Annotated in this window: 49 protein-coding genes (1 of these 49 running past the window's edge); 22 read left to right on the forward strand and 27 right to left on the reverse strand. The window is 69.8% G+C overall.

Annotation, left to right across the window (positions count from 1 at the left end; all coding sequences use genetic code 11):
* Positions 1-162: 162 nt before the first annotated feature.
* Positions 163-429 carry a winged helix-turn-helix domain-containing protein gene (locus AB0F17_RS35560; RefSeq protein ID WP_358031850.1) on the reverse strand — a complete coding sequence of 89 codons (267 nt, stop codon included), beginning with the start codon at positions 427-429 and terminating at the stop codon, positions 163-165.
* A 172-nt stretch (positions 430-601) separates the two neighbouring features.
* Here AB0F17_RS35560 and AB0F17_RS35565 point away from each other — a divergent pair, with 172 nt between their 5' ends.
* Entirely contained in the window at positions 602-742 is a 141-nt protein-coding gene (locus tag AB0F17_RS35565) for a hypothetical protein (RefSeq protein WP_358031852.1), read from the forward strand.
* Between the two features lie 280 nt (positions 743-1,022).
* Here the strand turns inward: AB0F17_RS35565 and AB0F17_RS35570 are convergent, their stop codons facing one another.
* On the reverse strand, positions 1,023-1,427 hold the full coding sequence (locus AB0F17_RS35570; protein ID WP_358031854.1) for a type II toxin-antitoxin system VapC family toxin: 405 nt from the start codon (positions 1,425-1,427) through the stop codon (positions 1,023-1,025).
* A 9-nt stretch (positions 1,428-1,436) separates the two neighbouring features.
* Positions 1,437-1,634, reverse strand: a complete 198-nt coding sequence (locus AB0F17_RS35575; protein WP_358031856.1) for a hypothetical protein — start codon at positions 1,632-1,634, stop codon at positions 1,437-1,439.
* A gap of 733 nt (positions 1,635-2,367) precedes the next feature.
* On the opposite strand from AB0F17_RS35575, the gene AB0F17_RS35580 reads away from it, so the two are divergent.
* Positions 2,368-3,717, forward strand: coding sequence for a glycoside hydrolase (locus AB0F17_RS35580; protein WP_358031858.1), 1,350 nt, complete (start codon positions 2,368-2,370; stop codon positions 3,715-3,717).
* A gap of 323 nt (positions 3,718-4,040) precedes the next feature.
* On the opposite strand, the gene AB0F17_RS35585 is transcribed toward AB0F17_RS35580, so the two are convergent.
* Positions 4,041-4,814 (reverse strand): enoyl-CoA hydratase-related protein, encoded by a 774-nt coding sequence (locus AB0F17_RS35585; protein ID WP_358031860.1) that lies wholly within the window; start codon positions 4,812-4,814, stop codon positions 4,041-4,043.
* 2 nt (positions 4,815-4,816) lie between these two features.
* On the reverse strand, positions 4,817-5,671 hold the full coding sequence (locus AB0F17_RS35590; RefSeq protein ID WP_358031862.1) for an NAD(P)-dependent oxidoreductase: 855 nt from the start codon (positions 5,669-5,671) through the stop codon (positions 4,817-4,819).
* 111 nt (positions 5,672-5,782) lie between these two features.
* Here AB0F17_RS35590 and AB0F17_RS35595 point away from each other — a divergent pair, with 111 nt between their 5' ends.
* The gene (locus AB0F17_RS35595) at positions 5,783-7,711 is read left to right on the forward strand and encodes an N-acetylmuramoyl-L-alanine amidase (RefSeq protein ID WP_358031864.1); all 1,929 of its coding nucleotides are present in this window, start codon (positions 5,783-5,785) and stop codon (positions 7,709-7,711) included.
* Here the strand turns inward: AB0F17_RS35595 and AB0F17_RS35600 are convergent.
* Both AB0F17_RS35600 and glgP read right to left on the reverse strand, forming a co-directional pair.
* Complete coding sequence (locus AB0F17_RS35600; RefSeq protein WP_358031866.1) at positions 7,674-8,573, reverse strand: MurR/RpiR family transcriptional regulator; 900 nt, start codon at positions 8,571-8,573, stop codon at positions 7,674-7,676. The two genes, AB0F17_RS35595 and AB0F17_RS35600, sit on opposite strands and share 38 nt — an antisense overlap.
* An 88-nt stretch (positions 8,574-8,661) precedes the next feature.
* Complete coding sequence (glgP, locus tag AB0F17_RS35605) at positions 8,662-11,244, reverse strand: alpha-glucan family phosphorylase (protein WP_358031868.1); 2,583 nt, start codon at positions 11,242-11,244, stop codon at positions 8,662-8,664.
* Between the two features lie 238 nt (positions 11,245-11,482).
* Between glgP and AB0F17_RS35610 the strand changes: the two genes are divergently transcribed.
* The 3 genes from AB0F17_RS35610 to AB0F17_RS35620 all read left to right on the forward strand — a co-directional run bounded on the left by AB0F17_RS35610 (position 11,483) and on the right by AB0F17_RS35620 (position 16,665).
* Positions 11,483-13,528, forward strand: a complete 2,046-nt coding sequence (locus tag AB0F17_RS35610) for an alpha-1,4-glucan--maltose-1-phosphate maltosyltransferase (protein WP_358031870.1) — start codon at positions 11,483-11,485, stop codon at positions 13,526-13,528.
* Positions 13,529-13,596: 68 nt separating this feature from the next.
* Positions 13,597-15,297: a maltose alpha-D-glucosyltransferase gene (treS, locus tag AB0F17_RS35615; RefSeq protein WP_358031872.1), complete on the forward strand. Its 1,701-nt coding sequence runs from the start codon at positions 13,597-13,599 to the stop codon at positions 15,295-15,297.
* Between the two features lie 3 nt (positions 15,298-15,300).
* A complete protein-coding gene (locus AB0F17_RS35620) occupies positions 15,301-16,665 on the forward strand; it encodes an aminoglycoside phosphotransferase (protein ID WP_358031874.1) in 1,365 nt (454 codons plus the stop codon).
* Here AB0F17_RS35620 and AB0F17_RS35625 read toward each other — a convergent pair.
* On the reverse strand, positions 16,662-17,501 hold the full coding sequence (locus AB0F17_RS35625; RefSeq protein ID WP_358031876.1) for an NAD(P)-binding domain-containing protein: 840 nt from the start codon (positions 17,499-17,501) through the stop codon (positions 16,662-16,664). The two genes, AB0F17_RS35620 and AB0F17_RS35625, sit on opposite strands and share 4 nt — an antisense overlap.
* Positions 17,502-17,583: 82 nt before the next feature.
* Here AB0F17_RS35625 and AB0F17_RS35630 point away from each other — a divergent pair, with 82 nt between their 5' ends.
* The 5 genes from AB0F17_RS35630 to sppA all read left to right on the forward strand — a co-directional run bounded on the left by AB0F17_RS35630 (position 17,584) and on the right by sppA (position 28,630).
* On the forward strand, positions 17,584-20,964 hold the full coding sequence (locus AB0F17_RS35630; protein ID WP_358031878.1) for a BTAD domain-containing putative transcriptional regulator: 3,381 nt from the start codon (positions 17,584-17,586) through the stop codon (positions 20,962-20,964).
* Between the two features lie 297 nt (positions 20,965-21,261).
* Positions 21,262-23,421, forward strand: coding sequence for a 1,4-alpha-glucan branching protein GlgB (gene glgB / locus AB0F17_RS35635; protein WP_358032308.1), 2,160 nt, complete (start codon positions 21,262-21,264; stop codon positions 23,419-23,421).
* 65 nt (positions 23,422-23,486) lie between these two features.
* Complete coding sequence (locus tag AB0F17_RS35640) at positions 23,487-25,355, forward strand: S8 family serine peptidase (protein WP_358031879.1); 1,869 nt, start codon at positions 23,487-23,489, stop codon at positions 25,353-25,355.
* A 109-nt stretch (positions 25,356-25,464) separates the two neighbouring features.
* Positions 25,465-26,841, forward strand: a complete 1,377-nt coding sequence (locus tag AB0F17_RS35645; RefSeq protein WP_358031880.1) for a S8 family serine peptidase — start codon at positions 25,465-25,467, stop codon at positions 26,839-26,841.
* A gap of 91 nt (positions 26,842-26,932) precedes the next feature.
* Entirely contained in the window at positions 26,933-28,630 is a 1,698-nt protein-coding gene (gene sppA, locus AB0F17_RS35650) for a signal peptide peptidase SppA (RefSeq protein WP_358031882.1), read from the forward strand.
* Positions 28,631-28,649: 19 nt separating this feature from the next.
* On the opposite strand, the gene AB0F17_RS35655 is transcribed toward sppA, so the two are convergent.
* The 5 genes from AB0F17_RS35655 to AB0F17_RS35675 are packed head-to-tail and all read right to left on the reverse strand — an operon-like array spanning position 28,650 to position 32,526.
* Positions 28,650-29,132, reverse strand: a complete 483-nt coding sequence (locus AB0F17_RS35655; RefSeq protein WP_358031884.1) for a flavin reductase family protein — start codon at positions 29,130-29,132, stop codon at positions 28,650-28,652.
* A 40-nt stretch (positions 29,133-29,172) separates the two neighbouring features.
* The gene (locus tag AB0F17_RS35660; RefSeq protein WP_358031886.1) at positions 29,173-30,096 is read right to left on the reverse strand and encodes an ABC transporter substrate-binding protein; all 924 of its coding nucleotides are present in this window, start codon (positions 30,094-30,096) and stop codon (positions 29,173-29,175) included.
* A gap of 36 nt (positions 30,097-30,132) precedes the next feature.
* On the reverse strand, positions 30,133-30,804 hold the full coding sequence (locus tag AB0F17_RS35665) for an ABC transporter permease subunit (protein ID WP_358031887.1): 672 nt from the start codon (positions 30,802-30,804) through the stop codon (positions 30,133-30,135).
* Complete coding sequence (locus AB0F17_RS35670) at positions 30,801-31,475, reverse strand: ABC transporter permease (protein ID WP_358031888.1); 675 nt, start codon at positions 31,473-31,475, stop codon at positions 30,801-30,803. The genes AB0F17_RS35665 and AB0F17_RS35670 overlap by 4 nt, the downstream gene beginning before the upstream one ends.
* Positions 31,468-32,526, reverse strand: coding sequence for an ATP-binding cassette domain-containing protein (locus AB0F17_RS35675; protein ID WP_358031890.1), 1,059 nt, complete (start codon positions 32,524-32,526; stop codon positions 31,468-31,470). Before AB0F17_RS35675 ends, AB0F17_RS35670 begins: the two co-directional genes overlap by 8 nt.
* A gap of 267 nt (positions 32,527-32,793) precedes the next feature.
* Between AB0F17_RS35675 and AB0F17_RS35680 the strand changes: the two genes are divergently transcribed.
* On the forward strand, positions 32,794-34,299 hold the full coding sequence (locus AB0F17_RS35680) for a hypothetical protein (protein WP_358031891.1): 1,506 nt from the start codon (positions 32,794-32,796) through the stop codon (positions 34,297-34,299).
* A gap of 16 nt (positions 34,300-34,315) precedes the next feature.
* Here AB0F17_RS35680 and AB0F17_RS35685 read toward each other — a convergent pair whose 3' ends face one another.
* The 6 genes from AB0F17_RS35685 to AB0F17_RS35710 form a co-directional block, all read right to left on the reverse strand.
* Positions 34,316-35,482, reverse strand: a complete 1,167-nt coding sequence (locus AB0F17_RS35685; RefSeq protein WP_358031893.1) for a lipid-transfer protein — start codon at positions 35,480-35,482, stop codon at positions 34,316-34,318.
* Between the two features lie 67 nt (positions 35,483-35,549).
* Entirely contained in the window at positions 35,550-35,963 is a 414-nt protein-coding gene (locus tag AB0F17_RS35690; protein ID WP_219533735.1) for a MaoC family dehydratase, read from the reverse strand.
* A complete protein-coding gene (locus tag AB0F17_RS35695; RefSeq protein ID WP_358031895.1) occupies positions 35,963-36,988 on the reverse strand; it encodes a bifunctional MaoC family dehydratase N-terminal/OB-fold nucleic acid binding domain-containing protein in 1,026 nt (341 codons plus the stop codon). Before AB0F17_RS35695 ends, AB0F17_RS35690 begins: the two co-directional genes overlap by 1 nt.
* The gene (locus AB0F17_RS35700; RefSeq protein ID WP_358031896.1) at positions 36,985-38,139 is read right to left on the reverse strand and encodes an acyl-CoA dehydrogenase family protein; all 1,155 of its coding nucleotides are present in this window, start codon (positions 38,137-38,139) and stop codon (positions 36,985-36,987) included. Before AB0F17_RS35700 ends, AB0F17_RS35695 begins: the two co-directional genes overlap by 4 nt.
* Complete coding sequence (locus AB0F17_RS35705; RefSeq protein ID WP_358031897.1) at positions 38,139-39,182, reverse strand: acyl-CoA dehydrogenase family protein; 1,044 nt, start codon at positions 39,180-39,182, stop codon at positions 38,139-38,141. The genes AB0F17_RS35700 and AB0F17_RS35705 overlap by 1 nt, the downstream gene beginning before the upstream one ends.
* Complete coding sequence (locus AB0F17_RS35710; RefSeq protein WP_358031898.1) at positions 39,182-40,801, reverse strand: AMP-binding protein; 1,620 nt, start codon at positions 40,799-40,801, stop codon at positions 39,182-39,184. Before AB0F17_RS35710 ends, AB0F17_RS35705 begins: the two co-directional genes overlap by 1 nt.
* 242 nt (positions 40,802-41,043) lie before the next feature.
* Here AB0F17_RS35710 and AB0F17_RS35715 point away from each other — a divergent pair, with 242 nt between their 5' ends.
* Positions 41,044-41,646, forward strand: a complete 603-nt coding sequence (locus tag AB0F17_RS35715) for a TetR family transcriptional regulator (RefSeq protein ID WP_358032310.1) — start codon at positions 41,044-41,046, stop codon at positions 41,644-41,646.
* Positions 41,647-41,680: 34 nt separating this feature from the next.
* Here the strand turns inward: AB0F17_RS35715 and AB0F17_RS35720 are convergent, their stop codons facing one another.
* Positions 41,681-42,643 carry a helix-turn-helix domain-containing protein gene (locus AB0F17_RS35720; protein ID WP_358031900.1) on the reverse strand — a complete coding sequence of 321 codons (963 nt, stop codon included), beginning with the start codon at positions 42,641-42,643 and terminating at the stop codon, positions 41,681-41,683.
* 78 nt (positions 42,644-42,721) lie between these two features.
* On the opposite strand from AB0F17_RS35720, the gene AB0F17_RS35725 reads away from it, so the two are divergent.
* The 6 genes from AB0F17_RS35725 to AB0F17_RS35750 all read left to right on the forward strand — a co-directional run bounded on the left by AB0F17_RS35725 (position 42,722) and on the right by AB0F17_RS35750 (position 48,639).
* Positions 42,722-43,660 (forward strand): NADP-dependent oxidoreductase, encoded by a 939-nt coding sequence (locus tag AB0F17_RS35725; protein WP_358032312.1) that lies wholly within the window; start codon positions 42,722-42,724, stop codon positions 43,658-43,660.
* 48 nt (positions 43,661-43,708) lie between these two features.
* Positions 43,709-44,701, forward strand: coding sequence for a sigma-70 family RNA polymerase sigma factor (locus AB0F17_RS35730; protein ID WP_358031902.1), 993 nt, complete (start codon positions 43,709-43,711; stop codon positions 44,699-44,701).
* A 43-nt stretch (positions 44,702-44,744) separates the two neighbouring features.
* Positions 44,745-45,863 (forward strand): steroid 3-ketoacyl-CoA thiolase, encoded by a 1,119-nt coding sequence (locus AB0F17_RS35735; protein WP_358031903.1) that lies wholly within the window; start codon positions 44,745-44,747, stop codon positions 45,861-45,863.
* 87 nt (positions 45,864-45,950) lie between these two features.
* Positions 45,951-46,976, forward strand: a complete 1,026-nt coding sequence (locus tag AB0F17_RS35740; RefSeq protein ID WP_358031905.1) for an MBL fold metallo-hydrolase — start codon at positions 45,951-45,953, stop codon at positions 46,974-46,976.
* Between the two features lie 25 nt (positions 46,977-47,001).
* Complete coding sequence (locus tag AB0F17_RS35745) at positions 47,002-47,676, forward strand: FadR/GntR family transcriptional regulator (protein ID WP_358031907.1); 675 nt, start codon at positions 47,002-47,004, stop codon at positions 47,674-47,676.
* 15 nt (positions 47,677-47,691) lie between these two features.
* Entirely contained in the window at positions 47,692-48,639 is a 948-nt protein-coding gene (locus AB0F17_RS35750) for a DNA polymerase ligase N-terminal domain-containing protein (RefSeq protein WP_358031908.1), read from the forward strand.
* Between the two features lie 75 nt (positions 48,640-48,714).
* Here the strand turns inward: AB0F17_RS35750 and AB0F17_RS35755 are convergent, their stop codons facing one another.
* Together AB0F17_RS35755 and AB0F17_RS35760 are read right to left on the reverse strand one after the other, a co-directional pair.
* Positions 48,715-49,890, reverse strand: coding sequence for a C45 family peptidase (locus tag AB0F17_RS35755; protein ID WP_358031909.1), 1,176 nt, complete (start codon positions 49,888-49,890; stop codon positions 48,715-48,717).
* A gap of 243 nt (positions 49,891-50,133) precedes the next feature.
* Entirely contained in the window at positions 50,134-51,228 is a 1,095-nt protein-coding gene (locus AB0F17_RS35760) for an aldo/keto reductase (RefSeq protein WP_358031910.1), read from the reverse strand.
* Between the two features lie 156 nt (positions 51,229-51,384).
* Here AB0F17_RS35760 and AB0F17_RS35765 point away from each other — a divergent pair, with 156 nt between their 5' ends.
* Positions 51,385-52,098 (forward strand): TetR/AcrR family transcriptional regulator, encoded by a 714-nt coding sequence (locus AB0F17_RS35765; RefSeq protein WP_358031911.1) that lies wholly within the window; start codon positions 51,385-51,387, stop codon positions 52,096-52,098.
* Here the strand turns inward: AB0F17_RS35765 and AB0F17_RS35770 are convergent, their stop codons facing one another.
* Positions 52,099-52,467: a hypothetical protein gene (locus tag AB0F17_RS35770; protein ID WP_358031912.1), complete on the reverse strand. Its 369-nt coding sequence runs from the start codon at positions 52,465-52,467 to the stop codon at positions 52,099-52,101.
* Positions 52,468-52,701: 234 nt separating this feature from the next.
* Here AB0F17_RS35770 and AB0F17_RS35775 point away from each other — a divergent pair, with 234 nt between their 5' ends.
* Together AB0F17_RS35775 and AB0F17_RS35780 are read left to right on the forward strand one after the other, a co-directional pair.
* Positions 52,702-53,634, forward strand: coding sequence for a DUF4143 domain-containing protein (locus AB0F17_RS35775; RefSeq protein ID WP_358031914.1), 933 nt, complete (start codon positions 52,702-52,704; stop codon positions 53,632-53,634).
* 50 nt (positions 53,635-53,684) lie between these two features.
* The gene (locus AB0F17_RS35780) at positions 53,685-54,104 is read left to right on the forward strand and encodes a GNAT family N-acetyltransferase (protein WP_358031916.1); all 420 of its coding nucleotides are present in this window, start codon (positions 53,685-53,687) and stop codon (positions 54,102-54,104) included.
* A gap of 60 nt (positions 54,105-54,164) precedes the next feature.
* Here the strand turns inward: AB0F17_RS35780 and AB0F17_RS35785 are convergent, their stop codons facing one another.
* The 4 genes in view from AB0F17_RS35785 to AB0F17_RS35800 are tightly spaced (each overlapping or abutting the next) and all read right to left on the reverse strand, a layout consistent with a single transcriptional unit that may run on beyond the window.
* Positions 54,165-55,094 carry an aldo/keto reductase gene (locus AB0F17_RS35785; protein ID WP_358031918.1) on the reverse strand — a complete coding sequence of 310 codons (930 nt, stop codon included), beginning with the start codon at positions 55,092-55,094 and terminating at the stop codon, positions 54,165-54,167.
* A complete protein-coding gene (locus AB0F17_RS35790) occupies positions 55,091-55,396 on the reverse strand; it encodes an L-rhamnose mutarotase (protein ID WP_358031919.1) in 306 nt (101 codons plus the stop codon). Before AB0F17_RS35790 ends, AB0F17_RS35785 begins: the two co-directional genes overlap by 4 nt.
* The gene (locus tag AB0F17_RS35795; protein ID WP_358031920.1) at positions 55,396-56,400 is read right to left on the reverse strand and encodes an ABC transporter permease; all 1,005 of its coding nucleotides are present in this window, start codon (positions 56,398-56,400) and stop codon (positions 55,396-55,398) included. Before AB0F17_RS35795 ends, AB0F17_RS35790 begins: the two co-directional genes overlap by 1 nt.
* Positions 56,397-57,671 carry the 3' portion of a sugar ABC transporter ATP-binding protein gene (locus AB0F17_RS35800; protein WP_358031921.1) on the reverse strand. Its footprint extends 207 nt past the window's final position, so 1,275 of the gene's 1,482 nt are visible here — the last part of the coding sequence; the start codon falls outside the window, past its right edge; it ends in the stop codon at positions 56,397-56,399. Before AB0F17_RS35800 ends, AB0F17_RS35795 begins: the two co-directional genes overlap by 4 nt.

A 57,671-nucleotide genomic window follows, 5' to 3' on the forward strand; every position in this document is an offset into this window, starting at 1 on the left:
ACAGCTGGCCACACCAACGACCAATAACAATCAAGCACATCAAGGGGTCAAAATTCAGACGACGCCAGGGGGTCCAGATTCAGCCGTCGTTGACACCTGTTCCGGTTGGTGCTTGACACCTGGGCTTCAGTTGATGCTTTTTCGGGTGGTTCCAGGTGAGGTTCAGTTGTTGGGTGGTTCGTCGGTGGCTGTGCTGGGTGCGGTGCGCTGGCCGACGAAGCTGCCCAGGTTGGGGATCGTATAGATGCGCTTCTCGTCGCGGAGTCGCTGCATGGCCTTGCGGAGGGTCCCGCGAGCTACGCCGAACTCCTGCATCAACTGCACCTCGGAGAGGAGATGCTTCGGCGCGTAGGTGCCGTCGTTGATTCGCTGGCGGAGCACGTCTGCTATCTGCTCCCACCTGAAGCGATCCGGCTCGAACTCAATCACTGTCTAACCATAGGAATACCTGCCCATACAGCGTCTTTCAGCCCATGACTTGTCATGGCATGGACAGACATGTACAGCCCAGTTAAGCTGCGCCTATGGCGATGCACAGCTATGACCTTGACGCACTTCGGGCCACGTTCCCGGCTGGTCGTTCTTCCGTAGCGACGCGGGCGTGTTCTACGCGACCAGACGCGGTGTGCGGCTACGCAACGCGGAGATCGACGCGGGCCTTCAGCAGACGGTGAGCGCAGATGACATGGCATCGTTCGTGGCGCTGCTGCAAGAGCAGCAGGTCCGGGCGGTGATGTCGTGATCACCTGGACGTCTCCCCTCGATTGCCCCGGGTTGCACGTAGCCGCTCCTCAGGCGCAGCTTGAGCCGGTGCCGTGGGAACCGAGCCTTCCACGCGCGCACCGGGTACGGGTGCGCGAGCACACGTGCATCTGTCAGAGCCGCAATTCGAGCTGTGTACGGCGGGCGGCCTATGGTTCGTCCGGCGCACCTCGGCCGGCTCTTCGACCGGCATCGTCGAGAGTGCGTGGGTGTCCGCCTCGGCCTGGCCGATGTCGCGCCATCGTCGCGCTCGCGGGGGGCTAGTCAGTGCCGAGGATGCGCAGACCGTGGTGGGTCTTGAAGTCCTCGTAGTCCTTGAGGTTGAGCGTGGCCAGCGGCAGGTCGTAGGTGAGGCAGCAGGCGGCGATCCACATGTCGTTGATCGGGCGGGGGCGTCCACGCTGGATGCCGGCAGCCGACAGTCGCCCCCACATCGCCGCGACCGGCTCGTCACCGGGCAGGATCGGGATGCCGGAGAGCCAGTCGGCCAACTCCTGGCGGCTGCGGGTGCCCCAGCGGCGGATCTCGGTCCACTTGGTCAGCTCGCCGAAGGTCACGAAGGTGATCAGCGGCTTGCGGCCGATCAGGCGGGTGGCCAGCGGGCCGGTGAGTTTGCGCTTGTGGGTCAGCGAGGCGACATCGGTGTCGAAGATGACTGGTTGCACGACGTCGGTTCAGGCTACGTCGCGATGACGCTCGGCGTAGGTGAAGGCCAGGAACTCCTCCAGTTCCTCGTCCGACTCGAAAGTGTCGGCGGCGAGGTCGTCCAGGGAGCGGATCGGCTGGGTGTTCTTGGCCGCGAGCAGTTCCTCGACCGACAGGCGGGGCCTGATCGGCGGGTAGGCGAGGTGGTCCGCGTCGGGTGTGCTCATGAGGACCTCCACCGAGCGCTCTGCGGGCTGCTAGATCTCAGCATACGGTGCCCGGCCCGCCAACCACGACAGCGAGCAGGCAACAGCGGCCATGCCGGTCAAGGCCCTCAGTTGTACCTCGGTCACCACGCCCCGGGCTTCACTCTGCGGACCCACACCCACCTCATGCCGAGCAGCCTGGGGTGTACTCGGAAGGCCGTCGCCGCTGTGTTCGCCCCCGATCCGAAGCCGTGACGGCCCACAGGCGGCCCAGGCAGCCGAAACGGCCCCTACCACACGGCGTAGCCGCAGGTAGAGGCCGTATTCGACGGTCAGGCCATCTTCTTCTTGAGGTCAAGTGCTCGTTCTCACATCCGTCACAGGCCACCTGCTGTTGCCTGTGGCGAAGCGGGCGCGAGCGGAGCCCGCGCTTGGGAGGGCGTCCGAGCGGAGCGAGGTCCTTCAGGGGTCGGGCCCTTGGCCCGACTGGAAGAAACGTCTGAGTCCCCAGCGCGAAGCGCCCATCACGAAGCCCGTTGTGCGCCGGAGGCGCTTCCAGAGGAACGGCTGGAGCGAAGCGGAGGGCCTTGCGGTGCGCGTAAGCGCCTAAGGAAGTGCGCCGAGCTTCCAGGGCGCGAAGCGCCGATGGCGAGCCCTTTGTGGAGAGGCCCCAAGAGGTTGACGCAGGGCTCGTACGTGTTTACGTTTCCGGGAGCGAAATTATCGCGGTGGTTCCGAAAATTTCGGAGGCGGTATGTTACGAGGCGTTGTCGCGGTCACCCTGCTCGGTCTGCCCACCGTGCAGGCCCCGTACCAGGCGGATCCGCCCGCGATCATCGTGCACGACCGCGTACGGCACCAGGAGATCGACGGGTTCGGGATCTCGCAGGCGTTCCGTCGCAACGAGCTGGTCCGGGCGCTCAGCGAGGAACAGCAGCGGGAGATCCTCGACCTGTGGTTCAACCGCGACAAGGGTGCCGGGCTCAGCATCCTGCGGCTCGGGATCGGCTCCTCCCCTGTGGGCAGCCCATACGACCAGATGGCCTCGATCCAGCCCGTGGACCCGGGTGGGCCGGACGCCCCGCCCAAGTACGTCTGGGATGGCGAGGACAACAGCCAGGTCTGGGTGGCGAAGGCGGCCAAGGGGTACGGGGTCCAGCGGTTCTTCGCCGACGCCTGGAGTGCGCCCGCGTACATGAAGGACAACGGCGACGACAAGAACGGCGGCACGCTGAAGCCGGAGTGGCAGCAGGCCTATGCCCGTTACCTGGTGCAATACGCGAAGTTCTATGCCCGGGAGAGCATCAGGATCACCGACCTCGGCTTCACCAACGAGCCCGACTGGACGGCGACGTACGCCTCGATGCGGTTCACCCCGCAGCAGGCCGCCGAGTTTGTCAAGGTGCTCGGCCCGATCGCCAACAGCGTCAAAGGCCTCAAGGTGGCCTGTTGCGACTCGTTCGGCTGGACCGAAGCGAAGGCGTACTCCGCCGCGATCGAGGCCGACCCCCAGGCTCGCCGCTGGGTCAGGACGCACACCGGCCACACGTACGCCAGCCCGGTGGACGGACCGCTGCCGACCAGCGGAAATACCTGGATGTCGGAGTGGAATCCCAACGGCTCCACCTGGAACGAGAGCTGGGACGACGGCAGCGGCTACGACGGGTTCACGATCGCGCGGGCCGTTCATGACGCCCTTACGCTCGGCAACGTCAGCGGTTACGTCTACTGGCTGGGCGCCTCGCGCGGCGCCACCCGGGCGCTGCTCCAGATCGACGAGGCCGCGGGTACGTATCACGTCTCCAAGCGGCTGTGGGCGTTGGCGGCGTACAGCAGGTTCATCCGGCCGGGCGCGGTGCGGGTGGATGCGGTGGCGGGCGATCCGGCGCTGAAAGTTTCAGCGTTTCGCAACGCCGACGGCTCTCAGGTGGTCGAGGTGCTCAACACCGGCACCGCCGCCGTGACGTGGAAGGGTGTGAACGGGCGGGCCACCGCGTACGTGACGGACAACGCCAGCTCCCTCGCCGCGAGCCCGGTCACCGGCGGGACCGTGACCCTGCAGCCCCGAGCGCTCACGACCGTCGTCATCGGAGGGCACCGTTGACGGCCCCGGACATCCCGAGCGGCGAGTGAAGGCAGCGGTCACCCCAGCGCCGAGTGAAGACAGCGGTCATCTCGGGCGGCGAGTGAAGACAGCCGGCATCTCGAGCGCCGGACGAAAGCAACGGTCACTCTCAGCGCCGAATAAAAGCGCCGGTCACCCCGAGCATGGGGCGACCGGCGCCGGCCTTCGATCGCGGGGCCTGTAGGGAGATCGCAGGGGCCCGCAGTGAGTTCGCGGGAGCCTGCGGTGAGGGCGGGCGTCACTCGTGGAGGCGAACCCGCCCGTCAGCGCCCGGCCCACACTCGTGGAGGCGAACCCGCCCGTCAGCGTCCCGTGAACTTCGGCTGGGCCTTGTCCGCGAATGCCGTCATCCCGATCTTCGCGTCATCCGTAGCGAAGAGCCCGGAGAACTGCAGCCGCTCGATCTCCAACCCCGTATCCAGATCAACCTCCAACCCCTGATCCACCGCCTGCTTGGCCGCCCGCAGCGCCACAGCGGGCCCACCGGTAAAGGTCCCCGCCCAGGCCAGCGCCTCCGCATACACCTCGGCGTCAGGCACCACCCGATCCACCAACCCCAGCGCCAGCGCCTCCGCTGCCGCCACATGCCGGCCGGAATAGATCAGGTCCTTGGCCCGGGCGGGCCCGATCAGGCGGGGCAGGCGCTGGCTGCCGCCCGCACCGGGGATAAGGCCGAGCTGGATCTCCGGCTGCCCCAGCTTGGCCGACTCCCCCGCCACCCGGAAGTCCGCGCACAGGGCCAGCTCGCAGCCGCCGCCCAAGGCGTAACCGGTGACGGCGGCGATGACGGGCTTGCCGATGGCGGCCACCGCGGTGAAGCAGCCCTGGAGCGCGCGGGAGTGGGTGGCCATGTCGGCATAGGACATGACGACCATCTCCTTGATGTCGACCCCGGCCGCGAACACCCGCTCGCCGCCGTAGACGACGACGGCGTGCGCTTCGGGATCGGCGTCGACGGCTCGGGCCGCTTCACCGAGCTCTCGCTGCATCTGGCCGTTGAGGGCGTTCATTTTCGGACGGTCAAGCCTGATCGTGGCGATCTGGTCGGCCACTTCTACGTGTACGAACTCACCCATGCTCAGGACACTACAAGCTGCTGGCGGCGGACCAAGTCCAGCAGGTCGGTACGCGGGGTCCAGCCGAGCAGCGAGTGGAGGCGGCGGGTGTCGGCCAGCGAGTCGCCGGGCTCGTCAGGCGGGGCGGGTACGACGTCGAAGGTGAGTGAGGCTCCGGTCACCGTGGCCACCGCCTCCGCCATGGCCCGGAGGGTCTGGCCGTGGCCTGTGCCGAGGTTCACGATGCCGGGGACGCCGATGAGCTCGATCATCGCGCGGGCCGCCTGCCGTACGTCGGTGATGTCGCGGGTACGGTCGAGCGAGCCGAGCACGCGCAACCGGCGGCCCTCCTCGGCGGCGCGCAGCCACACCGACAGCGCCATGTCGGGCCGCTGCCCCTCCCCCGCGACGGTGAACGGCCGGACGATCGTGACGTCGGGACGATCGCGACAGAGTCGCTCCAGCGCGACCTTGCTCATGGCATAGCCGCCAACGGGCCGAACCGGATCCGACTCCACGCTGGCCCGGCCGCGCAACGCCCCGCCGTACACAGAACTGGACGAAGTGACCAGGAGCGGGACGCCAGGCGGCGTGAGCGCCAGCACCCGCGCGCCCGCGAGCACATTGTCCCGCTGACGCCGCCACCCGATCCCAGGAGCGGCGTCACGCACGCCCGCGCACCCGGCCAGGTGGTAGACCTCATCGGCGTCAGAAAAAACATCGAAAACATCCAAGAGGTCGGCCGTGATCACGGTGAGCCCAGGCCGCTCCTCGATGGGCCGGCGGTCGATGGCGACGACCGGCGAGCCGGACGACAGCAGGGCCGACGTCAGCGCGCGGCCGATGAATCCGGCCGCCCCGGTCACGATCGACGTCACCCGCCCCACCATAAGGCGTTAACTGCTGAAAAATATCTTCGCAAAGCTCTCGCCAGAGAAGGAAAATGTTGAAACGCTGACTCCGTCATTCCCCCAGTCGAGGAGCAGTAGATGCGCAGAGCGCTGGCGATCGCGGTGGTCGCCCTCCTGCCATTAGTCAACATGACAGCGGCGGCCGGCACCGCTGCCGAGGAACCCCCGGACCGGCAGGCGGCGTTCGCCGCGGCGGCCAAGGAGTTCCAGGTTCCGGAGAGCGTGCTGCTCGGTGTCTCCTATCTTGAGTCGCGCTGGGACGCCCATGCCGGGCAGCCCAGCAACGACGCCGGGTTCGGCCCGATGCACCTGACCGATGCCGCCGCCTTCACCGGGTCCAACCACCACGGCGAGGGCGAAGAGGACGCGCGCGGCGACGAGACCAGGCCGCTGGCCCCGGCCACGACGACGGTCGCGCCCGCGGAGATCCCGGCCTCGCTCAAGACCATGGACAAGGCCGCCGAGCTGACCGGCCAGAGCCACGAGGCGCTGCGGACGGACGCCACCGCGAACATCCGGGGCGGCGCGGCGCTGCTGGCCGACTATCAGAAGTCGATCGGCGCGCCGCTGAGCGCCGACCCGGGCGAGTGGTACGGCGCGGTCGCCAAGTACTCCGGCGCCGACGAGTCCGAGGCGGCCAAGGTCTTCGCCGACGAGGTCTACACCACGATCGAGGACGGCGCCGAGCGGGTCACCGACGACGGGCAGAAGGTCGAGCTCACGCCGATCCCCGGCCTGGAGCGGATCGAGAAGTGGCTGGAGAAGCTCGGCCTCAGGCCGCCGCGCCGCGACGGCGTCGAGTGCCCGAGGACGATCTCCTGCGAGTGGCTCCCATCGGCCTACGCGCAGAAGCCGAACGGCGACTACGGGCACTACGACCTGGCGAACCGGCCGGTCAGCCAGAAGATCAAGTACATCATCATCCATGACATGGAGGGCTACTTCGGGCCGTCGATCGGGCTGAACCAGGACGTCAACTACCCCGCGAGCTGGCAGTACTCCGTGCGCTCCACCGACGGCCACATCGCCCAGCACGTCAAGGGCAAGGACGTCGCCTGGCAGGCCGGCAACTGGTACATCAACGCCAAGTCCATCGGCATCGAGCACGAGGGCTTCCTGGCCGAGGGCAGCACCTGGTACACCGAGGCGATGTACCGCTCGTCCGCCAAGCTCGTCCGCTACCTGGCGCTCAGGTACGACATACCGCTCGACCGGGCGCACATCCTGGGGCACGACAACGTGCCGGGCACGCTGCCGACCACGGTGCGGGGCATGCACGAGGACCCGGGCCCGTTCTGGGACTGGAAGCACTACTTCGACCTGATCGGCGCGCCGCTGCATGGTTTCGGCGGCCCCAAGGCGGGCTCGGTCATGATCAGGCCGGACTTCGCCACCAACAAGCCGTACTTCTACGGCTGCGACCGCAAGAACCCCGAGAACGCCTGCCCGCCCCTCAGCGCCGGCACCGTGTGGCTGCGTACCGAGCCGCGCGACGACGCACCGCTGATCAAGGACATCGGCAAGCACCCGACCGGCACCAACGCCTCGCTCTACAGCGTGTACGACCACAGCGCCAGGGCGAGCACCGGCCAGCGGTTCGCCGTCGCGGAACGGCAGGGCGACTGGACCGCGATCTGGTACCTCGGCCAGAAGGGCTGGTTCTACAACCCGGCCTCGAAGCCGACCGCCGTCCCGTCAGCGGGCCTGGTGGTCACGCCCAAGCCGGGTCTGGCGACCGTCCCGGTGTACGGCAGGGCCTACCCGGAGCAGGAGGCCTACCCGGCCGACATCCCGTACCAGGCGGTCACCCCGCTGCAGTACACGTTCTCGGCCGGTGAGAAGTACACGCTGGCCGGGAAGGCGGCCACCGAGTACTACCGGGCGGTCACCTTCGACGAGGCCAGCCACAAGGTGGTCAAGGGCAAGACGAAGTACCTGCAGATCCAGTTCGGGCACCGGGTGATGTTCGTCAAGGCTGACGACGTACGGGTGTCGCTCGCCTGGTGAACTCCTTGACGGCGCGCCTGGTGCTCTGCAACGCCTCCTGAGAGGAGTCGAAGGTGCGCTGGGCGACGCCGACGAACACGCAGTCGACGACGAGGAGCTGGCTGATCCGGCTGGCCAGGGCGCCGGGACGGAACTCCGTCTCGCGCCCGGCCGAGATCAGCACGTGTTCGGCCAGCTCCGCGATCGATGAGCGCGGGTTGTTGGTGATGGCGACGGTCGTCGCGCCGGCCTCCCGCGCCCGCGACAGCGGTTCGAGCACGTCGGGCGTCTCGCCCGACGTGCTGATGCCGATCGCCACGTCGCCGGGCTTGAGCAGCACGGCGCTGACCAGCGCCAGGTGGACGTCCTGGAAGGCGTGGCTGGACAGCCCGATGCGCAGCAGTTTCTGGGCCATGTCCTCGGCCACCAGCCCGGAGGCGCTCACGCCGTAGGCGTCGATCCGCCTGGCGCCGACGATGGCGTCGACGACCAGGCCGAGGCGCTCCGAGGTGAGCTGGGCGACCGTGTCGTTGATCGCCTCCGACTCGGCCCTGGCCACCTTCTGGATGACCTCCGACAGCGGGTCGTCGGGCGCCAGGTCGCCGGGCACCAGCCGGTCGGGCTGGGCGGCCGCCGCGGCCAGGGCGAGGCGGAGCTGCGGGTAGCCGGCGAAGCCCAGGAGCCTGGCCGTGCGGACGATCGTCGCCTCGCTGGTGCCCGAGGCGGCGGACAGCTCGGTGATCGTGCTCCGAGCCACCGTCGCCGGGTCTTCCAGGATGAGCCGGGCGACCGTCTGCGCAGCCGGGGTCAAGGACGGAAGCACACCTCGGACCGTCGCCACCAGAGTGTCTGCCCGCAGGCCGTTGCCGCTGTCGTCCACCACGGTCCCGATTATGACGCTCCTTGGGCGTTTTCCCTATTGTGCGGTCCAACCGGTCCGTTCACCGGATCGCGCCTCACCGGATCACGCTTCACCTAAGGACGCCGTTGGTCATGCCGGCGGGTTCCTCGGGAACGGCGATGAGGCCGAGCTCGGCGCGGGAGGCGGCCAGCGCGTGGTGCGGGACCACGCGGACCGTGTAGCCGAACGGGCCCGTGCGGTCCAGCGGGATCACGCCCGCGTAGTGGGCCCGGCCGTCGTCGTCGACGCCGTCGGTCCGCAGCTCCATGTACGCGGGATGGGCCAGTTCGTCGTGCGGCCCGACCCGGCCGTAGGCGGCCTCGACCAGGACGTCGCCCGGCTCCAAATCGCCGAGCGCGACCGTGGCGTGCAGTTCGAGCGCCGCGCCGACCTCCGGGGCGTCACCGATGCCCGACGCCTCCACGTGTTCGACCCGGACTCCCGGCCAGGCCCGCGTGACGCGCACCCGCCAGGCGGCGAACCCCTTGGCCGCGGCGTAGGAGTCGCCCGACAGCGCGCGGGCCGACAACGCGGCGGGGAGGTACAGGCCGACCACGTAGTCGCGGAGCATCCGGCCCGCGAGCACCTTGGGGCCGAGCGAGGTGAGCGTGTGCTTGACCATCTCCAGCCAGCGGCGCGGCAGCCCGTCACCGGCCCGGTCGTAGAAGCGGTCGGCCACCTCGTGCTCGATCAGGTCGTAGAGGGCGGCGGCCTCCAGCTCGTCGCGCCGGTCCTGGTCGGTCACCCCGTCGGCGGTGGGGATGGCCCAGCCGTTGGTGCCGTCGTACCACTCGTCCCACCAGCCGTCGCGGATCGACAGGTTGAGCCCGCCGTTCAGCGCCGACTTCATGCCCGAGGTGCCGGACGCCTCCAGCGGCCGGAGCGGGTTGTTCAGCCACACGTCGCAGCCCTGGACGAGCAGCTGGCCGAGCGCCATGTCGTAGTCGGGCAGGAACACGATGCGGTGACGCACGTCGGCCCGGTCGGCGAACTTGACGATCTGCTGGATCAGCTTCTTGCCGCCCTCGTCGGCGGGGTGGGCCTTGCCCGCGATCAGGATCTGGACCGGCTTGTCGCTGTCGAGCAGCAGGTCCGTCAGCCGCTCGGCGTCGCGCAGCATGAGCGTGAGCCGCTTGTAGGACGGTACGCGCCTGGCGAACCCGATCGTCAGCACGTCGGGGTCGAGCGCGTCGTCGATCCAGCCGAGCTCGGCGTCGGAGGCGCCGCGGTCGCGCCACGCCTTGCGCAACCTGACCCTGGCCCCCTCGACGAGGCGCCGCCGGAGCGTGCCTCTGATGTCCCAGAGGTCTGCGTCGGGGACCTTCTGGACGCCCTCCCAGCCGCGCGACCGCTCGATCAGCGAGGGCAGCTCACGGCCGGCCAGCTCCATGAGCTCGCGGCCGACCCAGGTGGGCGCGTGGACGCCGTTGGTGATGGAGCCGATCGGCACCTCGTCGAGGTCGAAGCCGGGCCACAGTCCCTTGAACATCTCACGGCTGACCGCGCCGTGCAGCACGGAGACGCCGTTGACGCGTTGGGCCAGCCGCATGCCCATGATCGCCATGTTGAACCGGCCGGGCTGCTCCTCGGCGCCGAGTGCGAGGATGCGCTCGACGGGCACGGTCGGCCAGGCGTTGCCGCCGCCGAACTGGCGCTCGATCATGTCGACCGGGAACCTGTCGATGCCCGCGGGCACCGGCGTGTGCGTGGTGAAGACCGTGCCCGCGCGTACGGCCTCCAGCGCCTCGTCGAAGGACAGGCGGGACTCGGTCAGCTCGCGGATGCGTTCGAGGCCGAGGAAGCCGGCGTGGCCCTCGTTGGTGTGGAACACCTCGGGTTCGGAGTGCCCGGTGATGCGGCAGTACGCGCGGATCGCCCGTACGCCGCCGACGCCCAGCAGCAGCTCCTGCATGAGCCGGTGGTCGGTGCCGCCGCCGTAGAGGCGGTCGGTGACGTCGCGGGCCGCGATGTCGTTGTCGGCCACGTCGGAGTCGAGCAGCAGCAGCGGCACCCGGCCCACCTGCGCCACCCAGAGCTGCGCGTGCAGCACCCGATCGTCGGGCAGGGAGATGCGGACCTTGACGGGGGTGCCATCCTCCTCCTTCAGGAGGGTCAGCGGCAGGCCGCCCGCGTCGAGCGACGGATAGTGCTCCAACTGCCAGCCCTCTGGCGAGAGCGACTGGGTGAAGTAGCCGTGGCGGTACAGGAGCCCGACCGCGAGGATCGGCACCCCGAGGTCGCTGGCGGTCTTGAGGTGGTCTCCGGCCAGGATGCCGAGGCCGCCCGAATACTGCGGGAGCGCGGCGGCTATGCCGTACTCGGGGGAGAAGTAGGCGATGGCCTGCGCGGCGTCGGGCAGTGTCTGGTACCAGCGCGGCGCGGTCATGTATTCGCGCAGGTCGTCGGCGGCGTCGGCGAGACGCCGTAGGAAGCGGCGGTCAGCGGCCAACTCGGCAAGCCTGGCGTGGTCGACGGCGCCCAGCAGGGCGACCGGGTCGCGCCCTACCTGCTCCCAGAGGCGGGGGTCGACCTCGGCGAAGAGGTCGGTCGTCTCTGGATGCCATGACCAACGCAGATTGTGCACGAGCTCGCCGAGGGAGGCCAGCTCCGTGGGCAGGACGGTGCGGACGGTGAACCGGCGGATTGCTCTCACGTTTTCGAACCCTATGGGCTAGGAGGGACCTCTGAGTCCCTCACCTCCAGCAAGGCCGTTCAAACCCCTTCCGGGAAGAAGCATGAAGACGGACTATTTGGGCAACTTCCCCCAATGTTGGTTCTCCTGGGGACACTCGGGAGGTCTTCCACTGCTGCCCACAATTTACATGCAAGGATCGTTCCTACCACGGAAGCCTCCGGCGGTACCGAGCGTGCCGCCGCAACCTTGAAATGCGATGATCGGACGAATTCCCATCACGGACATCTCCCCCGTCGTCGACTGCGGGCAGTGGCCCGCCAAGGCGGTCGCCGGCGAGACCTTCCAGGTCTCGGCGACCGTGTTCCGAGAGGGCCACGACGCCGTGGCCGCGGGCGTGGTGCTCACCGCGCCCGATGGGCAGCGCGGTCGCCTGAGACCGATGCGTGAGCTCTCGCCGGGCACCGACCGGTGGGGCATCAGCGTGTGCCTGCCGACCGAGGGTGACTGGCTGTTCCGGGTGGAGGCGTGGAGCGACCCCATCGCCACCTGGCTGCACGACGCGGAGATCAAGATCCCGCGTGGCATGGACACCGACCTCATGTGCGAGGAGGGCGCCCGGCTGTTCGACCGGGCGGCCAGGGCCGTACGGATAGCCGAGTGCCCCGCTCCCGGCAACGGGAACGGTGACAGCACGTGCGGGCACCGCGCCGCGTTGCTGGGCATCGCCGCCACGCTCCGCGACGAGCAGCTCGACCCGCGGGCGCGGCTGTCCATCGCGCAGCTTCCGGAGACGGCGGCGCTGCTGGAGGCGCATCCGTTGCGCGCCCTGGTGACCAGGGCGCGGCCGAGGAAGATCAGGGTGGACCGGCGCAGGGCCCTGTACGGCTCGTGGTACGAGTTCTTCCCCAGGTCCGAGGGTGCGGTCGTCAGCGAGTCGGGCATCTCCAAGTCCGGAAATTTCCAGACCGCGGCCAAGCGCCTGCCCGCGGTCGCCAAGATGGGCTTCGACGTCGTCTACCTGCCGCCGATCCACCCGATCGGCCACACCTTCCGCAAGGGGCGCAACAACACCCTGAGCCCCGAGCCCGACGAGCCGGGCTCGCCCTGGGCGATCGGCTCCGAGGACGGCGGCCACGACGCGATCCACCCCGACCTGGGGACGATCGAGGACTTCGACGAGTTCACCGCCCGCAGCCGTGAGCTGGGCATGGAGGTCGCGCTCGACTTCGCCCTGCAGTGCGCCCCCGACCATCCGTGGGTCAAGGAGCATCCGGAGTGGTTCACGATCCGGGCCGACGGCACGATCGCCTACGCCGAGAACCCGCCGAAGAAGTACCAGGACATCTACCCGGTCAACTTCGACAAGGACCCCGTCGGCATCTACACCGAGGTGAAACGGGTCCTGCACCACTGGATGGACCACGGCGTGCGGATCTTCCGGGTGGACAACCCGCACACCAAGCCGGTGGGGTTCTGGGAGCGGCTGCTGGCCGACATCCACGCGACCGACCCTGACGTGATCTTCCTGGCCGAGGCGTTCACCCGGCCGGCGATGCTGCAGACGCTGGCCAAGGTGGGCTACCACCAGTCCTACACGTACTTCACGTGGAAGAACTCCAAGCCCGACGTGGAGGCGTACCTCTCCGAGCTGGCCGGGCGGACCTCGCACTTCCTGCGGCCCAATGTGTTCGTCAACACTCCGGACATTCTTCACGAATACCTACAGCAGGGCGGTAACCCGGCTTTCCGCATCCGCGCCGCGCTGGCCGCGCTCGCCTCGCCCACCTGGGGCGTCTACTCGGGGTACGAGCTGGGGGAGAATGTCCCTGTCCGTCCGGGTAGTGAGGAATACCTAGATAGTGAGAAATATCAGTACAGACCTCGCGACTGGGCGGCGGCGGAGCGGGCAGGGTGGAGCCTGGCGCCCTTCATCACCCACCTGAATTTGTTCCGAAGAGCCCATCCTGCGCTGCAGGAGTTGCGTAATCTACGGTTCCACCAGGTCGACCAACCGAACATCGTGTGCTTCTCCAAGCGACTGCCGGGCGCCTACGACCCGGCCACACGACGGCACGGGCTGGGCGACGTCGTTCTGGCGGTCATCAATCTCGACCCACACCACACCCACGAGGCCACGGTCGAAGTGGACATGCCGGCGATCGGCCTGGACTGGAATGCCGAGTTCGTCGTGGACGACGAGCTATCGGGCGAGTCGTATCGTTGGCGGCAGAGCAACTACGTACGCCTCGATCCCCACATCCAGCCTGTCCATATCTTCACCGTACGAGCCGCGCCACGGTAGAACAGAATTCAGCGGGGAGTCTTCAACGTGTGTGAAAGCGCCTCCTTCATGAGCACGAGGGAGTGCTCATGAGCTCCACACCCATTCCCAATCCCTTCGACGAGGAGAAGCCGCGCGATCCCTACTGGTACAAGCGCGCCGTCTTCTACGAGGTCCTGATCCGGGGCTTCGCCGACTCCAACGGCGACGGCACCGGTGACATCAAGGGCTTGATCGGCAAGCTCGACTATCTCCAGTGGCTCGGCGTCGACTGCCTGTGGCTGTTGCCGCTGTACGAGTCACCGCTGCGTGACGGCGGCTACGACATCGCCGACTTCATGAAGATCCTGCCGGAGTTCGGCGACCTCGGAGACTTCGTGAAGCTCGTCGACGAGGCCCACAAACGTGGCATGCGCGTCATCGCCGACCTGGTGATGAACCACACCAGCGACGCCCACCCCTGGTTCCAGGCCGCCCGCCACGATCCGGAAGGGCCGTTCGGCGACTTCTACGTCTGGTCGGACGACGACACCCCCTATCCCGACGCCCGGATCATCTTCATCGACACCGAGACGTCCAACTGGACCTATGACCAGGTCCGCGGCCAGTACTACTGGCACCGCTTCTTCCACCACCAGCCGGACCTCAACTACGAGAACCCGGCCGTGCAGGACGCGATGCTGGAGGTGCTCCGCTTCTGGCTCGACCTGGGCATCGACGGGTTCCGCCTGGACGCCGTGCCGTACCTCTTCGAGGAGGAGGGCACCAACTGCGAGAACCTGCCGCCCACGCACCAGTACCTCAAGCGGATCCGCAAGGAGATCGACCGGCTCTACAACGACCGGGTGCTGCTCGCCGAGGCCAACCAGTGGCCGTCCGACGTGGTCGAGTACTTCGGCGACCCGGTGGGCGGCGGGGACGAGTGCCACATGGCGTTCCACTTCCCGCTGATGCCGCGCATCTTCATGGCCGTACGCCGGGAATCGCGCTACCCCATTTCCGAAATCTTGGCCCAAACGCCGAAGATTCCGGAACATTGCCAGTGGGGGATCTTCCTCCGCAACCATGATGAGCTGACGCTCGAGATGGTCACGGACGAGGAACGCGACTACATGTACACCGAGTACGCCAAGGACCCGCGGATGCGGGCCAACGTCGGCATCCGGCGGCGCCTGGCGCCCCTGCTGGAGAACGACCGCAACCAGATCGAGCTGTTCACCGCGCTGCTCCTGTCGCTGCCCGGCTCGCCGGTGCTCTACTACGGCGACGAGATCGGCATGGGCGACAACATCTGGCTCGGCGACCGCGACGGCGTACGCACGCCCATGCAGTGGGACCCCGACCGCAACGCCGGATTCTCCGACTGCGACCCGGGGCGGCTCTACCTGCCGGTCATCATGGACCCGATCTACGGCTACCAGGGACTCAACGTCGAGGCGCAGCAGAAGAACAACGGTTCGCTGCTGCACTGGACCAAGCGCATGATCGAGATCCGCAAGCGGCACCCGGTGTTCGGCCTGGGCGAGTTCATCGAGCTCAACTCCTCCAACCCGAGCGTGCTCGCGTTCGTGCGAGAGCTGGGCGACGACCGGATGCTCTGCGTGAACAACCTCTCGCGCTTCCCCCAGCCGGTCGAGCTCGACCTGCGCAGATTCGTCGGCGTCTCACCCGTTGAGACGATGGGTGGGGTACCATTTCCGGCAATTGGCGAACTTCCGTATCTTTTGACGCTTCCCGGGCATGGTTTCTACTGGTTCACACTCCCACCGGCAGTCACCCAGGAGGAGTAAGACGTGCTTGACGAGCTCCTTGCCGCATGGATCAGTCGCCAACGATGGTTCGGCGGCAAGGGGCGCGCGATCGACTCCCTGTCGATCGAGTCGGACGTCGTGATCGACGCCGACGACCCCGGGCTACGCCACCTGATCGTGTCGGTGTGGCAGGGCGCTTCGCGAGACCGCTACCAGATCCTGCTCGGCATGCGCACCGAGCTGCCCGACCGGCTGAAACACGCGCTGATCGGCACGCACGGCCCCTACGCCTTCGAAGGCGGCCCCGACCATCCCGAGTGGTACGTCTACGACGCCGTCCACGACCAGGCCCTGACCCACTGGGTCCTGGAGTGCATGGCCGAGGGCACCGGCTGGGACACCGTGCGCTTCCGCCACCTGCCCGGCGTCACGATCGACACCTCACCGCGCAGCCTGGTGCTCGGCGCGGAGCAGTCCAACACCTCGCTCGTGTACGGGGACGCCTACATCTGCAAGTTCTTCCGCCGCCTGATCCCCGGCGTGAACCCGGAGCTGGAGATCATCACCGCGCTGGCCCTCCATGAATCCCCGCACATCGCCAAACCGTACGGGTGGATCGAGACCGACCTCGACGGCACGCCCACGACGCTCGCCATCATGCAGGAGTACCTGTCCACCGCCAACGACGGCTGGGACCTGGCTCTGGCCAGCGTGCGCGACCTGTACGGCTCGATGCCCGAGCTCTCGGCGGCCGACGCCGGGGGCGACTTCGCCGCCGAGGCGCACCGGCTCGGCGTGGCCACCGCCCACGTCCACCTGGAGCTGGCCGGCGCCTTCCCCACGGACGTGGTCGAGGCGCACGAGGTCAAGCGGATGGCCGAGGGCTTCCGGCGGCGGCTGGGCCGGGCCGTGGGCGAGGTGCCGGAGCTGCGCGACCATGTCCACGCGCTGGAGGACGCCTACCACCAGGTCGAGGAGCTGACCGTCGAGGTGCCCGTACAACGGGTGCACGGCGACTACCACCTCGGCCAGGTGATGCGTACCCCGGTCGGCTGGGTGGTGCTCGACTTCGAGGGCGAGCCGGGCCAGCCCCTGGCCGAACGCCGGGCGCTGTCGTCCCCGCTGCGTGACGTGGCCGGGATGCTCCGCTCGTTCGACTACGCGGCCAGGCACCTGCTGGCCGACCACCCGGAGCCCGAGTCGCTGGAGCCACGGGCCGCCGAGTGGGCCGACCGCAACAGGCACGCCTTCCTGGAGGGCTACGCCGAGGGCGGCGGGGTGATCACCTCGGCGGACGCGGCCCTGCTGCGCGCGTTCGAGCTGTCGAAGGCGGTGTACGAGGTGGTGTACGAGGCCCGCAACCGACCCTCGTGGATCAGCATCCCGATGGCCGCCTTCCGCCGTTAATGCAGCTCTTCGATCAGGCTCGACAGGCCCTCGGCGCCGTGTCCGCCCGCCACCCGCCGGTCGAGGACGTCCTTCATGGGGAGCAGCAGGTCCGGCTTCACCCCCTGGTCCTCGAAGGCGCGGAGCAGGTTGTCCATGCCGACCCTGTTGACCTCCAGGTTGGAGACGTCGGTCGCGTAGTCGCCCGCCTCGATGTCCACCGCCCACTGGGGCTGCTGCGCGGCCATCGCGGTCAGCCACGGCACCAGCAGCTCCGTGGTGAACTCCACCACCGGCCGCTTCTCCGAGGCGATCAGCGCCGCCGCCTCCAGGAAACCGGCGATCTGGCCGTACATGCCGGTGAGCATGGCCAGGTCGTACAGCGGCGCGAGCCCCGCGTCCGCACCCAGGTAGCGCGGCCTGGCCAGGGCGCCCAGCGCCTCCTCGTACCGCTCGAAGGCGGGCTGCGAGCCGCTGTAGAGGACCAGCGCGCCGGGCGTGCCGATCATCTGGGGCACGGCCATGATGCCGCCGTCCAGGTAGTCGCCGCCGCGCGCGGCCACCCACTCCGCCAGCTCCCTGGCCTCGGCGGGCCTGCCGTTGGTGAGGTTCAGCAGGACGCGGTCGGCCAACTGGACCGAGCCGAGGACCTCCCGTACGGCCGCGTAGTCGAGCACGCAGACGATCACCAGCGGACTGGCCTCGACCGCCTCCGCCGCGGTCGCCACGCTGGTGGCGCCCAAACCGTCCGCCTTGCCTTCCGTACGGTTCCACACGGTGACGCTGTGACCGGCCTGCACGAGGGTCCGGGCCAATGCCTGGCCCATGAGCCCCAGGCCGAGGATAGAGATACGCATGCTGAGCAGTCCTTTCGGTTGACGGCTCCCACACTGCTGGCCGGGGGTTATGGTCGGATTCGGACTGGCTTATGGGGGGCTGATGAGATTCGGGGTGCTGGGCCCCCTCTCGGTGTGGACGCCGGACGGGCAGCCGGTCCAGGTGCCCGAAGCCAAGGTCCGCGCGCTGCTCGCCGACCTGCTGGCGCACCGCGGCCGGCCGGTCTCCACCGACCGGCTCATCGACGACCTGTGGGGCGACCGCCCGCCCGGCGACCCGCCGGCCGCGCTCCGGGTCAAGGTCTCCCAACTGCGCCGGGCACTCGGCGACCGCTCGCTGGTGGCCTTCCGGCCGCCGGGGTACCTGCTCGCGGTGGACGCGGAGGCGGTGGACGCGGGCCTGTTCCAGTCCCTCCTCACCCGCGCCGGACGGAGCGACGATCCGCTGGTACGGCAGGCGCTGCTGACCGAGGCGCTGGGCCTGTGGCGGGGGACTCCGTACGCCGAGTTCGGCGACTTCGCGCAGGCGGCCGCGGCCCGGCTGGAGGAGCAGCGCCTGGTGGCACTGGAGGAGCTGGCCGAGACCCGGCTGGACCTGGGCGACCACGGAGCCTTGGCGGCCGAGCTGGCCGGCCTGGTGGCCGCGCACCCGCTGCGCGAACGCCTGCGGGCCGCGCAGCTGCGGGCGCTGTACCGGGCGGGGCGGCAGAGCGAGGCGCTGGCCGGGTACGGGCAGCTACGCGGGCTGCTGGCGGACGAGCTCGGCATCGACCCGGCGCCCGAACTGACGGCCCTACATGCCGCAATCCTCCGCCAGGACCCCACCCTCGCTCCACCCCTACCACCACGCCCCGGTCCCCCACTCCGCGCTCCCTCCGGCCCCTCACCCTCCGGTCCGCCACGCCTCGACCCGGCCGCGCCGGACGCGGGTCTGCCGCACTCCGTGCCGCCGGAACCGGCCGGGGATCTACCGCATGGCGATCCACCCGCGCCATTCGCGGGCCCGCCGCACCCCGGCTCGGCCGCGCCGGACACGGACCTGCCGCACTCCGAGCCGCCTGGACCAGCTGAGGGCCTGCCACGCGCCGGGGTGGCCGGACCGGTTGTCGGGCCGCCGGGGACGAACCTGCCTGCGCCGCTTACCGGGCTGATCGGGCGGACCGTGGAGGTGGCCGAGGTGCGGGCGCTGCTGCGGGGCGGGCGGCTCGTCACGTTGACCGGGCCGGGCGGGGTGGGCAAGACGCGGCTCGCTCTGGAGGCCGCGGCCGAGCCCGGGCGGTCGTTCCCCGGAGGTGTGTGGCTGGTCGAGCTGGCCTCGATCACACCGTCCGCTGAGCCGGGCGTGGTGGCGGAGGCGGTCGCGTCGGTGCTGGGGGTCAGGGACGATCTGCCCGGGTCGGTGGTCGACCGGCACGGCGGCGAACCGGTCGATCTGCCCGGGTCGGCGGTCGACCGGCTCGCCGCCGCGCTGCGTACCCGCGCGACCCTGCTCGTCCTCGACAACTGCGAGCATGTGGTCGACCAGGTCGCCGAGCTGGCCGAGCGGCTGTTGCGGGCCGCGCCCGAGCTGCGTGTGCTGGCGACCAGCCAGGAGTCGCTGCGTGTCCCCGGTGAGGTGCTGTGGAGTGTGCCGCCGCTCGGTCCGGAGGCCGCCGCGGAGCTGCTCGCGGCGCGGGCGGGCGTCGGGGCGGGTGACGACGGCGTGGCGGAGATCTGCGCGCGGCTCGACGGGATCCCGCTCGCGCTGGAGCTGGCCGCCACCCGGCTGCGCGCGCTCACGCCGCGCCAGCTCGCGGCCCGGCTCGACGACCGGTTCCGGGTGCTCGCCACGGGACATCGGGGCGCGCCCGCCAGGCAGCGGACGCTTCGGGCGATGATCGACTGGAGCTGGGAGCTGCTGACCGGTGGCGAGCGGCTGGTGCTGCGGCGGCTGGCCGTGCACGCCGACGGGTGCACGCTCGAAGCCGCCGAGGCGGTCTGCGCCGAACCCGGCCTGGACGTGCTCGACCTGCTGGCCAGGTTGGTGGACAGGTCGCTGGTGGTGCGGGTGCCGGGCGGCAGGTTCCGGCTGCTGGAGTCGGTCGCCGCGTACTGCCTGGAACGGCTGTCCGAGGCGGACGAGACGGTGGCGGTCCGGCTGCGGCACGCCCGCCACTACGCCGACCTGGCGGAACGCGCCGAGCCCGGCCTTCGCGGACCCGAGCAACCGCGGTGGCTCGCGCTCCTCGACGCCGACACCGCCAACCTACGTACCGCGATCGAGACCTCACTCCGCCTCGCCACCCCGCACGACGCCTCCCGGCTCAAAACCACGCACGACGCCGTCCGCCCCAGCGCCGCGCACGACGCCGTCCGGCTGGTGAATGCGCTGGCCTGGTACTGGGTGTTGCGTGGCAGGCTCGGCGAGGGGCAGCGGGCGCTCGAGGCGGTGCTGGCCGTCGCCGACGACGCGCAGGCGCGTGTCTGGCTGGCCGGGCTGCGGATGCTGGCGGGGCAGGGGCGGGCCCCCGACCTGGAACGACTGGCCGACATCGCGGATCCGGCGCGCCGGGCCAGGGCGCAGTGGTTCCTGGCCTTCACGCTCTACGGCTACGACAACCCGGCGGCCACCGACGCGTACCTGGACAGCGCCATGGAGTCCTTTCTCGCCTCGGACGACCGGTGGGGCACGGCGGCGGCGCTGAGTCTGCGGGCCAGGCGGGCGCTGCTGCGCGGTGATCTGGCCGCGCTGAGGCGTGACGGAGAGCGGGGGCTGGAGCTGTTCCGTGAGGTGGGCGACCGGTGGGGCGAGATGCGGGCCGCCGAGAACCTCGGCACGCTGGCCGAGATCACCGGCGACTACGAGCAGGCCGCGGAGCTGCGACGCGACGGGCTGCGCATCGCCGAGGAGCTCGGGCTGTGGAGCGAGGTGTCGGGCGCCCTGTCCAGATTGGGCCGGGTGGCGCTGCTGACCGGTGACCTCGACGGGGCTCGGGAGCTGCACGAGCGGGCCAGGCGGCTGGCCGTCGCCAGGTCGGATGTGCCGTTGGAGGAGTTCGCCGAGGTCGGGCTGGCCTTGGTGGCCCGGCGGCAGGGACGGCTCGACGAGGCGGAAGGGCTGCTGCGCCGCTGGTTGCGCTGGGTGCGTCAGGTGGCGGGTGAGCCGGGGGCGGCGCTGATCCTGGCCGAGCTGGGGTTCGTCGCCGAGCAGCGCGGGGACGCGGCGGCGGCGCTGGAGTGGCAGCGGGAGGGGCTGGCGGTGGCGCGGCGGGTGGGCGATCCACGCGCGATCGCGCTCGCGACGGAGGGCCTGGCGGGGGCCCGGGCGCTCGGCGGCCGGCACGAGGAGGCGGCCCGGCTGCTGGACGCGGCCGGCGCGCTCAGGGCGTCGGTGGGCGCACCGCTGCCCGAGGCGGAACGCGGCGACGTCGAGCGGATCGCGACCGCGGTACGGGTGGCGCTTGACCTGCGACGGCCGCGGGCCGCCACGACAGACCCTTCCTGACCTTCAAATATCCGGGTTTGGCAGTCAAGGTAATGATTCGCCGTTACTCTATGTGGGCGTTCCCGTACACACAGGAGTGATGGTGTTCCTCCAACTCGCGCTCGCTCTGTTCGTCGCCGCCGCCGGGCACGCAGGCGCGGCCCGCGCAGATCATCCAGTACCCAGTGCAATGCCGCATTTCGACCTGGCGGCTTCTCTCGATAAACCCAAGATTCCGCACTTTCGGTGATTGTCTCCGTGATTGCGGGCAGTGGCCTGGGTTGGAGGGTTGACGTAGGGCAAGGTGGGAGCATGCCGATGAGGACAGAGCTCGACCGACTCGCGGGCGGAGCGCATCACGATCCGCATTCCGTGCTGGGAGCACATCCCGTCGAGGGTGGTATCACGTTCCGTACGCTGCGCCCGCTCGCCGAGCGGGTGCGCGTGGTGTTGGACGACGGAACGGCCCACGATCTGAAACACCAGGCCCATGGGGTGTTCGAGGTCACGGTCAAGGGGCTCGACAAGGTGCCCTCCTACGCCTTCAGCGTCCAGTACGCCGACGCCGAGCCCTACCAGGTGCGCGACCCCTACCGTCACTGGCCCACGCTGGGCGAGGTGGACCTGCACCTGATCGGCGAGGGACGGCACGAACGGCTGTGGGAGGTGCTCGGCTCGCGTGTGATGCGGCACGAGGACGTCGACGGCACCGCGTTCGCCGTCTGGGCCCCGAACGCGCGCGGCGTCAGGGTCGTCGGCGACTTCAACCACTGGGACGGCACCGCCTACCCGATGCGCTCGCTGGGCCGTTCCGGGGTGTGGGAGCTGTTCATCCCCGAGGTGGGGCAGGGCGAGCGGTACAAGTTCCACATTCTCGGCGCCGACGGCGTGTGGCGGGACAAGGCCGACCCGATGGCCAGGCGGACCGAGGTGCCGCCGCAGACCGCCTCCGTGGTCGAGCAGTCGGCCTACACCTGGGACGACACCGCGTGGATGACCGAACGCGCCGAGAAGGACGCGCAGCGAGGCCCCGAGAGCGTCTACGAGGTGCACCTGGGGTCGTGGCGGCCCGGTCTGTCCTACGTGGATCTGGCCGAGCAGCTCGTCGACTACGTCGAGGACATGGGCTTCACGCATGTGGAGTTGCTGCCGGTGGCCGAGCATCCGTTCGGCGGGTCGTGGGGCTACCAGGTGACCTCCTACTACGCGCCGACGGCCAGGTTCGGGTCGCCCGACGAGTTCCGCCATCTGGTGGACCGGATGCACCAGGCCGGGATCGGGGTGCTGCTCGACTGGGTGCCCGCGCACTTCCCGATGGACGAGTGGGCGCTGGCGCGCTTCGACGGCACCCCGCTGTACGAGCACGCCGACCCGGCCCGCGGCGAGCACCCCGACTGGGGGACCTACGTCTTCGACTTCGGCCGCCGCGAGGTGCGTAACTTCCTGGTCGCCAACGCGCTCTACTGGATGAAGGAGTTCCACATCGACGGGCTGCGGGTCGACGCGGTCGCCTCGATGCTCTATCTCGACTACTCGCGGCGCGAGGGCGAGTGGACGCCGAACATCTACGGCGGCAGGGAGAACCTCGACGCGGTGGAGTTCCTCAAGGAGATGAACTCCGTCTGCTACCGGGAGGCTCCGGGCATCACCACCGTGGCGGAGGAGTCGACGGCGTGGCCGGGCGTTTCGCGGCCCGTGCACCTGGGCGGTCTCGGATTCGGCTTCAAGTGGAACATGGGCTGGATGCACGACACGCTCAGCTATCTACGACATGAGCCGATATTTCGCCAGTACCACCACCATCAGATGACTTTTTCGCTCATGTACGCCTACTCCGAGAACTTCGTGCTGCCGTTGTCCCACGACGAGGTCGTGCACGGCAAGGGCTCGCTGCTGGGCAAGATGCCGGGCGACGAATGGCAGCGGTTCGCCCAGCTCAGGGCGCTGCTCGCGTTCATGTGGGCGCATCCGGGCAAGCAGTTGCTGTTCATGGGCGGCGAGTTCGGCCAGGGCTCGGAGTGGTCGGAGGAGCGCGGGCTCGACTGGTGGGTGCTGGAGTTCGACGGGCATGCGGGCGTACAACGGCTGGTCCGCGACCTGAACCGGCTCTACCGCGAGAACCCGGCCCTGTGGGAGCAGGACGCGTCCCCCGAGGGCTTCCGCTGGATCGACGCCGACGACGCGCGGGGTAACACGTTCTCGTTCGTCCGCTACGCGAGCGACGGGTCCGCGGTGGCGTGCGTGGCCAACTTCAGCGGCGGGCCGTACGAGACCTACCAGCTCGGCCTGCCCTACGGCGGGCAGTGGGCGGAGGCCGTCAACACCGACGCCTACGAATACTGGGGCAGCGGGGTCGGCAACATGGGCTCGGTCCAGGCCGTCGAGGAGCCCTGGCATGGCCTGCCGTACTCCGCCACGCTGCGGGTTCCGCCGCTGGGCGCCGTGTGGCTGCGTCACGACGGGCTGGGAAGTTCATGACAGTTCGCTGAGAAAGGCGCGCTGCCCCTGTGCGCGCCGGATAAATCCCCCTAAACTCCAAGATCGTGCGACTTCGCCCTTTGGTAGTGTGCGCGATCCTGCTGGCCTTGGTGCCGGCTGCTCCGGCCTTCGCCGACGACCCGACGCCAACTGCGACCCCCTCGCCGAGCGCCTCCCAGGAGAAGCTCGAAGACGGCCTGGCTCTCGATGGCGGCACCGTGCGCGCCATCGTCGAGCTGGCCGACCCGGGGCAGAACGCGCCGGTCGCCAGTAAGGCGGCGGCCGACAGCGTGGACGTCGTCCTGCGGCCGGAGAGCCAGCCGTTCCTGGTGGTCCAGGGCACCGCCGAGGAGCTCGCCGCGCTCGCCGAGGACTCGCGCATCACCTCGATCCACCGCGATCGCGCCTATCCCCCGACGGCGGCCAACAACCTCGTCCAGATCGGCGCCGACCAGGCGCACGCCCAGGGCTTCACCGGCACCGGTCAGGCGGTGGCCGTGCTCGACACCGGCATCGACGAGGACCACCCGAACTTCGGCGCCCGGATCGTGGACGAGGCGTGCTTCTCCGCGGTGGACACGGGCGTGGAGTCACTGTGCCCGAACGGCCAGACCTCGCAGACCGGAAAGGGCGCCGCCAACGCCATGACGGCCAAGTGCCTGGCGGACAGCGTGAACCTGTGCGAGCACGGCACCCACGTCGCGGGCATCGCGGCGGGCGACAGCGGCGTCGCGCCCGGCGCGGGGATCGTCGCGGTGCAGGTGTTCAGCCGGGTCAACGACGAGTCGGTCTGCGGCGACCCGTCCTGCCTGCTGGCGTACGAGTCGTCGCTGCGGCTGGCCCTGGACTACGTGGCCGCCTCGACGCAGCCGATCGCCGCGGTGAACCTGAGCCTGGGCGGCATGCCGTCCGAGACCTCGTGCGACGACAGCGAGGAGGGCGCGATCTTCAAGCCGAAGGTCGACGCCCTGCTGGCCAAGGGCATCGCGACCGTGGTCGCGGCCGGCAACGAGTACTTCGAGGGCACCTCGTTCCCCGCCTGCATCACCTCCACGGTGGCCGTGGGCGCGAACGACGACAGCGACGCGATCGCCGACTTCTCCAACCGGGGAGCCGGGGTGGACCTGTTCGCGCCGGGCGTGGACATCGAGTCGTCGGTGCCCGACAACCAGACGGCCGTCTACAGCGGCACCTCGATGGCGACGCCGCACGTGGCGGGCGCGCTGGCGCTGCTGAAGGCGCAGTCGCCGCAGGCCTCGATGACCGATCTGATCGACAAGCTCAAGTCGACCGGCCGCCCGTACGTCTACCAGGCCAACAACACCCAGGTCACCACGCCGCGCCTGGACGTACTGGCCGCGCTGACCGGTAGCACCCCGCAGCCGCCCATCACGCAGACGCCGGCGCCGGCCCCCGAAGACCCCGACCCGTCCGACCCCGAGCCCGACCCGTCGGACAGCAGCGGCCCCTCGCCGTCGCCCGAGCCCACGGAGACGAACCCGACGCCGGTCCCGCTGCCGACCCTCACCGTGACCGTGACGGTGACCGTCACCCCCACGGCTCCGGCCACGGTCTGTACGCGCGGCACGGCCGGCACCCGCATGACGGCCAAGAAGTGGGCCGTGGAGGTGCACCGGAGCAGCGGCAAGCTCTCCGACGCCACGCTCAGCTGCTACCTGAAGCTGGTGCAGAAGGCCAGCACGGTCTTCCCCGAGCTGACCAAGGCGTCATCCCTGGGCACCGCGTACCGGGTACTGAAGGCCGCCAAGACGAACAGGGAGAAGCTGGATGCCGCCCTGCTGACGGGCTGGCTGAACTGGGCCAACGGCACCAACGGGACCGCGACCTTGAAGTCCGCCGAGAAGGTGCGGCTTTCCGCGAAGTCCACGAGTACCGCGCTGAAGAAGGCGGCCAAGAGCGTCGTGCCGAAGTAGCGCAAAGGTTTCGCTGGCTTACATGCGTCACTTGGGAAACAGGGACATCACCTTTCACGTGCGTGGGGACTGAGCAGGCAAGACGGCTCACCCCACCACGGAGGAACCAGTGAAGCTACGACCGCTGCTGACCGGCCTGCTCGCGCTCGCCACGGTCTCGGCCGCGCTCGTCGCGGCCCAGGCGGGCCACGCGGACAGCCTCGGCGTCGGCGGGCCGCTCATCAGCCCGGCGCTCGTCGAGGAGATGAAGACGACGCTGCGCGTCCGTTCGATCGTCGAGCTCCATCCCGGCCAGGACGGCGAGGCCGTCGCCCGGGACATCATGGCGGCCTCCGGAACGGCGCGGATCATCGAGACGGCGAAGTCGCCGAACTTCTTCGTGGCCGAACTCGACGGCGTGTGCCTGGACAGGCTCAGGAGCGACCCCCGCGTCAAATCCGTCTACAAGGACGAGCTGAGCTCGACGTTCCTGGACGAGAGCACCAAGGTGATCGCCTCCGACCAGGCCAACGCGGCGGGCTGGACCGGCAAGGGCACCACGGTCGCCGTCCTCGACACCGGCATCGACGACGACCATCCGTTCTTCACCGGCCGGATCGCGGACGAGGCCTGCTTCTCCTCCGCGAACCCGAGCGCCGAGGCCGTCTCGCTCTGCCCGAACGGGCAGCCCAGCCAGACGGGCCGCGGCGCGGCGAACGCCGAGACCCCACTGTGCATCACGAACGGGCTCAACCAGTGCCAGCACGGCTCGCACGTGGCGGGCATAGCGGCGGGCGCGATGGTGCGGGGCGCTCCGTCCAACGGCGTGGCACCGGGGGCGGCCATTCTGCCGATCCAGGTCTTCACCCGCATCAACAGCTCCGCGGCCTGCTCGGCGGCGGGCGCCCGATCGGCTCCGTGCTTCCTGAGCTATACCTCGGACCAGAAGCTCGGGCTGGAGTACGTCGAGAGGGCGGCGAAGAGACTGCACATCGCCGCGGTCAACATAAGCTTCGGCGGCGGCATCTTCACCCAGCCGTGCGACGACGATCCGCGGGCCGGCGCGCACAAGGCGCAGTTCGACGCCCTGCGGGCGCTCGGCGTCGCGCCCGTGGTGGCGGCGGGCAACTCCGGCCACGACGGCGTCGCCTCTCCGGCCTGCGTCTCCAGCGCCATCACGGTGGGTGCCACGGACGACACCGACCAGATCGCCTGGTTCTCCAACCGCGGCGCGATGCTGGACGTGTTCGCCCCCGGAGTCAAGATCAATTCGTCGGTGCCCGACGACACCTGGGCCGAGCTGAGCGGCACCTCGATGGCCGCGCCGCACGTGACCGGCGGCTTCGCGGTGATGAGGCAGGCCTTTCCCACCATGAGCGTCGAGGAGATCGCGCGGCGGCTGCAGAACACCGGCATGGACATTCCGTACAGCGTCGACCTCGCCCAGGTGAACACCGAGCGGATCAACCTCGCCAGGGCCATCGGGCCGGCCCGCCCCGGCGTCTGAGGCCGCGCCGCGTCACGGTCGCTGACCACGTCCGGCCATCGGCAGGAGTTGGGTAACCCATGACCGACTCCTGCCGCTTAGGGTGGCTTTTATGGACGCAGGCAAGGCGATCTTGGACACGGTTGACAGGTATCGCCAGCGGCGCACCGCCCCGCTGGTGCTGGAGCTCGATCTCACCGAAGGGCTCACTGAAGGACCGCCGGCGGACCCGCTCTCCGCCGTGCTGTCCATGCGCAAGACGCGACTGTCCGATGTGCTGTCGGGGCTCAAGCGGGCCAGGCAGGACTCCAGGGTCAAGGCACTGGTCGTGAAGATCGGCGGCAATCCGCTCGGCCTGGCGATGGTGCAGGAGCTGCGCCAGGCGGTGGCCCACTTCCGCGCCTCGGGCAAGCTGACCGTCGCGTTCGCCGAGACGTTCGGCGAGTTCGGCAACGCCACCGTGCCCTACTACCTGGCCACCGCGTTCGAGCGGATCTACCTGCAGCCCAGCGGCGACGTGGGGCTGACGGGCGTGGCGCTGGAGCAGCGGTTCGTCAAGGGCAGCCTGACCAAGCTGGGCATCGGCTACGAGGGCGGCCAGCGCCACGAGTACAAGACCGCGGCCAACATGTTCACCCAGGACCACATGACCGAGCCGCACCGCGAGTCGATGACCCGCATCGTCGAGTCGGTCATCGAGCAGGTCACCGCGGGCATCGCCGAGGGCCGCCGGCTCGACCCGGCCAAGGTGCGCGAGCTCGTCGACCGCGGGCCCTTCATCGGCGCCGAGGCGCTGGAGGCCGGTCTGGTGGACGGCCTGGCCTACCGCGACGAGGTGTACGACGAGGTCAGGCAGGCCGCGGGCAGTGACCCGCACCTGCAGTACATCTCCAGGTACGCCAGAGCCGCGGCCGTGCGCAAGCTGCCGCACCCGACGGCCGACGGCATCGCGCTCATCCACGGCAACGGGCAGATCAGGTCCGGCCGCAGCGGGCGCAGCCCGCTCGGCGGCGGTGGCGCGATGGGCTCCGACACGGTGAGCGCCGCGCTGCGGGCCGCCCGGCGCGACGAGCACGTCAAGGCGATCGTGTTCCGGGTGGACAGCCCCGGAGGCTCGTACGTCGCCTCGGACACGGTCTGGCGCGAGGTGGTGCTGGCCCGCAAGGTCAAGCCGGTGATCGTGTCGATGGGCGACGTGGCCGCCTCCGGCGGCTACTTCGTCTCGATGGCCGCCGACGTGATCGTCGCCCAGCCCGGCACGCTGACCGGCTCCATCGGGGTGTTCGCCGGCAAGCCGGTGATGCGCGAGCTGCTGGAGAAGGTCGGCGTCAACTCCGAGCTGGTGGCCGAGGGCACCAACGCCGGCATGTTCTCCGCGACGCGTGCCTGGTCCCCCGAGCAGTGGGAGCGGGTCAACGCCTGGCTCGACCGTATCTACGATGACTTCGTGGGCAAGGTCGCCGAGGGTCGCGGCCTGACCCGCGACCGCGCCCACGAGCTGGCCCGCGGCCGGGTCTGGACCGGCTCCGACGCGCGGTCCTGCGGCCTGGTGGACGAGCTGGGCGGTCTCGAGGACGCGCTCGGCATGGCCAGGAAGCGCGCGGGCCTGGGCGCGGAGGCGCCCGTACGGGCCTATCCGCGGCTCAACCCGCTGGAGCGGCTGCGCGGCCCGGAGTCGAGCGAGGACAAGGCCGCCGCGCTGACCCGGGTCCGCCTGGACGCCTGGGGGCCGTTCGCCCGGCTCTCCGCCGAGCTGGGCTTCTCGGCCGCCGGGCCGCTGTCCCTCCCCGCCTGGTACAGGATCCAGTGAGCCCGCTGTACGCGCCGGGTCAGGCGCCCATCGGGCGGTAGCGGCCGCGGAGTCGTACCAGCGGCTGGAGAGAGGCCGTGACGTACGGCACCGCGAGCACGCGCGCGATGAACAGCGTGTGATCCCCGGCGGGGACCACCTGGGTGGTCTCCGCCTCCAGGGCCGCGACGCCGTTCTCGACGACGATCGCGTCCGAGTGGGTGCCGCGGTGGTGCGCGGTGCCCGCCACCAGGTGGCGGGCGCTGGGCCGGCCGGCGGCGGCGAAGCGGCTGGCGATCGCGGCCTGCCCGGCCGACAGGAGCGAGGCCGCCCAGCGGTCCTGGCGCAGCAGCACCTCGCAGAGGTAGCCGTCGCTGCGCAGGCTCACCAGCACCAGCGGCGGCTCCAGCGAGACGGACATCAGCGCCGAGACCGTGGCGCCCAGGTCGTCGCGGTCGTCGCGGACGGTGACCACCGCCACGCCCGCCGCGAGCTGCGCCATCGCCTCGGTGAACTCGCTCACGGCGAGAGCCCCCGAAGTCCGGGGACCCTCGCCGGGCGGGTCAGCCGAGGCCGTTGGAGGTCAGCCATTCCTTGGCCACCGTGGCGGGCTCGTCCTTGTTGACGGCGATCTTCTGCATCATGTCGAGCAGCGACTGCGTCGTGAGCTTGGCCGAGATGGCGTTGAGCGTGGTGGTGATCGTGTCGTTCATGGCCGCCTTGTTGACCAGCGGCGTCACGTTCTGGGCGGCGAAGAGGTTCTTCGTGTCCTGGAGCGAGACGAGGTTGTTCGCGGCGATCTTCGGGTCCGTGCTGAACACGTTGCCGACCTGGACCGTGCCGTCCTTGATGGCGTCGGCCGTGGTGGCGCCGGTGGCCTTCCAGTCCTTGAACTCGATCCCGTAGACCGACTTCAGCTCGGCCTCCCAGCGCTGCTTGAACTCGGGCGGAGCGCCGATGACCCAGGTCTTGGACACCTTGGCCAGGTCTTCCATGGAGTTGAGCGACCCCTTGGTCTGCTCGTCCTTGGTGATCGTCAGGGTGTCCTTGTCCTCGGCGGGCGAGGAGTCGAGGACCTCCAGCTCGGGCGGCAGCTTCGTCTTGAGCTCCGCGTTGACCTCCTCGGTGGTCTTCGCCTTGGTCGCCTTGTCGACGAAGGCCAGCAAGTTGCCGTTGTACTCCGGCACTATGGTCAGCCCGCCGCTCTTGACCTGGTCGTAGATGACCTCACGGGTGCCGATCCCGGGCTTCTCCTCGACCTGTACGCCCTTGGCCTCCAATGCCTGGGCATAGATGGAGGCGAGCAGCGTGTTCTCGTCGAAGTTGGCGGAACCGATGATCACCTTGCTGGCGCTCGCGGACGCCGAGCCGCTGGGCGCCGCGCTCGTGGTGCTGAGCGGGTTGCCTCCACTGCCGCCGCCCCCACACGCGGCCAACGCGAGCGTCGCCGACAGCAGCACCGCCGCAGTGCTGAACATGCGTTTCATTGATATTTCCTTCCTAAGCGGCAGGTATTAGAGAGATTAGCGGACCTTGACCCGCTGACTCACCCCTGGGGAGACCGTCACCCGCCGAACGACGGTGAACAGCACCTGCACGACAAGCGCGAACAACACAATCAGTACTGAACCCCCGACCACGCTGGCGTAATCCTGCGTGGCGAATCCGTCGATCACGAACCGGCCGAGCCCGCCCAGCCCGGTGTAGGCCGCGATCGTGGTGGTGGCCACCACCTGGATGGCCGAAAGCCGGAGTCCCAGCAGGATCAGCGGCAGCGCCACGGGCACCAGCACCCGCCCGAGCACCTGCCCGCCGCGCAGCCCCATCCCGTAGGCGGCGTCACGGAGCTCCGGGTCCACGGCCCTGATTCCCTCGAAGGTGTTGACCAGGATCGGCGGTATGGCCAGCAGCACCAGCGGGATGATCACCGGCAGGATCGACGCGGTGCCGAGCAGCAGCACGAACAGCACCAGCAGCCCCAGCGTCGGCAGCGCCCTGGCCAGGTTGGCCGTGACGACCACACCGAGACCGCCCTTGCCGGTGTGCCCGATCAGCAGGCCGAGCGGGATCGCGATCAGCACGGCCAGGACCAGCGCCATGAGCGAGAATTCCAGGTGTTCGAGCAGCCGCGTGGGGATGCTCGCGGGTCCCGACCAGTTCTCCGCCTTGCCGAAGAACTCCAGCAGCCAGTTCACGCGGACCTCCTAGCCCTGACCCAGGGGGTCAGCAGCCGCTGCGCGAGCACCAGGAGGCCGTCGGCGACCAGGGCCAGCAGCACGATCAGCACGATGCCGACGAGCGCGGGCGGCACGAACGGGTTCTGGTAGGCCCGGGTGAACAGCATCCCCAGACCACCCTGCCCGATCAGCGCGCCGACACTCACGAGGCTGATGCTGGAGACGGCGACCACCCGCAGCCCGGCGAGCACGACGGGCGTCGCGATCGGCAGCTCGACCTGCACCAGGCGGCGCAGCGGCGTGAACCCCATAGCGATGGCCGACTGCCGTACGTGCTCGGGCACCGCACCGAGCCCGTCCACCACGGACGGGATGAGCACGGCGCAGGCGTAGAGGGTCAGCGGCACGATCACGGTCGTCTTCGACAGGCCGGTGATCTGGATGAGCAGCATGAAGACCGGCAGCGAGGGGAGCGCGTAGAAGATGTTCATCACGCCGGACGTCGGCTGGAAGAGCCAGCGCCACCGTACGCAGGCCAGCCCCAGCGGCAGCGCCAGGACCAGCGCGACGACGATCGGCACCAGGGACATGATCAGGTGGTCGCCGAGCAGGTTCTTGATGCTGTCGACCCGTCCGGTGTCCCAGTTGCGGGCGATCCACTCCCATACGGAAGGAGGGCCGTCAGCCATCGGCCGCCTCCGCCAGAGCCTCGTCGAGCGCCTCTCTGGTGGCCACGCCGACGACCTTGCCGTCCTCGTTCACGGCCACCGCGCAGCCCGACGGCGACAGCAGTGCCGCGTCGAGGGTCGAGCGCATCGAGTCGCGGCCGAGCACGAACGTCCCGTACGACTCCAGCTCGGTGGGCCGCTCGCGCGAGATCCAGCCCACCGGCCGGTCATCGGCGGTGACGACGAGCAGCCACGGCTCGTCCGTCGGGCCCTCGAACCCCTCGGGCACGGTCAGGTCGGTGCGCAGACGCAGGTCCTTCGTCGAGATGAACTGCAGGCGCCTGATGCCCCGGTCATGACCGAGGAACTCACGGACGAAGTCGTCGGCGGGCTCCGACAGCAGCGTCTTGGGATCGGCCAGTTGCGCCAGCTTGCCGCCCACACGCAGGACGGCGACCCGGTCGCCGAGCTTGATGGCCTCGTCGATGTCGTGGGTGACGAAGACGATGGTCTTGTTCAGCTCCGACTGCAGTCTGAGCAGTTCCTCCTGGAGGCTGGTGCGCACGATCGGGTCGACCGCGCTGAACGGCTCGTCCATGAGCAGCACCGGCGGGTCCGCCGCGAGCGCCCTGGCCACGCCGACACGCTGCTGCTGACCGCCGGACAACTGGAACGGGTAACGCTCGCCCATGACCGGGTCGAGCCCCACGCGTTCGAGCAGCTCCATGGCCCGGTCCCGGGCCTTCTTGCGGTCCCAGCCGAGCAAATAGGGGACGGTGGCAATGTTGTCGACGATCTTCCGGTGCGGGAAGAGTCCCGCCTGCTGGATGACGTACCCGATGCCGCGCCGCAACGTCGGCGGATCGATGCCCTGCACAGGCACGCCGTCAAGGAGGATCTGCCCCTCTGAGGCATCGATCATCCGGTTGATCATTCGGAGGGACGTCGTCTTCCCACAACCCGAGGGGCCGACGAACACGGTGATCTCACCTGTCGGCGCCTCAAGGCTCAGGTGATCAACGGCGACCGTGCCGTCCGGATATCGTTTGGTGACGTCGTCAAATGTGATCACGCGCGACCTCTCGCGTTCGTGGCGGGGGCCGCAGTTCCCCCTGCTACAGCCACCGCATGATCTCTCAGAGCGACCAGACTACGGTGATCCTGCCCGCTCTGTCCCCTCAGTCCCATCTGAAACGCTTCAGGTAGCTGCAAGTTTCATGCGAAATACGGTGCTGGTAGTGCGCTTTACCTGGGTAAGTTGGCATGATTACTACCACAGACATCGACGCCGCACCCCCCACCCTCAAGCGTCCGTATTTCAGCAAGAGGATCCGGCCCCGTGACACACTCGCTCACCGATCACCCCTCCCGGGCCGAACTGATCGCGGAGCTCTACGACCGTTACGCCGCCGGGCTGTTCGCGTACTGCGCTGACCAGCTCGGGGACCACGGTTCCGCAGCCGACGCCCTGGTGTCCGTCCTCTCGGGCGTCCCGGCGACGCCGCCTCCGCGCGCCGCTCTGTTCGCGTTCGCCCGCCGCGAGATCCTCCGCCGTGATGTCGTCTACGCGCCTTCGGTGGTCGACCCGCTGATCGACCCGGCGTCCGCGCTGGTGGAGCGGGCGCTGCGGGAGCTGCGCCCGCACCAGCGCGAGGTGCTCGTGCTGGGCGAGGTGTGCGGGCTGGATCTCGCCGAGCTGGCCTGGGTGCTCGACGTGGCGCCCGACACGGCGGAGGAGCTGGCCACCAGCGCCGCGCACCGCTTTCGGCAGGCGCTCGACACCGCCCTGGCCTATGTCGGCCCCCGCGTGTCCAAGCCGGTGGCCGACGTCTACGGGGCGCTCGGCGTCGCGCCGCTGCGCGACGTGCTGGGGCGGTTGCCGTGGCCGCCGCCGCCCGACTATCTCCACAAGCGCTTCGCGCCCCGGGTCATGCCTGGTCGTACGGCGGCGCCGATGTTCGTCAAGCCGCTCTGGCCGGGGCCGCCGACGTGGCCTCTGCCGTTAGGCGAGGCGGATCCGGCGACCAGCACCGGGATCTTCCCGACGGAGCTGCTGACGCCGCCGTCGCCGTCACGGGTGCCGGAGCACGAGGCCCCCACGATGCCGATGCCGAAACTCCGCGACCCGTTCGGGCCTGACCAGACGCTTTCCGGGCTCGGGCGGCTGGAGGGGCCCGGCCGCGTTCCCACCGGTCCCGGCCAGGCACCGCTCGGCGCGGACCAGGCTCCCGCGAGACCGCGGTTCTTCACGCCCCGGCCGTCGAGCGCACGGTCATCCTGGGAGGCCCTTTTCGGCCCGCGCCCGCCCAAAGACGCACCCTCTGGCGCGAAGCCGTCCCAGGATCCGCTTTTCGGTGCGTGGCCGCCCGAGGACGCGAAATCGACGCGCGACGGGCTGTTCCGTCTGCCGCAGCCCGCCGAGCCGGGCTCTGCCAAACCGGACAGCGAGCCTGTGACGAAGCCGCCGTTCCCGCTCTCGGCGTCCATTCCGGGGGACGTGCTGGACGACGACGCGGTGACCCAGGAGCTGCCCGCCATCGGTGACATCCTCGTGCACAAGGGCCAGGCCAGGGAGCCGGGCTCCTTCTTCGTTCCGAGGACCGCCAAGGAGCCCGTCTACCGGATGCCGGCCCCGCTGTTGTTCCCGCCCAGCGTGGACGACCTGCCCATCGTGGACGACCTGCCCGCCGACGACTTCCCGGACATGCCGGCCATACCGGAAGCCCGGGTACGGCCCGTCCGGGACAAGCACTACGACTGGGCGTGGGAGCTGATGGGGTTCCTGGTCTGCGTCATCATCGCGATGCTCGTGTTCTTCGCGGTTCCGCTCATCATCGGCCCGTGACCTCCGAGCCGGCGGGTCAGTCGGCCGAGAGGATCAGGCCGCTGGTCGGGACGCCGGTGCCGGCCGTGACCAGGACGTTGCGCACTCCGCTCACCTGGTTGGCGGAGGTGCCTCTGACCTGGCGTACGGCCTCGGCGATGCCGTTCATGCCGTGGATGTAGGCCTCGCCCAACTGGCCGCCGTTCGGGTTGACGGGCAGGCGGCCGCCGAGCTCGATGCCGCCGTCCTGGAGGTAGCCGGGGGCCTCTCCCCGGCCGCAGAATCCGAGCTCCTCCAGTTGGGCCAGGACGAACGGGGTGAAGTGGTCGTACAGGATGGCTGTCTGGATGTCCTGCGGGCTCAGGCCGGACATTTCCCATAGGCGACGCCCGACGACTCCCATCTCGGGCAGACCGCTCATGTCATCGCGGTAGTAGCTGGTCATCATCATCTGCCCCACGCCCGCGCCCTGCGCGGCGGCCGTGATCACGGCCGGGGAGCGGCGCAGGTCCCGGGCCCGTTCGGCGGTCGTGACCACCAGGGCCACGGCCCCGTCGCTCTCCTGGCAGCAGTCGAGCAGGTGCAGCGGCTCCACGATCCACTTGGACGCCTGGTGTTCCGCCAGGGTGATGGGGCGGCCGTGGAACCAGGCGGCGGGGTTCGTGGAGGCGTGCCTGCGCATGGCGACGGCCACCCGGCCGAAGTCCTCTGAGGTGGCGCCGTAGGTGTGCATGTACCGCTGGGCGAACATGGCCACCCACCCGGCGGGCGTCATCAGCCCGAACGGCACGTGCCAGCTCATCTCCAGCCCCTGCGAGGTCGGCTGCCCGCCCAGACGGGCGTCGGGCTGCCCGAACCTGCGGCCGGAGCGCTCGTTGAACGCCCGGTAGCAGACGACGGTGGTCGCCGCGCCGGTCGCGACGGCCATGGCGGCCTGCGCCACCGTGCCGCACGCCGCGCCGCCGCCGTACTCGACCCGCGAGAAGTAGGTGAGCTCACCGGCGCCGATCTCGCGGGCCACGGCGATCTCCTGGTTGGTGTCCTGGGTGAAGGTCACCATCCCGTCCACGTCACCCGGCGCCACCCCGGCGTCGTCGAGCGCGGCGAACACGGCTTCGGCGGCCAGCCGCAGCTCCGACCGGCCGGACCGCTTGCTGAACTCGGTGGCGCCGATGCCCGCGATGGCGGCCTGGGACTTGAGCACTTACCGCTCCTTCGTTGAGGTGATCAGGTCTCGTGCCGCCGTTGCGTCGGCAGGACCACCCGCGAGGTCAGGGGGCCGAGGGGAGGGTGAGGGTGATCGTGCCGGTGGCGTGGTCGCCGAGGCTGACCTTGCCGCGTACCTCGACCGTGAACTCCCCCGCCTCCCGCGAGACGATCGTGCCGTTGAAGCTCAGCCGGTCGCCCGCGTACGCCGGGACTCCGAGCTTGACCTTGATGCGCCTGATGATCGCCTCAGGACCCGCCCAGTCCGTGACGTACCGTTCCACCAGCCCCATCGTGGTCAGGATGTTGAGGAAGATGTCCTTGGAGCCCTGTGCGCGGGCGCCCTCGACGTCGTGGTGGACCGGGGTGAAGTCCATGGTGGCGAGGGCGGTGGAGACGACCACCGTGGGCGTGAGGTCGATCGACAGCTCGGGAAGCACCGAACCGATCTCGACCTGGTCTTCGGTCAGCGTCCGCATCACGACTCCCATGGCGCCCACATAGGAAGAACAAGTTCGTCGTCCAAAGCACGATAAGTCGTACGCAACGACATACCGATACCCACGGCGTCCGGCGGGCAGTCCACGATGTTCCCTACGATCCTCACCCCTTCTGGCAGTTCCACCACTGCCACCACAAAGGGCGTCTCGCGTCCCGGGACCGGGGGGTGGTGGTGCACGACATAGCTGTAGACGGTGCCCTCGCCGCTCGCCACGGTGTGGGTGCGGTTGGTGGAGCGGCAGGCGGGACATATCGGGCCTGGCGGGTGGCGTAGCTCGCCGCAGTCGGCGCAGCGCTGGATGCGCAGCTCGCCCTGCTGGACGCCTTCCCAGAAGAAGGCCGTGTCGTCGTTGACGGCGGGCCGCAGCGGGTACGGCTTGCGGCTCGCCTCTGGGGAGGGTGCGGCGGCGGGTGACGGCGGCGGCGCCGCGGTGCGTGGGCGAAATTTAAGGATTCGGAACATCATCTCGGCCACTGGGTCGTCCGTGTCGCCGTACCAGGTGACGTTCCAGGTGGCGAAGTAGCCCTCGCCGAGTGCCGTCCGCTTCGGGCCCACGAGGCTGGTGAAGCGGGTCGACGGGGTCAGGCGCTCGCCCAGCCGGGCGTACCGGTGATAGGTCTGCTCGCAGTTCGTCGCCACCACGCCCGTGTAGCCGTGCGTGTTCAGGGCGGTGATCATGTCGTCGACCGGCGAGCGGTCCTTGGTGCCCCGGCGGAGGCCCTGCATGGTCCAGACCTGGATCATCGCGGGTGGGGCGAGACCTTTGTCGAGGTAGGCCGGGTTCGTGTCGCCGAGGGCGTCGAGCCAGTGCCTGATCATGGGCGCGTTCACCGGGTCCGGCGCGGCGGCACCGCGTACCTCCCCGAGAGCGGCCTGCTTGTCCGCCAGCTCGCGCAGTTCCCGGTCCGCGCTCGGGGCGTCGGTTGGCTGGGCGTCTGTCGTTGGGGCGTCTGTCGTTGAGGCGTCGGTTGGCTGGGGGTCCGTCGGCTGGGCGTCCGTCATCGGGGCGGCCTCGGGAGGCTCAGGCCGAGCATCGCGATCAGCTCGCGTTGCACCTCGTTCACCCCGCCGCCGAACGTCAGCACCACCGCCCCCTTCACCCCGTGGTCGAAGCGCTCCAGGAGCTCGGCCGTCTCCGGGTCCGACGGATCCGCGTAGCGGGCCAGGATGTCGCCGATGAGCCGGCCGACCTCCTGCACCCGCTCCGAGGCGTAGATCTTGGTGGCCGACGCGTCGGGCGCGCCCAGCCAGCCGAGGTCCATGTTCGCCGCGACCTGCCAGTTGAGCAGCTCGTTCGTCCGGAAGTAGGCCCGCACCCGGCCGAGCGCCCGTCGTACGTCCGGCTGGTCCACCAGCCCGGCACGGCGCGCCCAGGCCAGGAAGCGGTCGTAGGTCTGGCCGAGGTTCCCGGCGGGGCCGAGCGTGACGCGTTCGTGGTTGAGCTGGTTGACGATCAGGTCCCAGCCCTTGTCCACCTCGCCCACGACCATGTTCGCCGGGACGCGGACGTCGGCGTAGTAGGTGGAGTTCGTGTGGTGGCGGCCGTCCATGGTGACGATCGGCGTCCAGGAGAAGCCCGGGTCGTCGGTCGAGGCGATCATCATCGTGATGCCCTTGTGCTTCTTGGCATCGGGGTTGGTGCGGGTGGCCAGCCAGATGTGCTGGGCGTAGTGGGCGCCGCTGGTGAAGATCTTCTGGCCGTTGACGACGTAGTGGTCGCCGTCGAGCACCGCCGTGGTCCGGAGCGAGGCCAGGTCCGTGCCGGCCTCGGGCTCGCTGTAGCCGATCGCGAAGTGACACTCCCCTGCCAGGATGCTCGGCAGGAACTTCTCCTTCTGCTCCCGCGTGCCGTACTGCATCAGGGTCGGCCCGACCGTCTGCAGCGTGATGAGCGGATACGGCACGCCGGCCCGGGCGATCTCGTTGGCGAAGATCTGCTGTTCGAGCGGGCCGAAACCGCCGCCGCCGTACTCCTTCGGCCAGCCGAGTCCGAGCTTGCGGTCGCGGCCGAGCCTGCGGCAGTGCTCCATGTAGGCGGTGCCGAACGGGTCCTCGGTGATCTTGCGGCGGTCCTCCTGGGTGAGGCAGTTCTGGAAGTACTCGCGCAGCTCGTCGCGGAGCCTGCGCTGGTCGGGGGTCAGGTCGATCAGCATCAGACGAGCGCTCCGATCAGGTCGAGCTGGGCGTCGGCGCCGCCGAGCAGGTGCGTCAGGTGCTTGGCGTGTGCGAAGTAGCGGTGCAGCGGGTACGTCACGTCGAGGCCCAGGCCGCCGTGCAGGTGCTGGCAGGTGTAGAGCGCCGTGAACGCCTCGCTGACGTGGAACGCGGCCACGGCCAGGTCCTCCTCGGCCGGCAGGTCGTTGGCGAGCAGCCAGGCGCCCGACCACACGGCGACGTCGAGCGCCCGCGTGGCGATGTAGACGTCGGCGATCTGCACGGTGACCGCCTGGAACTCGGCCAGGGCCCGGCCGAACTGCTTCCTGTTCCTGATGTACTCGGTGGTCAGTTTGAGAGCACCGGCCAGCACGCCACTGGCCTGGGCCGCGACGGCCGCCGTGAAGATCTGCCGCAGACCGGAGACCGCCTCCGGACCGGCCAGCCGCTCGGCCGGCGTCCGGTCGAACACGACCGTGGCCAGCGACTCGCCGTTGGAGGCGAACTCCGGGTGCGCCGTCCACGAGCCGGTGGCCATGAACACGCCCTCGTCGGCGGTGACCAGCACGTACGCGGCTTCATTTCCGTACGGGACCCCGACCTTTCGCCCGGTCAGCACCCAGCCGTCGCCATCCCGCTCGGCGGTGGTCAGGGGCGGGTCCGCCAGCGCCCTGCCGGGTTCACGCAGCGCCACCGTGCCGACGCCGTCAGCCGACTGCGGCCGCCCCTCCGCGGGTGTTCCGTACCGGGCCATCGCCAGCGTGCTCACCAGCGTCGCCAGCGCGGGCACCGGTGCGGCCCGCGCGCCGACCTCGCGGAGCACCACGGCCAGCTCGACGGGCCCGAGCTCGGCGCCGCCCGCGTCCTCCGGTACGCACACGCTCATCAGCTCCGCCTGGCACAGCGCCTGCCAGAGCCGCTCGTCGTACGGCAGGCCGCTCTTCTCGTGCGCCTCCAGCCGCTCCGAGGTCGCCTCCTTGGCCAGGAGGTCGGCGGTCAGCGTGCGCAGGTCCTGTTGAGTGTCATCCAGGTTGAAATCCACTATTTCTCCAAAAGGTGTTGCCGGCCGTGCCGGGCGAACTCCCGCTCGATCGCCGCGACGTCCTCACCGCCCAGTAATCGGATCTCCGCGCCAGTGGGACGCCACCAGACCGGGTCGGCCGTCCGCCAGCCCTCCTTCACCAGGACCCGCTTGACGACCTTGTGCGAGGAGGTTTGGGGCAGGCCCTCGGAGATGCGTACGTACCGGGGGAACGACTTGGCCCCCAGGTCGCGGCGAGAGGCGAGGAAGCCGGCGAACGCGGCGGGGTCGAACGACGCTTCCAGGACGAGCGCCGCCATGACCTGGTCTCCGGCCGCCGCGTCCGGCACGGGGTAGACGGCCGCCTCGATCACGCCCGGGAACTCCCGCAGGACCGCCTCGATCGGGGCCACCGCCAGGTTCTCGCCGTCCACGCGGAGCCGCTCGGTGCCCCGCCCGGCGAAGAACACGTAGCCGTCGGCGTCCGCGTACGCCAGGTCGCCCGACCAGAACGCGCCCTCCCGCATCCGCTCGGCGTCGGCGTCCGGGTCGTTGTAGTAGCCGTCGAACAGGCCGAGGCCGCCGGTGTTCACCAACTCGCCGACCGCCTCGTCGGGGTTGAGCAGCCGTCCGTCCTCGACGCGGCCCGGCGGGCACGGCAGGCCGGTCAGCGGGCTGCGGATCTCGATGCCCAGCGGCAGCCTGCCGAGACAGCCGGGCGGGCCCGTCGGATCCGGGCTGAGCGAGATGGCCGTCTCCGTCGACCCGAACGCGTCGATCACATGGCAGCCGAACCGCTCCCCGAACCGCCTGGTCGCCGTGGCGCTCCCCTCGTTGCCGAAGGCGAGCCTCAGAGGGTTGTCCGCGTCGTCCGGGCGTCGTGGGGTGGCCTGGACATAGGAGAGGGCCTTGCCGACGTAGTGGAGGTACGTACAGCCGTAGCGTCTGATGTCCGGCAGCAGGCCCGACGCGGAGAACCTCCGCCGCAGCACCAGCGCCGCCCCAGACGCCACGGCCGGCGCGTAGGCCGCCATGACGGCGCCGGAGTGGAAGAGCGGCATCGCGCAGTAGACGGCGTCGGTGGGGCTGAGCATCGCGGCGAGCGAGACGCCGGGGACGGCGATCTTCCGGTGCGTGATCCGCACCGCCCGCGGCCGGCCGGACGTGCCGGAGGTGAAGATCAGCATGACCAGCGCGCCAGGATCCGGATCCGGGTCGCTTATGTCCGAGGCCGTTGTGAGTGCCGAGCCCCAGTCCGGGACGGGCGCCAACGCCACTCCCAGGGCGTCGGCCACGGAGCGCGCCACCGCCTCGTAAGGCCCGTCCCACAGCAGCAGGCCGACGTCGGTGGCGCGGGCGTCGCGGGTCAGCTCTTCCACGGATCGGGTCGGGTTCAGAGCCACCAGCACCCGCCCCGAGAGCGCGGCCCCGCCCAGCAGGAACACCATCTCCGGCACGTTGTCGCAGAGCACCCCCACGTGCGGCGGCCCGTCGAAGGCGCAGGTGTTCAGCCAGGCGGCGGCGGTACGGCAGGCGGCCACGTGCGCGCGCCACGACCACACGCGATCCTCGAATAACAGCCCAGGACGGTCGTCGCCGGCCCGGGCCAGCAACAGAGCGGCGAGCGTGTCCGCGGCCATCGACCCTCCCAGCAAGCGCTCGGTCAACAGTTCCGAAAACTAGAACAGATTCTAATCTCTGTCCATAGGCGACACATCACAACAACTCCGGATATATGCCTGTAGCGGCTCAGACATGCGTCTATACAGGTTCTTTGTGACTCGCGGGTAACAAGCCGAGTTATCGAGAAATCAGATAACGTGTTCTCATGCGCACCCCGCAGGCGTCGTCCGCCGCGCCCCCCAGCGACACCGAGGGGATCATGGAGAGCCATTCCACGTCCGGCGGTCACAGCGTCCGTACGCGTAGCCAGCACCAGCGCCGCAAGCGCATCGTCCAGGCCGCCGCCGCCCTCGCCTCGCGCGGCGGCGTCGAGGCGATGCAGATGCGCACGGTCGCCGAGCGGGCGGGCGTCGCGCTCGGCACCCTCTACCGCTACTTCCCGTCGAAGATGGACCTGGTCGTGGCGGTCGTCGGCGAGGAGATCGACCTGCTGGAGAGCAGCATCGAACGCCGTCCGCCGAGCGCCTCCACCCCGGCGGGCCGCGCGGTCGACGTGCTGATGCGGGCCACCCGCGGCCTCATGCGCGAGCCCGAGCTGGCCGACGCGCTGATCCGGTCGCTGATCATGGCCGAGGTGGAGACCCCGTTCGGCGATCGGATGACGGGGCTGCTGCTGCGCGTCTCGGCCGGCCTCACCCGGGATCGGGCCAGCGAGGTGCAGCTCGACCTGGCGGGGTCGCTGTCCAGCGTGTGGGTGCAGGAGCTCCTGGAGATGCTCCGCGGTCGCCGCACGTACGAGCAGATCCAGCGCCGCATCGAAATCGCCGCCGCCCGGCTGGTGAACGACCTCTCCGCGCCGTAGTTCTCACGGCGCCGGTTTTCACGGCTCGGCGGCGTCAGACCGCAGTCCTGAAGGTGCGGCGATACGTGTGTGGGGACACTCCCAGCGACGCGTGCAGGTGTTGCCTCATGGAGGCCGCCGTGCCGAAGCCCGACTGCTCCGCCACCCGGTCCACCGGCAGGTCTGTGGTTTCCAGGAGGTGTCTGGCCCGTTCGATGCGTTGCCGGGTCAGCCATTGGCCGGGGCTCTGGCCTACCTCGTGGCGGAAGTGCCGGGTGAAGGTGCGTCTGCTCATGCCCGCGTGTTCGGCCAGGTCGGCCAGTTGCAGGGGGGTTGACAGGTGCTGGAGGGCCCAGGCTCTGGTGGGGGCGGTGCCCGAGGCCGATGGTTCGGGGACCGGGCGTTCGATGTACTGGGCTTGGCCGCCGTCCCGCCACGGGGGGACGATGCAGTGGCGGGCCACCTGGTTGGCGATCTCGCTGCCGTGGTCGCGCCGTACCAGGTGCAGGCAGAGGTCCACGCCCGCCGACGCGCCCGCCGAGGTGAGTACGTCGCCGTCGTCCACGAACAGCACATCGGAGTCCATCCGCACCTCCGGGAAGAGGCGGGCGAAGCGCTCGGCGTGCCGCCAGTGGGTGGTGGCCGGGCGGCCGTCGAGGAGGCCCGCGGCCGCCAGGACGAAGGTGGCGATGCAGATCGACACGACCCGGGTGCCCGGGCGTACCAGGGAGAGGGCGTCGAGCAGGCCGGGAGGCAGCGACTCCGGGCCGGTGATGTCCGCGAAGCCGGCGGCGGCGGGGATGACGACGGTGTCGGCGGTGGCCAGCGCGCTCGCGTCGTGTTCGACGGCGATCGCGTAGTCGGCGGACGTGGCGACGGGGCCGCCGTCGAGCGTGCAGGTGATCACCTCGTAGAGCGGCTCGTCTTCCGGACCGCGTGCCGTGGAAAAGATCCTGGACGGCACGCTCAGCTCGAACGGGATGACGTTCGCCGGCGCCAGTACGACCACACGATGCATGGCCCGATCTTTACACATCTTGGCCACTGGGCCACTCGCCGACCGGTACCCCGGCGCAGCAGGCTTGGCGGCATGAAGATGCGCGCAGTCAGCCAGGACACCCTGGGCGGACCAGAAGTACTGAAGACAGTCGAGGTGGACAGGCCCACGCCGGGGCCGACCGAGGTGCTCGTGCGGGTGCACGCGGCCGGGGTCAACCCCGCGGACTGGAAGACTCGGACCAGTGGCGGCCAGTTGGGTAAGCCACCGTTCGTGCTCGGCTGGGACGTCTCCGGCGTCGTCGAGCAGGTGGGCCTGGGCACGACCATCTACCAGCCCGGGGACGAGGTCTTCGGCATGCTCCGCTTTCCGTACGGCCACGGCGCCTACGCCGAGTACGTGAGCGCCCCGGCCCGCCATTTCGCCCTCAAGCCCGCGAACCTCGACCACACCCAGGCGGCCGCGATCCCCCTCGCCGCGCTGACCGCCTGGCAGGCGCTGGTGGACACCGCAGGGCTGAAGGAGGGCCAGCGGGTGCTCGTGCACGCCGCGGCGGGTGGTGTGGGGCACTTCGCCGTGCAGATCGCCAAGGCACGCGGCGCGTACGTCATCGGTACGGCCAGCGCCGCCAAGCACGAACTGCTCCGCGACCTCGGCGCCGACGAGCTGGTCGACTACCGCGACGAGGACTTCGCCGAGGTCGTCCGCGATGTCGACGTGGTGATCGAGACCATGGGCGGCGACTACGGCCCGCGCTCGCTGCGTACCCTGCGCGAGGGCGGCACGATCGTCTCGCTGGCTCTCTCGCTCCTGGACGCGGGCCTGGACGCGCAGGCGGCCGAGCGGGGCATCCGGTCGGCGGCCATGCTCGTCGAGCCCGACCACGCCGCGATGAAGGCTTTGGCCGCGCTGGCGAAGGCCGGGAAACTGCGGGCCGAGCTGGCCGCCGTGCTGCCGCTGGCGGACGCGGCCAAGGCCCACGAAATGGGTGAGTCCGGCCGCACGACGGGAAAGATCGTCCTCTCCGTGCGACAGTAACCGGGCCGGTCTCCGGGGTCTGTCGGTGGCGGAAGCTATACAGGGGGAATGACAGACAGGCCGTCAAACGAGGATTTCCTCCGGCAGGCTGATGCGCTGCGGCGTGAGTTGCTGGCGCACTGCTACCGCATGCTGGGGTCGGTGCACGACGCCGAGGACCTCGTCCAGGAGACCTACCTGCGCGCGTGGCGCGCCTACGACGGGTTCGAGGGGCGTTCGTCGGTGCGTACCTGGCTCTACCGCATCGCCACGACGGCCTGTCTGACGGCGCTCGACAGCCGGAAAAGGAGGCCGATGCCGACCGGGCTCGGCGCGCCGGCGTCCGAGGCGACCGGTCCCCTGGTCGAGGGGGGCAAGGTGCCGTGGCTGGAGCCCATACCCGACGGGATGGTCGGTGCCGGGGCCGACGATCCCGCCGCCATCGTCACCTCGCGTGACAGCATCCGGCTCGCGCTCATCGCCGCGCTGCAGCACCTGCCGCCCCGGCAGCGGGCGGTGCTGATCCTGCGTGACGTGCTCAAGTGGCGGGCCGCGGAGGTGGCCGAGGTGCTCGACACCACGACCGTCGCCGTCAACAGCACCCTGCAGCGCGCCCGTGCCCAGCTCGACGAGGTGTCGCCGAGCCTCGAGGACCCGGTCGAGCCGTTGACGGCCGAGCAGCGGGCGCAGCTCGACCGCTATGTGGCGGCGTTCCAGAATTACGACGTGGCGGGCATCGTGGAGCTGTTCACGAAGGACGCGGTCTGGGAGATGCCGCCGTTCACCGGCTGGTATCAGGGTGCCGACAACATCGGCCGGCTCATCGCGACCAACTGCCCCGCGAAGCAGCCCGGCGATCTGCGGCTGGTGCCGATCGAGGCGAACGGGCAGCCGGCGTTCGGGATGTACCTGCGGCGCGGCGACGTCTATGAGGCGTTCGGACTGCCGGTGCTCACGTTCACCGGCTCGCGGGTCAGCCATGTCGCGATGTTCTTCGACCTCGGCCTCTTCGACACCTTCGGGCTGCCTCGCACACTGAGCGGGACTTCCACCGGAAACTAGAACGCGTTACAGTCACGACCGGAGCATCGTTCTGGAGGCGACTGTGGGCACACCGGTGATCGTCGAGGCCGTCCGCACCCCCATCGGCAAGCGCGGCGGCTGGCTGTCCGAACTCAAACCGCAGCAGGTGCTGGCCACCGCGCTCAACGGCCTGATCGAGCGGTCCGGGATCAACCCGGCGATCGTCGAGCAGGTCTTCGCCGGGTGCGTGACCCAGGCGGGCGAGCAGGGCGGGCATGTGGGGCGGCACTCCTGGCTGTACGCGGGCCTGCCGTACCAGACCGGGGTGACCACGGTCGACGCGCAGTGCGGATCGTCGCAGCAGGCCGTGCACCTGGCGGCGGCGATGATCAGGGCCGGCGTGATCGACGTGGGCATCGGGTGCGGGGTCGAGGTGATGAGCCGGGCGCCGCTCGGCAGCAACGTCCTGCCCGCCAAGCCGAAGCCCGACGACTGGAGCATCGACCTGCCCGACCAGTTCACCGCGGCCGAGCGGATCGCGGAGCGGCGCGGGCTGACCCGCGAGCGGCTCGACTGGTTCGGGGCGCGCTCGCAGCAACTGGCCGCCAAGGCGTGGGCCGACGGGCGGTTCGAGCGGGAGATCGTGCCCGTCGGGCAGGTACGCAGGGACCAGGGCTTACGCGAGACCACCGTCGACGGGCTCGCCGGGCTCAAGCCGGTGCTGGGCGAGAACGGCAGGCACACCGCGGGCACCTCCTCGCAGATCTCCGACGGCGCCGCCGCCGTGCTGGTGATGGGCGAGGAGACGGCCTCGCGGTACGGCCTGCGGCCCCGGGCACGGATCCTGGCCCAGGCCCTCGTCGGCGCCGAGCCGTACTACCACCTCGACGGGCCGGTGGACGCGACGGCGAAGGTGCTCGCGACGGCCGGGATGGCGATCGGCGACATCGACAGGTTCGAGGTGAACGAGGCGTTCGCGTCGGTGGTGCTGTCGTGGGCGAGCGTGCACGAGCCCGACTTCGACCGCGTCAACGTGAACGGCGGCGCGATCGCGCTCGGCCACCCCGTCGGCGCCACGGGGGCACGGCTGCTCACGACGGCGCTGCACGAGCTGGAGCGCTCCGACTCGGCGACCGCGCTGGTCACGATGTGCGCGGGCGGCGCGCTGGCCACGGCCACGATCCTCGAGCGCATCACGTGACCCACCCCGGTTGAAATCCGGTACCCATCTCACCTTCTTTTCCCGCACACTCGACCGAGGACCAGCACGCTCAACGGGGGACACTGGATGAAGACGACCCGGCGCAGGCCGTACGCCGAGCAGCGCCCGCAGGACCTCGGCGGCGGGGTGTGGAGCGTGCCCGTGCCGATCCCCGGCAACCCGCTCGGCTACACACTCGTCTACGCCGTCGACTCCCCCAAGGGCCCCGTGCTGGTGGACGCCGGCTGGAACCACCCGGACGCCTGGGCGGCCCTCAGCGGCGGCCTGCGAACGCTCGGCCTCGACGTGACCGCGGTCAGAGGCGTGGTCGTCACCCACTTCCACCCCGACCACGCCGGGCTGGCCGGACAGGTCAGGGCGGAGTCCGGCGCCTGGATCGCGATGCACGAAGCGGACGCCGCGCTGGTCAGGCTCATGCACAGCTTCGCCGACGGCGAGCACCGCGACTTCCAGGCCGAGATGCTGCGGCGGGCGGGCGCCGGGCAGGAGGACGTGGCGATCGCGACGGCCGGTCGCCCGGACACGCCCGCGCTGCCCGACCGCGAGCTGCGCGACGGCGACCTGGTGGACCTGCCGGGCCGCAAGCTGCGGGCCGTGCACACGCCGGGCCACACCCCCGGCCACATCTGCCTGCACCTGGAGGACGCCGACCGCCTCTTCACCGGCGACCACGTCCTCCCCGACATCACCCCCCACGTCGGGATTTATCCCTATGACCGGGACGATGTTGATCCTTTGGGTGATTTCCTGGGGTCCCTGGACCGCGTCGGCGAGTTGGGCCCGCTGGACGCGCTGCCCGCCCATGAGTGGATATTTCCAGATGTAGCCGCGCGCGCCGCCGAGATCCGCCACCATCACGAGGAGAAGCTCCAGCGGCTCGGCGCCCTCCTGTCCGAGCGCGCGGAACCACTGACCATCTGGGAGACCGCCGCGATGATGACCTGGAACCGGCCCTGGGACGACCTGTCCCCCGTACTTCGCGGCATGGCCGCGGGCGAGGCCGCGGCGCACCTGCGCACGCTGGAGGCGCGTGGCGCGATTCGCCGCGTCCCCGGAGTCGATACGGTGCGCTTCCAGGCCCTAGAATCCTAGACATCCGATGTCTAGGGAGAAAAGCGTGGCGGTCACCGACGCAGCCATCGACAAGATCAAGCAGATGATTCTCTCGGGCGAGCTCACGCCCGGCGACCGGCTGCCGAAAGAGGCCGACCTGGCCGAACGCCTCGGCCTGTCGCGAAACTCGCTCCGTGAGGCCGTACGCGCGCTGGCGCTGATCAACGTCCTCGACGTACGGCAGGGCGACGGCACCTATGTCACCAGCCTCGAGCCGCGCCTGCTGCTCGACACCATGTCGTTCGTGCTCGACCTGCACCGTGACGACACGGTGATCCAGTTCTTCGAAGTACGCCGCATCCTGGAGCCCGCGGCGACGGCGATGGCGACCGAGCAGATGACCGACGCGGAGATCGACGAGCTCCGGGTGATCCTGGAGTCGCTGCCATCCGCGCCCACGGTGGAGGAGCTGGTGGCCAACGACCTCGACTTCCATCACCGGATCGCACGGGGTTCGGGCAACAGCGTGCTCTGCTCGTTCATCGAGAGCCTGTCCGGGCCGACGACCCGGGCGCGGATCTGGCGCGGGCTGACCCAGGAGGGCGCGATGGAGAAGACGCGGGAGCAGCACACCGCGATCTACGAGGCCATCGCCACCCGCCAGCCCGACGTGGCCCGCTCCTGGGCCACGGTGCACATCGCCGGAGTGGAATCCTGGCTGCGCAAGGCCCTCGACTAGGGGTAGATACCGTGCGTGCCCGACAAACTGGAGAAATATCGCAGTAAGCGCGACGCCAGCCGTACCCCCGAGCCCGTCCCCGGCGCGGCCCCCGAGCCGGGCGACGGCGCGGCGTTCGTGATCCAGGAGCACCACGCCCGCGCCCTGCACTGGGACCTGCGGCTGGAGCGCGACGGCGTGCTCGTCTCGTGGGCGGTCCCCAAGGGGCTGCCCGCCGATCCGAGCACCAACCACCTGGCCGTGCACACCGAGGACCACCCGATGGAGTACCTCGACTTCCACGGCGAGATCCCCAAGGGCGAGTACGGCGGCGGCACGATGACGGTCTGGGACCGCGGCACGTACGAGACGGAGAAGTGGTCCGACCGCGAGGTCAAGGTCGTGCTGAAGGGCTCGCGGGCCTCGGGGCGGTTCGTGCTGTTCCAGACGGGCGGCAAGAACTGGATGATCCACCGCATGGACCCGCCCTCCCGCGACCCCCTGCCTCCGCTCGACCCGATGCTCCCGGTCGAACGGACCCGGCTGCCGCGCGACGCGGACGGCCACGCCTTCGAGTTCGCCTGGGGTGGGGAACGCGTGCTGGTGCCGATCGACGGCGGGCGTACGGAGGCGGCCCGGCGCCATCCGTGGCTGCGCCCGCTCGCGGCGTCGTTCGGCAGCCGCGCGACAGTGCTGGACGGCGAGGTCGTCACGCTGGCGGGCACGGAGGTCCTGGTCTGCTACGACCTCCTCTACGACGACGGCCACTCGCTGGTCGCGCTGCCGTACACGGCCCGCCGCGCGGCCCTCGAAGCGCTCGGGCTGGCGTCCGCCCGCTGGCAGACCGCCCCCTCGTGGCCGGGCCAGGCCAAGCCGGTACGGCAGGCGGCCCGCGAACAGGGGTTGCCCGGCGTGCTCGCCAAGCGGCTGGACTCCCCCTACGAGCCGGGCGAGTCGAAGTCCTGGATCTTCGTCCCCGCCTGACGCCGACCGGCCGTCTTCGTCCTCACCTGACGCCGACCGGCCCTCTTCGTTCCCGTCGACGCCGACCGGCGATCTTCACCCCCGTAGGGCACCGACCGGTTCCTCGGGCGTGAAGTGCAGGGCGGGCACGGCGTCGGGTGTGAAGACGTCGTCCAGGCGCCAGCTCGCGTAGCGGTGCTCGCACGGCGGGCCGGACGCGATGGACAGGACGCGCTCGTCGAGGTCCATCACGATCGAGTACACCGTGGTGGACAGGTCCGCCTGCGCGGCGTCCGGGTCGCGGTGGCGGCAGATCCCGTCGGGGAAGGAGAAGTGGTCGCGCAGCGCGGCCACGATGTCCTCGACGGTCAACGCCCGTACCCGGGCCGCGTCCTCCAGCAGATGGCGGACCCGCGCGGGCCGCAGCAGCGTCAACGCCGAGGCCGCCACCTTCTCATCGTGCAGCGGGAGCGGGCACTGGAAGTGGTTGGAGTGCGCCAGCAGGCCGTCCTCCGGCAACAGGTGCCCGAACACGCCGGGCGCCACCTCCAGATCGATCGCCTCGCCTCCGGCGTCGGCGATGAGCACGTTCCCCGAGGAGACGCGGGTGACGTTCAGCGTCCTGCGCAGCGCGATGCTCATGCGCGGCGCGTTCAGCACCCCGCGCAGCAGATAGTGGTACGGCACGCCCGCGCCCCCGGTGTCCCGGTCGGAGACGAGCAGGTTGGCGCAGACCCCGAGGCCCGCGGAGTTCAGACCGCTCTTGGCCAGCATGCCCGCCTCGGCCAGCGTGAACACCGAGAAGCCCTCGGTGTCGCGGGTCGCCAGCAGGAACGTGACGGGTCCCTGCTCGGGGTGCCAGTCCCAGTTCTGCGCGAGCAGGGTGTGGTCGTCGCGCGTGTACTGCGGCAGCACCGCCAACGAGGTGCAGCCCTCGTCGTGGTAGCCGGTGCCGTAGAGCAGCTCGGTGCGCGCGTTGAGCGCCGTGATGTGCTCGACGCGCCTGCCCGCGCCCTCGGCCAGGCCCTCTATCATCTCCGCGATCGTCCGGTCGTAATCGCGCGCCACGCGGAGATAGGTGGCGCCCCAGCGCAGCACGTCCGCGTCCGACAGCCCCGCGTCGTCGCGGAACCTGCGCAGGTACGTCGCCAGGCTCCGCTCGACGAGGTCGCTGGTCCTGCGGCCGATCTCGGCCCCCATCTCACGGGGCGTCCCTTCGACGGCGACGAGCGGCGGGCCCGCCGCCGGGTTGGGCTGACCGAACTCGATCATGTTTCCTCCAGTCGTCGGCACACGCTGCGCACCTAGAAGCTGCCCTGGTTGAGCACCCCCATTACCGGCCGGTCCAGAATCCGGGATTGGCCGGGGATCCGGACGGCAACCGATTGCGCGGTACCGGGCGGGCCACGCACCGAATGTGACCGAGGCTGTACCACGCCGCTATCGGCCGGCTCAGTCCCAGCACCTTGCCGACGGTCGCGGCGCCGCGTCGTCAGGCGCGGTCCCGCCCGTCGTTCACCAGTTGCGTACGGCCGGAGCGTATCCGGCCGGCTTGTCCCCGACCTTGACGCCAGGACTGATCAGCCAGCTCTGATAGTCCGGCGTGAACATCTGGTAGACCGACCGGGGCGGCACCGCGCTCGCCTCGTCGAGCTTGGCGCGCAGCTCGTCCGGTAGCTCGAAGTCGAGGGCGGCCAGGTTCGCGGCCAGCTGTCCGGTGCTGCTCGCCCCGGCGATCGCGGCGGCGATCCCGGGCTGGGTGGCGACCCAGTTGACGGCTACCTGCGCCATCGTCACGCCGAGCTCGCCCGCGACACTTTCGAGGGTGGCCAGCAGCCGCCATTCGCGGTCCGTCCGCGAGCCTCCGGCCGCGCCCGCGTCGCCGCTGAGCCGGCCCTCCCCGACCAGGCCCTGGTCGCCGTGCCGGTACTTTCCGGTGAGGAAGCCGCCGCCGAGCGGGCTCCACGCGGTGATGCCCAGGCCGAGGCTCTGCCCCATGGCCACGTGCTCCGTCTCGATCGTCCGGTCGATGAGGGAGTAGGGCAGTTGCAGGGCGACCATCGGCGCCAGGGAGTGGGCCTCGGCGTAGGTCTGGGCGCGGGCCGCGTACCAGCTGGGCACGTCCGACAGGCCGGCGTACCGGATCTTCCCGGCCCGGGTGAGATCGTCGAGGGTCCGTACGACCTCCTCAACCGGGGTGATCCGGTCCCAGGTGTGCATCATGAACAGGTCGATGTAGTCGGTGCGCAGGCGGCGCAGCGACGCCTCGACGGCTCTGATCATGTGTTTGCGGCCGTTGCCGCCCGCGTTCGGATCGCCGGGGTCGACGCTGTTGGTGAACTTGGTGGTGATCACCACCCTGTCGCGTACTTTCGCCTCCGCGACGAGGCCGCCGAGAATCGTCTCGCTCTCGCCGGCGGTGTAGAAGTCGGCGGTGTCGATGAGGTTGCCGCCCGCTTCGAGGTAGCGGCGGAAGATGGGCCGGGCCTCCTCCTCGGTCTTGCCGTAGGAGGCATGAAAGCCGCCGGTGCCGAAGTTCATCGTGCCGAGCGCCAGCCGGCTGACGCGCAGCCCGGAGCGTCCCAGCAGGTAGTAGTGGTTCATGGACATGGGAGTGTCACTCCGTTCGTGAGCAGCGGGGACGCACCTTCCGCGCCGCGCCGGTCATCAGCCTGCGAAATCAAAAATGGACTGTCAAGTCCAGAAACCGGAGGCGCCACGCCGAAGCTAGTATGGACTGGTTGGTCCAGTTTCTGGAGGGAGCACATGCGCACGCTGACCCGTAAGGGAGCCGCGACCCGGCAGCGCATCCTTGACGGCGCGGCCGCGCACATCCGCGAGTACGGCGTGGCCGCCACGGCCCTCGACGACGTGCTGGCCAGGACCGCGACGAGCAAGAGCCAGCTGTTCCACTACTTCCCCGGGGGCCGGGAGGAACTGCTGCTCGCCGTCGCCCGCCTCGAAGCCGACCGCGTACTGGAGGACCAGCAGCCCCAGCTCGGCGAGCTCACCTCCTGGCCCGCCTGGCGGTCGTGGCGGGACAAGGTCGTCGACCGCTACCGGCGGCAGGGCCGTCTGTGCCCGCTCAACGCGGTCACCTCGCAATTGGGCGGCGCCACACCGGGCGCGCAGGCCGTGGTCACCGAGCTGATGCGGCGCTGGCAGGCCGAGATCGCCACCGGCGTGCGGCACATGCAGGCCGCCGGCGAGATCGACCCGGCCCTCGACCCCGACCGGGCCGCGGCCGCCCTGCTCGCCGGCATCCAGGGCGGCGTCCTGATCCAGATGTCGACGGGCGAGACCACTCACCTGGAGGCCGCCCTGGACATGGGCATCGCCCACCTCCGTGTCCGGCCAAGAACCGCAGATGACGATCGTGGCGGCGGCGCCGCTGAACGTGAAGCGCCGCCGGACCCTCATGGGGCCGGCGGCGTGTGGCCTCAGCGGCCGGAGATCAGGTCTGGAGCTGAAGGCTCATGATCACATGCACGCGTCGGGGCGGGCTGAGAGGACGTCGAAGCCGAAGTTCTCGACGGTCTCCCCCGGCGCGACTTCGCGGCTGTCGCCGCTGAAGCCGGGCGCCGAGAAGAAGCACCAGGCGTCGGGGGTGTTGTTCGCCGCCCAGACGATGGGCGGGTCGATGAAGGGCTCGTCGTTGAAGAGGAGCTTGAGCGCGCCTGCCGCGGTGTAAGCACACACCGCGACAATTCTGGGGCAGGGCCGCGGGGCGACGGCTTGGGCGGTGGCGGCGGTGGCTGCGGTGGGGGCGGCGGAGGCGGGTAGGGCCAGGCCGACGGCGGCCGTCGCCGTGGCCAGCAACACTGCGGCTGTGCGGAGGAGGGTCGTCACGGGGGTTCCTTTGCTGAGTGGGAGCGTCTGCAGTGGCAGACACCACTCAACAGCAGAATGTAGTTATATGACAACACAGAGTGACGAAAGCCTGGCGTTCGTGCTCACCTGCTCCCTCAACAGACCCCTCACATACCTCGGCCTCCCGATTCCCGGCTGACGTGAGCATCGAGAGTCCCGACATGCTGGGTAAACCACGGCCAGTGCGTCACGATCAATGCGGGCCGTTATCTCTTGACCGGCTCGTCCCGCCTGCTGGGTCTACGAGGACTGCCCGACACGCTTCCCGGACGGATGGAGACCATCCAGCTCTGGCCCTTCTCCCAGGGCGAGATCGACGGCACTCCCGACGGCTTCGTGGATGCCGTTTTCGCCGAAGGCGCCGCACTGCATCACACGTCCAAGATTTCGCGAGGCGACTACGCCGAACGACTCGTCAGAGGCGGTTTCCCCGAGGCTGTCGCTCGGCCGACCGCCAAGCGTAGGCAGCACTTCTTCGACTCGTACGTAGGCGAGCTGATCGCCCGCGATGTCAGCCAACTGACCGAGATCGAACGGACCACCGAAATGCGGGCCCTGGTTCGGCTGGTCGCGGCCCGCTCCGGTCAGCTCCTGGTCGGCGCCGGGCTGAGCAACGAGCTCGGCATCTCGGCCAGCACCGTCCGCCGCCACCTCGCCCTGTTGGAAGAGGTGTTCCTGATCAAACGCATCCCCGCGTGGTCGAGGAATATCAGCAGCCGGGCCGTCGGAACGCCCAAAGTCGCCTGCGTCGACTCCGGCATTGCCGCGAACCTGGTCGGCGCCGACCCGCGCGGCCTGGTCCGACCGGGCAGCCTGTTCGGCCCCTTGTTGGAGGGGTTTGTCCTGATGGAGCTCGCCCGCCAATTGACGTGGTCGTCGGAAAGAGTGGAGCTGTTCCACTTCAGGACCAAGGACAAGGTCGAAGTCGACGCGATTCTCGAGAACCGGCAGGGCCAGGTGATCGGGATCGAGGTGAAGGCGGCCTCAACCGTACGAGGTGAGGATTTCAAAGGACTGAGGCATCTGGCCGACCGGCTTGGGGGCGACTTCGTCGCGGGGCTCGTGCTCTACATCGGCGATCAGACCTACTCGTTCGGTGACCGGATGCGGGCGATGCCGGTGAGTGCGTTGTGGGAGATCGGTTAGGGGATACTCCGGGGATGCGTATTTCCGAAATATCGCCCGAAGGTGAGTCGGTGGGACCCCGGTTGCTGGCCGTTCAGCATGCCGCTTATGCGATCGAAGCGAAGATCATCGGCGATGATCGCATTCCTCCGTTGAGTGAGACGCTCGAGGAGTTGCGGGCGCGGCCGTTGAGGTGGGTGGGGGCGTTCGACGAGGGTGAGCTGTTGGTGGGGGCCATCGCGTGGGACGAGACGGTGGATGAGGTGGACATCGACCGGCTGGTGGTCGATCCCGGGGCGCATCGGCGGGGGGTGGGCCGGGCGCTGGTCGAGGAGGTCATGAGCCGGGCGGATGGCCGCAGGATCGTGGTGTCGACCGGCCGGGACAACACTCCGGCACGGACGTTGTACGAGCGGCTGGGGTTCGTGGGCCTCGACGAGGTGGAGGTGATCCCGGGGCTGTGGATCGCCAACTACGCCTACGACGGCTGAGCCGGGCCACGCTCACGGCGGCTGAGCCGGCCACGTCAATGGCGGCTCAGCCGACGCCGGCTAGCTCGATCGTGGGAGAAGGTCCTCGGCCTCCAGTTCCGACCACAGGTTGTCGGGGACCGGACGATCCCAGAGCGCGGCGTTGGTCGCGATCTCCTCCGGTGAGCGGGCGCCGATGACGATGGAGGCGACCGCCGGGTGCCGGTGCGGGAAGGCCATGGCCGCCTGCGGGAGCTCCACGCCGTACCTCTCGCAGATCTTGGCGATCCGTCCGGCGCGGCTGAGGATCTCGGTGGGGGCGGGCTCGTAGTCGTAGGTGCCCGCGGGGGTGGAGGTGGCCAGCAGGCCGCTGTTGAAGACGCCCGCCGCCAGCACGCGTACGCCCCGGTCGGCGCAGGCGTCGAGCAGCGGGAGCCCCGACTGGTCGAGCAGCGTGTAGCGGCCGGCCAGCATGACCACGTCGATGTCGGTCTCCTGGACGAACCGCAGCGGCACCTGCCACTGGTTCATGCCGATGCCGACCGCGCCGATCACACCCTGCGAGCGGAGTTCGGCCAGTGCGGGGTACGCCTCGGTGAGCGCCTGGTCGACGTGGTCGTCCGGGTCGTGGATCAGGGCGATGTCGACGCGGTCCAGGCCGAGCCGTTCGAGGGACTCCTCCAGCGATCTCCGTACGCCGTCGCGCGAGAAGTCCCAGACGCGCTCGAAGGCAGCCGGTACGTCGAAGCCCTGCCCGTCCCGGCCGCCCCCGCCGGAGGGGACGAGCAGGCGGCCGACCTTGGTGGAGAGCACGTAGTCCTGGCGACCGGCGAGGGCGGCGCCGAGGCGGCGTTCCGACAGGCCGACCCCGTAGTGCGGGGCCGTGTCGAACAAGCGCACGCCATGAGCCCAGGCGGCGTCCACGGTCGCGCGCGCCTGCTCGTCGCTGACCGCCTGGTAGAGCCCGGCGATCGGCGCCGCCCCGAAGCCGTGGTGGGGCAGCTTGATCACGTCATCTCCCAGACCAGGGCGAGAGTTCCGGCGCCCTTGTCGAAGTCGCCGTCGAGCAGCCGGTTCATCTGCACCTGCCACGCCTGGTCGGCGGGATCGTCCTTGAGCGCCGCCTGCAGCGCGGCGTAGTCGTCGACCTCGACGAAGTGGAACAGGTCGAGTCCGTCGCGGAAGATGCGCCAGGAGTGCACACCGTTCGCCCGCATGACCGCGTCCAGTTCGGCGGGGATCTGCGCGTGCTCCCGGTCGTACGTCTCCTCGTTACCGGGTTTGAGCCGGGTACGCAGTGCGATCCGTTCCATCAGTCCTGGGCCTTTCCGCCAGCGATGCGGCTGATGATGAGAGCGATCAAGATGATGCAGCCATAGACGACCGGCTGCCAGAAGCCGGAGACGCCCTTGAGCGTGAGGATGTTCTGGACCAGGCCGATCACCAGCACGCCGGTGAGCGCGCCGAGGATCGTGCCCTTGCCGCCGTCCATGCTGACGCCGCCGATGACGGCCGCGGCGAACACCATGAAGATCCAGCCCACGCCCTGGTTGGAGCCGATGGCGCCGAGCCGCCCGGTCTCCAGGACACCGGCCAGCGCCGCCAGCGTGCCGCCGAGGATGAACACGCCCCAGAGCACCCGGTCCACCCGGATGCCCGCCGCCCGCGCCGCGTCGGCGTTGCCGCCGATCGCGTAGAGCGCGCGCCCGAGCCGTAAGTAGCCGAGCCCGGCGATGCCCGCCGCGAACAGCACGGCCGCGATCCAGATCGCCGCGGGCAGGCCGAACCAGACGGCGCTGCCCAGGTAGAGAATGGATTCGGGCAGCTCGAACAGCGTCTTGCCCTCGGTCGGGCCCAGTTGCAGGCCGTGCACGATGATCAGCATGGCCAGGGTGACGATGAACGCCGACAGCTGAAACTTGATGATCAGGAACCCGTTGAACACCCCGATCGCCGCCCCGACCAGCAGGCAGAGCGGGATCACCAACGGCCCGGGCAGGCCGAGCCCGAACCCGCCGGCCGACGCCGGGATCACCAGCATCACCGCGATCGCCGGGGCCATGCCGACCGTCGACTCCAGCGACAGGTCGAACTTGCCGGCGATCAGGATCAGCGCCTCGGCCAGCACCAGCAGCGAGATCGACGCCTGCTGCTGGAGCACGTTCGTCAGGTTGCCGACCGACAGGAAGATCGGGTCCAGGAAGGCGCCCACGACGAGCAGGATCAGGATCACCGGCACCAGCGTCAGGTCCCGGAACCTGGCGAGGCGCACGCGAGGGGGTGGCGCGGTCAGTGTGGTCACTCTTGTCGTGGTCACTCTTCGATGCCTTCCATCACGGCCACGAGCTCGTGGTCGGTCCACCCACGCGGCACATCCTTCACGACCCTGCCGTGGAACATCACCAGCACCCGGTCGCAGATACGCAGGTCGTCGAGCTCGTCGGAGACCAGCACGGCCCCCGCGCCCCGCTCGACCGCGTCCTCGACCGCGCCGAGCAGGGCCTGTTTGGCCTTGACGTCGACGCCCGCGGTCGGGTTGATCACCACCAGCGCGGCCGGGTTGTCGACCAGCGCCCGGGCGAACACCACCTTCTGCGCGTTTCCTCCTGACAGGTCGCCGACGGGCTGGTCGGGCCCCTCGGTCTTGATGTCGAGCTCCTTGATCAGTTGTACGGCCTTGCTCCTGCGTCTCGCCGGTGAGATGAGGCCGTACCTGCCGAGCTTGCGGGCGATCGGCAGCGTGCCGTTCTCCCCGACCGACAGCAGGGGGACGAAACCCTCGCGGTTGCGGTCCTCGGGCACGAAGCCAAGGCCCGCGCCCAGCGCGGCCGGGACGTCGCCCGGTCTGACCCGGGTGCCGTTGACCGTGACCGTGCCCGAGTCGGGTTTGTGCAGGCCGACCAGGGTCTCGGCCAGGCCCACCTTGCCGCTGCTGCCGGACCCGGCCAGGCCGACCACCTCGCCTGTCCTGACGGCCAGATCCACCGCCTGGAAGCGGCCGGCCAGCGACAGGCTCTCCGCCGACAGGACCACGGTGCCGCTCGCCGCGCCGCGGGTCCTGGCCTCGTACGCCGTCGTGGCCTCGCCCGTCATCGCCGACACCAGCTCGTCGTGCGGCAGGTCGGCGACCGGTCTGGTCATCACCTGCCGGGCATCGCGGAAGACCGTGACACTCTGGCAGATCTCGTACACCTCATCGAGGTGGTGGGAGATGTACATCATCGTCACGCCCTGCTCGCGCAGCGCCCGCATGCGGGCGAACAGCCGCTCGATGGCCGGGCCGTCCAGCCGGGCGGTCGGCTCGTCGAGGATGATGAACCGCGCGCCGAACGACAGCGCGCGGGCGATCTCCACGAGCTGGCGCTGTTCGACGTTGAGGTCACTCGCGAGTGCCTCGGCGTCCACGTCCACCTCGTACGTGCTGAGCAGTTCGCGGGCCTTTGCCCGGAGTGCCCGCCAATTGATCATGCCGTTGGCGGTCTGGCGGTTGAGGAACAGGTTCTCGGCGACGGTCAGCGCCGGGATGATCGTCGATTTCTGGTACACACAGGCGACCCGCTGCCGCCAGGCGTCGCGATCGGCGAGGGC

The organism is Nonomuraea sp. NPDC026600 (assembly GCF_040638335.1).
Taxonomy (GTDB): domain Bacteria; phylum Actinomycetota; class Actinomycetes; order Streptosporangiales; family Streptosporangiaceae; genus Nonomuraea.

What these genes read in the sequence shown, in the direction of transcription:
- AB0F17_RS35575 (WP_358031856.1), bottom strand. Translation starts at nt 1,634, where the DNA reads ATGAGCACACCCGACGCGGACCACCTCGCCTACCCGCCGATCAGGCCC.
- AB0F17_RS35580 (WP_358031858.1), top strand. Translation starts at nt 2,368, where the DNA reads ATGTTACGAGGCGTTGTCGCGGTCACCCTGCTCGGTCTGCCCACCGTG.
- AB0F17_RS35585 (WP_358031860.1), bottom strand. Translation starts at nt 4,814, where the DNA reads ATGGGTGAGTTCGTACACGTAGAAGTGGCCGACCAGATCGCCACGATC.
- AB0F17_RS35595 (WP_358031864.1), top strand. Translation starts at nt 5,783, where the DNA reads ATGCGCAGAGCGCTGGCGATCGCGGTGGTCGCCCTCCTGCCATTAGTC.
- AB0F17_RS35610 (WP_358031870.1), top strand. Translation starts at nt 11,483, where the DNA reads ATGATCGGACGAATTCCCATCACGGACATCTCCCCCGTCGTCGACTGC.
- treS (WP_358031872.1), top strand. Translation starts at nt 13,597, where the DNA reads ATGAGCTCCACACCCATTCCCAATCCCTTCGACGAGGAGAAGCCGCGC.
- AB0F17_RS35625 (WP_358031876.1), bottom strand. Translation starts at nt 17,501, where the DNA reads ATGCGTATCTCTATCCTCGGCCTGGGGCTCATGGGCCAGGCATTGGCC.
- AB0F17_RS35630 (WP_358031878.1), top strand. Translation starts at nt 17,584, where the DNA reads ATGAGATTCGGGGTGCTGGGCCCCCTCTCGGTGTGGACGCCGGACGGG.
- glgB (WP_358032308.1), top strand. Translation starts at nt 21,262, where the DNA reads ATGAGGACAGAGCTCGACCGACTCGCGGGCGGAGCGCATCACGATCCG.
- sppA (WP_358031882.1), top strand. Translation starts at nt 26,933, where the DNA reads ATGGACGCAGGCAAGGCGATCTTGGACACGGTTGACAGGTATCGCCAG.
- AB0F17_RS35660 (WP_358031886.1), bottom strand. Translation starts at nt 30,096, where the DNA reads ATGAAACGCATGTTCAGCACTGCGGCGGTGCTGCTGTCGGCGACGCTC.
- AB0F17_RS35670 (WP_358031888.1), bottom strand. Translation starts at nt 31,475, where the DNA reads ATGGCTGACGGCCCTCCTTCCGTATGGGAGTGGATCGCCCGCAACTGG.
- AB0F17_RS35690 (WP_219533735.1), bottom strand. Translation starts at nt 35,963, where the DNA reads ATGCGGACGCTGACCGAAGACCAGGTCGAGATCGGTTCGGTGCTTCCC.
- AB0F17_RS35695 (WP_358031895.1), bottom strand. Translation starts at nt 36,988, where the DNA reads ATGACGGACGCCCAGCCGACGGACCCCCAGCCAACCGACGCCTCAACG.
- AB0F17_RS35700 (WP_358031896.1), bottom strand. Translation starts at nt 38,139, where the DNA reads ATGCTGATCGACCTGACCCCCGACCAGCGCAGGCTCCGCGACGAGCTG.
- AB0F17_RS35710 (WP_358031898.1), bottom strand. Translation starts at nt 40,801, where the DNA reads ATGGCCGCGGACACGCTCGCCGCTCTGTTGCTGGCCCGGGCCGGCGAC.
- AB0F17_RS35715 (WP_358032310.1), top strand. Translation starts at nt 41,044, where the DNA reads ATGGAGAGCCATTCCACGTCCGGCGGTCACAGCGTCCGTACGCGTAGC.
- AB0F17_RS35720 (WP_358031900.1), bottom strand. Translation starts at nt 42,643, where the DNA reads ATGCATCGTGTGGTCGTACTGGCGCCGGCGAACGTCATCCCGTTCGAG.
- AB0F17_RS35725 (WP_358032312.1), top strand. Translation starts at nt 42,722, where the DNA reads ATGCGCGCAGTCAGCCAGGACACCCTGGGCGGACCAGAAGTACTGAAG.
- AB0F17_RS35730 (WP_358031902.1), top strand. Translation starts at nt 43,709, where the DNA reads ATGACAGACAGGCCGTCAAACGAGGATTTCCTCCGGCAGGCTGATGCG.
- AB0F17_RS35740 (WP_358031905.1), top strand. Translation starts at nt 45,951, where the DNA reads ATGAAGACGACCCGGCGCAGGCCGTACGCCGAGCAGCGCCCGCAGGAC.
- AB0F17_RS35755 (WP_358031909.1), bottom strand. Translation starts at nt 49,890, where the DNA reads ATGATCGAGTTCGGTCAGCCCAACCCGGCGGCGGGCCCGCCGCTCGTC.
- AB0F17_RS35760 (WP_358031910.1), bottom strand. Translation starts at nt 51,228, where the DNA reads ATGTCCATGAACCACTACTACCTGCTGGGACGCTCCGGGCTGCGCGTC.
- AB0F17_RS35765 (WP_358031911.1), top strand. Translation starts at nt 51,385, where the DNA reads ATGCGCACGCTGACCCGTAAGGGAGCCGCGACCCGGCAGCGCATCCTT.
- AB0F17_RS35790 (WP_358031919.1), bottom strand. Translation starts at nt 55,396, where the DNA reads ATGGAACGGATCGCACTGCGTACCCGGCTCAAACCCGGTAACGAGGAG.